Here is a 57,671-nt window from a genome sequence, read left to right on the forward strand (position 1 = left end):
TTGGAGGCCATCTCGCGAAAGACAGAGGCCACTCGCGAGTTGACGATGGGGGCCTGCCCAACTCCGGCGGTGTCGAAGTCCAGCGGCTTCCCGAGGCGCTCAATCGGGACGCACAGTCTCTCTCGAACCTCAACGGGCCGACCATGGCAAAACTCCCAAACGTCATCCAACTCCTGCCCGGTGAGGAGGGTAGGCTCTCCCAGGTACCAGCGCCCCGCCACATCCACGTCAATACCTAGCCGGAAAAAGCGTCGCTCCATGGGTTCAGCACCGTCAAAGCGCGGACAGTCGGTCACTCACCGCCTGGAGGAGCGCTTCACCCTCGGGAGTGGCCTTCTTGGCCTGTGCGTGCCGCGACAACGCGAGCGCATGACCCAGGCGATGTGACACCCCCTCCATGTCCCCACGTTGCTCGAGCAGGTCCGCCTCCGCGCTCAGCAACCGGACCAGGGCCAGGATCTTCTCGGGAGTCCCGAGCAGTTCCGCCACCGACGCCGCATCGAAGGTGATGAGCGTGCGGTACTCCATCCCGAACAGAGACAGGCTCGTCTGCCGCACGAGTTCGAGCGCCTCGTCCGTCTTCTGACCCCTTCCCGCCTTCGCGATGGCCGCCAGCGCGGAGACGAGTTGCTTGATCATTCGCTCGATGTAGTCCTCGCGGATTCCGGCCATGACCCAATGCTCTCCCCTCCTCGCGAGCAGTTCAATGGCCCTCCCTCCGCCCCTTGCCTCGCTCCGCGGCGCGATCGCGCTTGACGCGGTTCATGCCTCGCGTCCACCTTCCGTGCCCGCGTCCGGTGCGGCGCGGCCCCTTCCTCCTCTGCCCTGGAGACGACAATGAAGAAGCTCATCAATGATCCCCGCGCCGTCGTGGGGGAGATGCTCGAAGGTCTCGTCTCGCTCCATCCAGGGCTCGCGCTGCTCGAGGGTGAAGCCGTCGTGATGCGCTCCGACCTTCCCGCCGACCCCGCCGCGCGCCAGGTCGCCGTGCTCTCCGGAGGCGGCAGCGGACACGAGCCCGCCCACGCCGGCTACGTGGGGCCCGGCATGCTGCACGCCGCGGTCGCCGGCGACGTGTTCACCTCCCCGAGCACCGACTCGGTCCTCGCCGCCATCCGCGCCGTCGCCGGGCCCGCCGGCGCCCTCCTCGTGGTGAAGAACTACACCGGAGACCGGCTCAACTTCGGCCTCGCCGCCGAGCTGGCCCGCGCCGAGGGCATCCCCACCGAAATCGTCATCGTCTCCGACGACGTCTCCCTGCGTGACACCGTCGAGCCCTCGCGGCGCCGGGGCATCGCGGGCACCGTGCTCGTGCACAAGGTGGCGGGTGCCGCCTCCGCTTCCGGCGCCTCGCTCGCGCAGGTCGCACGCGAAGCCGCCGCCGCCGCCAGCGCGCTGGGCACCATGGGCGTGGGCCTCGGCGCCTGCACCGTGCCCGCCGCGGGCCGTCCCGGCTTCTCCCTCGGCGAGGACGAGATCGAGCTGGGGCTCGGCATCCATGGTGAACAAGGCGTCCGCCGCGTCCCCCTCCAGCCCGCCAATGCCCTGGTGGACACCCTGCTCTCCTCCATCGTCGACGATCAGCGCCTGGTCGCGGGTGACCGCGTGGTCCTGCTCGTCAACGGGCTGGGCGGCACTCCGGCCCAGGAGCTGGCGATCATCGCCCGCCGCGCCCTGGCCTTCCTGCGCGAGCGGAGCCTCACCGTGGAGCGGGCCTGGAGCGGCGAGTTCCTCACGGCCCTGGAGATGCCCGGCTGTTCCCTGTCCCTTCTGAAGGTGGACGACGAGCGGTTGCACCGGCTCGACGCGGCCACCTCCGCCCCCGCCTGGCCGGGCTCCGGACGGCTCGCTCCCGCGCGCAGGATCGCGCCCGCTCGCACCGTGCCACACGCCTCCAGTGCCACCGAGTCGCGCCCGGCGGACATGGAGCACGTCCACCAGGCGCTCCTCGCCATCGCCGATGCGTTCGACGCCGCCGAGGCGCGGCTGACGGAGCTCGACAGCGCGGCGGGGGATGGAGATCTCGGCATCAGCCTCGTGCGGGGCGCGGCGGCGATCCGGGCCCTGCCCCCGTCCTCCTGGACGAGCCCCGCGCGGGCCCTGATGGCGCTCAGCGAGGCCCTGCGCCGCGCCATCGGTGGCAGTTCGGGGCCCTTCTACGCCACCGCCCTGCTGCGCGCCTCCCGTCGGCTGGCGGAGCATCCCCAGCCCGATGCCCGCGCCTGGGCCGAGGCCTTCCAGGCGGGAGTCGAGGCGGTGGCCGAGCTCGGCGGCGCCGGTCCGGGAGATCGCACGATGATCGATGCCCTGCGCCCCGCCGCGGACATCTTCTCCCGGGAGCTCCAGGCCGGAGGCTCGCCCGCCGAGGCCTGGGCGGAGGCCCTCCTCGCCGCCGAGCGGGGAACCGAGGCCACGGCGCGGATGAAGCCCCGGCTGGGGCGTGCCAGCTACCTCGGCGAGCGCGCCCTCGGTCTGCCCGACGCGGGCGCGGAGGCGGTGGTCGTCTGGCTCCGGGTCCTCTCCCGCTTCATCCGGTGAGGGCGGGCCCGCGCGCTCACTCCTGCTTGCCGGACTCCTCGCGCTCCTCGCGGTAGATCTCCGCGAGCGCGTGGGCCCGTTCGATCTCATCCCGGGCCGCGTCCACCGCGAGCACCTTCTCGAAGCGCTCCACCCGCTCGCGCAGGGCGCTGGACACCAGTCCGCCCACGGCGAGCCGCGCGGAGGCGCTTTCCCGCTCGGTGCGCAGCTCGGCCACCCGGTTGCCCAGGTCCGCGGCGGCCTCCAGCAGCAACTGGCCGTCCTGCTCGGCCCGGAGGAGCGACTCGCGCGTGGTGTTCAGCAGGGACTCGGCCTGGACGCGATCGCGCTCGAGCGTCTGGGAGATCTTCGCGTCCCCCTGGGTGTCCGCGACGGCCTTGCGCCGGACGAGTTCCTCCAGCCGCCGGGCATAGCGCTCCTGGGAGCGGGACAGCTCGCCCTTGAGGGCCAGCAGCGTGGCGGCCGACTTGCGCACCTCCGCGCCCTGCCGCTCCAGATCCTCGATGAGCTGATCGAAGGCCGCGAGGGGATCCACCCCGCGCGCGGGCTTCTTGGGAGTCTTCTTGCGCAACCAGTCGAAGAACATGGCCGGGGCACAGCCTAGCCCAAGGGACGGCAGAGCAGGCGCACGCGGGCGAGGCGCTCGTGCACCTCTGGACTTCCGGTGGCGAGCGTCGCGAGGTAGCGCGCGGGGGTGAGTTGGTACACGCCCAGCAGGTGGCGCAGGAGCGCGAGTGCCTCGGTGGCGCGGCGATCGGCAGGGGCGAGCGCGGAGGCCTCCACGAGCGCGTCGAGGATGTCCGCCACGCGAGCGACCACCTCGGGGTCGGGGACTTCCGGGGCCTGCTGTCGCGAGAGCGCCTCGGACGCGGGGAAGAGCGCGTCGAAGGACGCCTCGGATACGAGGGGCGCGGCGGGGGCGGAGCGTCCGGCGGCGAGCGCCTCGAGCGCGGCCAGTTGGGGGCCGAGGGCCTCGAGCGCCTCGGGGGTGACGGGCACGTCGCGGGGGAGCAAGGTGCGCCAGGGGCTGTCGAACTCGGTGCGCGCCCACTGGATCTCCCGATCGGACAGGTGGTGGTAGAAGGCGCGGCCTCCGCGGGCGCTCTGTTCCTGGACGAGCGACTTGAGGTCCGGGTTCTCCTCGCCGAGCGACACGAAGCTCAGCGCGATGTCCAGCGAGTCCATGGGCGCGCGGGTGCGGCGGATGAGCTCCAGATCGACGCGATCCTCGCCGTCGGTGATGATCACCACGGTGGCGCGCGCGAGGTAGGGATCCCGGCCGCGCGCGGCGCGGATGGAGTCGAAGGCGGACATGAGCGCCAGGGTGATGTCCGTCTGGCCCTCGGCGGGAGAGTGGCGGAAGAGCTTTTCGATCTGCCGGGTGGCCTCGCGGGCCGTGTCCACGCGGGACAGCTCGGTGGGGATGTCGTTGAAGAAGGAGAAGTAGAGCGGATCGAAGGGCAGGCCCTGGCGCGCCTTGACGCGCAGGTTGTTGAGCTCGGCGATGATGAGGGCGTCGCGGAAGCGAGCACGGGCGCCGTGCATGGAGCCCGAGGCGTCACACACGTAGACGCGCACCGCGGTGCGCTTCTTCTTCCTGGGCTCGGGGGGCGGCTCGTCCTCGAGGTAGGCGCGCACCATCTGGCGGTGGGAGGCCAGGTCGTACAGGAGCATGCGTGGATCGGAGAGGACGAAGTTGTGCACGTCGTGCAGCCCGCCCGTGCGCTCGAACGTCATGTTCTGGGTGGGATGGGGCACGAGCCGGGGCACCGGGCGCACCTTGCGGGTGTTCACCTCGACGACCTCGTCGGACAGCACGTCCTCCACGTCGAAGTAGCGGGCGCAGCCGGCCGCCAGCTCGAACGCGGCGCGCTGCTCGGGACGCAGGGAGAAGGCCAGGTCCGCGAGCAGCTCGTCCGCGGACGAGTCCTCCGGACGCTGCCCCTCCGCCTTGCCGGCCCTGGCGGGAGGCTGGTCCTCGCCGAACCAGCGCCGCAGCTCATCGCGCTCGGCGGACTCCAGCAGGGCCCGCATCGACTCACGTGGGGGCATGAGCCGGGTGAGCGCCGCCCGGGCCGCCGCGGCGAGCTGGGGCTGCTCGGCCTCCACCGCGCGCTCGTAGAGGCCCCGAAGCGAGCGCCAGGCCAGATGGGGCTCGCGCACCGCGGACTGGCGCACCTTCTCGACCAGGTCCTCGATCGAGCGTGTCGGGGGCGTGTCCCGGACGCGCTCGCGGGCCTGGGCCACTTCATGGCGCAGGGCCACGCCGCGCTCGCGGTCATGCTCCATGCCGATGCGCAGCAACAGCTCGTGGGCCATGTCCAGATCCCTCTGCTTCTGCACCACGTCGTCCACGGTGGTGCGGGCCCGCTGGGCAAGGAACTCGGCCACGGCCATGCGCGCCCGGCTCGGCGCGCGCTGGGCATTCCAGGAGGGGCCGGTCCGCGGGAAGAGCTGCACCTCGCCCGAGTCCGGAGTCGGAGCCGAGGGCGACAGGAAGAGATCCGCCACCCGCAGCACCCGCACGAGCCGGACGAAGCCCCGCTCCAGCGTCGTGCGAGCCCCCGGGGGCGTGCGGCCCGCGTGGTGCATCTTGTGCACGGCCTCCAGGGTGCGCTCGAACTCCTCCAGCGCCTCGTGCGCGCGCTCCTTCAACCCCTTGGCCAGCTCGCCCACCCGGCCCTTCTTCACGCCCAGCTCGAGCAGCAGGCGCGCGTCCGCGAGGGTATGCACCCCCACCCGTTCCAGGGCCCGGTCGAGCGCCGTCACGGTGGGCAGGGACAGGTCCACCTCGGCCGGGGCGGTCATTCCCCGCCACCAGGAGCGCATGCCCTCGCCCTGGGACGGGCGCTCCTGGAGCGCATCCAACTGAAGTCGCAGATGCGCGAGCCGCGAGCCGAGCACGCGTCAGCCCCTCCTCACAACGACGCCCGCAGCTCCAGCAACTGCTTGCTGAAGCGGGAGAAGTCATCGTCGATGCCGAGCAGCACGCCGTTCAGCTTGCGCGCGCTCTCGCCCAGCTCCCCGGGCATGCCCATCAGCACGCCGAGCATCCCCTTGAGGCGCACCAGCTCGCCCTCCTTCAGGGCGAGCATCGGGAAGCGGCTGCGCACCAGGCGATCGAAGATCTGATCCGCGGCCGCCCGGGTCTGCGCGCTCTGGGGCGCGGGCAGCGTGGTGAGCAACTGGGTGAGCCAGCCGCGCAGGTACTTGAGGCGCACCTGCACGAAGGACAGCTCCACCCGGGCCACGGCGTCCCGGATGACATCGGAGAGGAAGAACGCGGTGGAGGGAGGACGGGCGAAGGCGAGCTGTCCCTCCAGGCCGAGCAACGCGGAGAACTCTCCGTCCCGCATCAGGGCGGAGAAGGAGCCCCGGTAGAAGTTGTAGGCCTCGCCATTGATGGCGGCCTGCGGAGCGGACGGAGGGCTCGCCACCTCGCGGCCGATTCCCTGGACGTACTCGCGCAGACGGGCCTCGAGGATGTCGCGGCACTCGACGAACACGGGCTCGGGGGCCAGGCCCTCGCGCCGCAGGTTTTCCGCCACCACCTGCACCGTGCGCGACAAGTGGTCGATGCGCTCGATGGGCACGGTGCCGAGCACGTCCCGGGCATAGTCGAAGCCGAGCGGTTCCAGCAGTTGCTGCTTGAGGCCGCGCTGGGAGGGATCCAACCGGCACAGGGAGTGCTCGAGCTGGGCGAGCCGACGCGAGTCCGCGGAGAGCGCATCGAGCGGCTCCTTGCGGCCCCGAGGGCCCGGGAAGACGCGCTCCGCGCGCTGACGGAACGCGGCCACGGCACGCCGCCGTGTCTCGGCCTCCGCGGTCCTCAAGTGAGGGACCGCGCCCGAGGAGGACTCGGCGAGCAGCGCCAGGAGCTCGCCCACCTGGCCCAGCTCGTCGGCGAGGTTGTCCGCGAGCCCGACGAGCGGATCCAGGGACACCGACTCGTCGAAGGCGAGGCTCTCGGCCTGGAGCGCCATGAGCTCGAGCGCCTGGAGACTGAAGCGGTGGATCGCATCGCACACGGCCGGCATCCGTGGGGTCAGCTCGGGGACGTGGCGACACAGGGAGAGCGCTTCCAGGATCGCGGAGAACAAGGCCCCGCCCGCGCGCGGCTCGCTGCCCTCGATGGGCCCGCGCGACAGCCGCTGCTCCACACTCGCGAGCAGGCCGCGCGCGGCGGCCAGGAGGGCCACCCGGTTGTCGGCGTGGCGGGGGCCGGGTACGAGCTTGCCATGCAGCCTGCGCGCCGTGGAGACCGCGATTCCCGGTTGGAAGCCGCGCTCCCGGGCGAGCGCCTCGACGGTCTTGAGCTCCTCGGCGGCGCCGAGCGTCGCGGCCTCGCGCTCCGGGCCCGCGCCCAGCTCCGCGCGCACCTTGGCCAGAGCGGCATCGAAGGCCTTCTGCTCGATGCGGACGATCTCCAGTTGCGCGCGCTCGCGCGGATCCACGGCCACCTTGAGGAGCGCCTCGGACTCCTCGGCGGGAGGCCCTCCGAGCAGGAAGAACCAGCGCAGAGCATCCAGGTCCTCGACGGTGGCCTCGAGGGGGCGATCCGGACGGCGGTAGAGCTGGTCCCGCACCACGGCGGCCTTGAGGGCCCACAAGGCCTTCACCACGGAGCGCTGGGAGAAGTACTTGGTGGGCACGTAGTCGGGCAGCTTGGACACCTGGGCCGTGAGCGCGCGCTCCAGCTCATCGGTGAGCAGCTCGATGGCCTCGAGCAGGGTGTTGGAGACCGACACCCGCTCCACGGCCTTCTGGAGCACGTCGAGTTGCTGAAGGGTGAGCACGGCGCGCAGATCCGGCCGCAGGCCATGGGCGAAGCGGTGCAGCATGGCGGAGCGGCTGGCGGGCCGGGCAAAGCTCTTCGGCACGAAGGAGATGAAGCTCAGGCGATCGGCGAAGGCGAGCAGCAGTTCGGGCGAGCGCGCCAGCACCTCGGAGAGGTAGCGGTTGCTCGTCATGATGGCGCACTCGATGCGGCCGCTCGTCACCCGGCGCCCGTGCTTGAGTTCGCGCTCGTGCAGGACGTTGAGGATGGAGCGCAGCAGCATGTCGCGCCCGTCGAACACCTCGTCGAGGAAGGCGTGGGTGGCGCCCAGCATGCCGTCCTCGGTGAGGTACTCGGTCCGGCCCGTCTCGGTGAGCACCTTGAAGTCCACCGGGCCGATGAGATCCGTCTGGACGGTGGACTCGGCGAGCTGCTTGGCGAAGAGCGAGGGCTGTCCGCTCTGCTCGTCCACGATGCGGCCGAGCACCGCGGAGGCGATGGCGCTCTTGGCGGTTCCCGGGGGGCCGACCACGAGCACGTGCTCGCGGCAGAGCAGCGCCAGCTCGATCTGGGTGAAGAGGGTCTCGCGCTCCAGGTAGGCCTCGCGCAGCTCCTGGAAGAAGCGGCGGAAGGACTGCGCGGCCTGGGCGGAGACGGGCGTGGGGGTATGGATCACGGTGATTCCACGAGGGACGAGAGGCCGCATCGTATCCCCCCGGGCCCTGGCAACAAAAGCCGAGGGCCGGCCCCCTCGTGGGAGGAGCACCGGCCCTCGTGGACTTCAACTCACCGCATCACGACTGGCGGAACTCGGCGTCCACCACGTCGTCCTTGGGCTTGGCCGAGCTGCCCGGAGCCGCGCCCTGCTCGGCGCCGCCCGGAGGAGGCGCGCCGGCCTCGCCGCCCGGGGCGCCACCCGTGGCCTTGTACATCTCCTCGGCCACCTTGTAGCTGGCCTGCTGCAGCGCATCCAGGGCGCTCTTGATGGCGTCCTTGTTGTCGCCCTCGCGCACGTCGTTGACGCCCTTGATGGCCGCCTCGAGCGTGGACACGGCCTCCGCGGGGAGCTTCTCGCGGTTCTCCTTCACCAGCTTCTCGGCCGCGTACACCTGGGCCTCGGCCTGGTTCTTCACCTCCACCAGCTCGCGGCGGGCCTTGTCGGCCGCCTCGTTCTCCTTGGCGGTGCGAACCATCTTCTCCACCTCGTCCTTGGCCAGACCCGAGGAGTGGGAGATGGTGACCTTCTGCTCCTTGCCCGTCGCCTTGTCCTTGGCGTTGACGTTGAGGATGCCGTTGGCGTCGATGTCGAACGTCACCTCGATCTGCGGCACGCCGCGCGGCGCCGGGGGCATGCCGGTCAGGTGGAAGCGGCCGAGGCTGCGGTTGTCGCCCGCCATCTCGCGCTCACCCTGCAGCACGTGGATCTCCACCTGCGTCTGGCCGTCCGCCGCCGTGGAGAAGGTCTCCGACTTGCGGGTGGGGATGGTGGTGTTGCGCTCGATGAGCTTGGTCATCACGCCGCCCAGCGTCTCCACGCCCAGCGACAGCGGGGTGACGTCCAGCAGCAGGATGTCCTTCACCTCACCGGAGAGCACGCCGGCCTGCACCGCCGCGCCCACGGCCACCACCTCGTCCGGGTTCACGGAGCGGTTGGGCTCCTTGCCGAACAGCTTCTTGACCGCCTCCTGCACCATGGGGATGCGCGTGGACCCGCCCACGAGCACCACCTCGTGCAGATCCCCCACGCTCAGGCCCGAGTCCTTGATGCACTTGCGGCACGGCTCCAGCGAGCGCTCGACGAGGTCGCTGATCATCGACTCGAACTTGGCGCGCGTGAGCCGCACGTTGAGGTGCTTGGGGCCCGTCGCGTCCGCCGTGAGGAACGGCAGGTTGATCTCCGTCTCCATGGTGGAGGACAGCTCGATCTTCGCCTTCTCCGCGGCCTCCTTGAGGCGCTGGAGCACCATCTTGTCCTTGGCGACGTCGATGCCCGTGTCCTTCTTGAACTCGGCGATGAGCCAGTTCATCAGGGTCAGGTCGATGTTGTCGCCGCCCAGGTGCGTGTCGCCGTTGGTGGCGAGCACCTCGACCACGTTCTCGCCCACCTCCAGGATGGAGATGTCGAACGTGCCGCCGCCGAAGTCATAGACGGCGATCTTCTCGTCCTTCTTCTTGTCCAGGCCGTAGGCGAGCGCCGCCGCGGTCGGCTCGTTGACGATGCGGCGCACGGTGAGGCCGGCGATCTCGCCCGCGTCCTTGGTCGCCTGGCGCTGGGCGTCGTTGAAGTACGCCGGCACGGTGATGACCGCCTCGGTCACCTTCTCGCCCAGGTAGTTCTCCGCGGCGCGCTTGAGCTTGAGCAGCACCTGCGCGGAGATCTCCGGCGCGCTGTACTGCTTGCCGTCGAGGTCCACGCGCGCGTCACCGTTGGGGCCGCGCACCACCTTGTAGGGCACGAGCTTGGCCTCCTCGGTGGTCTCCTCGTAGCGCCGGCCCATGAAGCGCTTGATGGAGTAGATGGTGCGCTCCGGGTTGGTGATGGCCTGACGCTTGGCCACCTGCCCCACGAGCCGCTCCCCATCCTTGGCGAAGGCGACGACCGAGGGAGTCGTGCGCGTGCCCTCCTCATTGGTGAGGACCTTGGGCTCGCGGCCCTCCATGATGGCCACCACGCTGTTGGTGGTGCCCAAGTCGATACCGATGATCTTGCCCACGGTGTACAACCTCCGGAAATAACTGGGAAAATTACCGCGAAAGGCGGGAGTGCTTCCGTCGTGTGACCAACGTAACCACCCACCCCGGGGTGTCAAACCGAGTGCTTCCCGGGTGACGAACCAGCCACGACCGGGTGCCAGGTGCGTAAACCATTCTCCACTTCCGCCACCCGCGGGTACCAATCCGCCGGATGGCGCCGGCTCGAGCCCGTGCCACAACCCCTTGGAACTCCTGGGAAAAGGACAGGTAACGCCTCGCGTCAGCCGCTGGCGGAGAACGTGCACAGACTCAGGGGAGCTCGCCGCGAGGTCGCGGTGGGCACCTGATTTCTTCGTGGAGGCAGCACCCATGATGGTTCAGCCCCTGCGGTCCGTCGAAGCGCGCTCCAACCCGTCCGTCCTCGGGGCGCCCGAGCATCGACTCGCGGTCCTGCTGAATGCCAACGCCCGCCAGGTGGACGCCCGGCTGGTGAAGTTCCTGTCGCACGTGGTCCCGGAGCAGGATCTCTTCCTGTCGCGCTCGGAGCTGGACTGCCGGCGCATCGTCCAGACGATCCTGGAGCGCGACTATCCGGTGGTGATGACGGGAGGAGGTGACGGGACGTTCCTGGGCGTGGTGAACGAGATGTTCCGTCAGTTGGAGCCGCGCGGCCGGTTCGCCGGCAAGCAGGCGCCCCGTCTGGGCGTGCTCAAGCTGGGCACGGGCAACGGACTGGCCTCGTACGTGAACTCCAATGGGGGCATGGAGGGCATCCTCCAGGACGTGACCCGAGCGCGTGCCGGCAAGGTGTCCGACCAGCGGAGCATGGAGCTGCTGATGGTGGACGGCACGCGCACGCCCTTCGCGGGCCTGGGCGTGGATGGGAAGCTGCTCAACGACTACCTCTGGGTGAAGGATCACCTGGGCCGGGGCCTGCTCAAGAAGCTCCTGTCGGGGCCAGGCGGCTACTTCTCGGCGGTGGCCTTCAAGACGGTGCCGCACTACCTGACGAATCCGACGCGGGTGGAGTGTGAGGTCACCAATGGCCAGGCCGGCCCGGCGTACCGCGTGGGCCCGGATGGCAGGCCCGTGGGCGAGCCCTTCGCCCCCGGGGCGAGGCTCTTCAAGGGCGAACTCATCATGGCGGCGGCGGCGACGATGCCCTACTACGGCTACGGCTTCCGCATGTTCCCCTTCGCGGGACAGCGCCCGGGGATGATGCAGTTGCGCCTGGGCCAGTTGAACCCGCCCCACGTGCTGGCGAACCTTCCGAAGCTCTGGGCGGGCCGCTGGTTCCCCGAGGGCCTTCATGACTTCTACGCGCGCGAGGTGCACCTGCGCTTCAGCAGGCCGATGCCGTTCCAGATCGGTGGAGACGCGGCGGGCTACCGGCGGGAAGTGACGCTCGGGATGGCGGCCGAGTCCGTGGAACTGCTGGACTTCCTGCCCTCGGTGCAGTGATCCGGGGGCAGTGAACGCGGGACGACGCCTTCCCGGCGGGAGGGCGTCCGCCCGAGGGGCGTATCGCGCGGCGGGCTAGCCGCGGTCGCGCGAGGCGGGCGGCTTCTCTCCCGGCTCCCGGCGGCGACCCACGACGAAGGCGTAGCTGGAGGTGGCCGTCCCATTTTCACGGTGCAGGGCCATCTCCTCGCGCAGCCAGTGGATGGACTCGGCGGGCGCCTGCTCGAGGTGGGGGGCGAGTTCCCGGTAGAGCGCATCCAGCTCGGAGTCCTGGAGGGACTCGACGGACTCGGGCTCGAAGCCCGCCTGCGACAGCTGCTGGAGCAACTCGCGAGGCAACAACAGGGGCCCCCCCAGACGGCGCTCCCAGAACTCGATCACCGCGCGCGGAGTCACCCGGCCCACGCGCACCGGATAGGTGAGGCCCAACCGTCCCTGGTGGGCCAGGAAGGGCCGGAGGGAGCGCAGGGCGTCGGGCAGGGCCATCACGATCGGACCCTGGCACAGGATGGCGTCGAACTCGCCCTCGCGGAAGGAGAGACGGCCCAGGTCCACCCGCCGCACCTCGACACGCCCGTCCAGGGCGAGCGCGTGGACACGCTCGCGCATGCGCGACAGTTGCGCCTCATCCCAGTGCGCGGCCACCACGGAGCAACCGAACTCCTGGGCGAGCACGACGCCAGCCTGGAGGGAAGGACCGCACCCCAGATCCAGTACGCGCCCGCCCTCTTCCAGTTGAGCCACCTTGGCGAAGCGCCGGGTTGCCAGCTCGGAGCCGAAGGGACGCCGAGCATCACCGGGGAAGTAGAGCGGAAAGGGCTCGGCCACACTCATGACACGTCCCTTCTACACCGATGTCCGGGAATCTCCAATTCCCCATTCCTCCAGGGCTCCAGGCCCCGGATTGTCCGCCTTCAGAGGTAGTAGACGACGCGCGGCTCCTCCTTGAGCCGCACGTAGATGGAACGGCGGTGCTCCTCGGACAGCAGGTAGACGGACACGCTGACCGACACGTAGGTCCCCTTGCTGCTGGACTGCTCCTGGATGGAGTCCGGGGAGATCTCCGTGCCCATGTACGTGCGGAAGAGGTCACGCACGTACTCGACGAAGTCAGGGGCCCGCCGCCCCATCACCTTGAAGGTGTAGATGGTCGGGTAGTCGATGAGCGGCTTCTTCTCCTGCTCGCCGCCCGTGCCCTGGGCGGGATCCTGCTGCGTACCGTCTCCCGACATGACTGACTCCTCCCGTGGCGCAGGGCACTAGAGAAGGTTGGCGGCGAGCTCGGCCAGGGCGCTGCGCTCGCCCTTGGTCATGGTGATGTGGCCCGCGATCTTCTCGTTCTTGAACCGGTTGACCACGTGCACGAGTCCGTTGCTGGTCGCGTCCACGTAGGGGTTGTCTATCTGGAATGGGTCCCCGGTGAGAATGATTTTCGTGTTGTCACCCACGCGGGTGATGATGGTCTTCACCTCGTGGGGCGTGAGATTCTGGGCCTCGTCGATGATGATGTACTGGTTGGGGATGCTGCGCCCACGGATGTAGGTGAGCGCCTCGATCTCCATCAGCCCCAGGTCGATGAGCTCGTGGTAGCCCCGGCCGGCCTTCTTGTCGGCGCGGCTGAGGTTCATGAGGAACTCCACGTTGTCGAAGATGGGCTGCATCCACGGGTTCATCTTCTCCTCGAGCGTCCCGGGCAGGTAGCCGATGTCCCGGCCGAGCGGGAAGACGGGCCGGCTGACGAGCTGCTTCTGGTAGACGTTCTCCTCGGTCACCTTGTGCAGGCCCGCGGCGATGGCGAGCAGCGTCTTGCCCGTGCCCGCCTTGCCCACGATGGTGACGAGCTTGATCTCGTCGTTCATGAGCAGATCCAGCGCGAAGCTCTGCTCCATGTTGCGCGGGCGGATGCCCCAGACCCCCTCCTTGATGGCGCGCGAGAGCGGCACCACCCGTCCCCGGGTGGCACTGAAGCGGCCCATGGCGGCGTGGGTCGGGTTCGTCTCGTCCTTGAGGAGGATGAACTGGTTGGGCGAGAGCGAGTCCTGGCCGGAGATCTCCACCTCGGCGCCGGACTTGTACATCTGGTCCACCATCTCCCGCGGCACCAGCCGCTCGGTGAAGCCCGTGTACAGCTCGGTGATCTCCACGCGCTCCGCGTCATAGTCCTCGGCGAGCAGGCCCAGGGCGTCCGCGCGGATGCGCAGGTTGGTGTCCTTGGTGATGAAGACGGCCGGGGACTGGGGCTCGCGCTCCATCAGATCCAACGCCACCGCGAGGATGCGGTTGTCCATCAGATCCCTGTCCGCCATGGACAGGGGCGCTTCACGCTCGGTGAAGCACACCCGCAGCACGCCGCCATGCGGCAGACGCACGCCCTCCTTCAGCGAGCCCTCTTCCCGGAAGGAATCCAGGTAGCGCGCGACCAGGCGCGCGTTGCGGCCCAGTTCGGAGAGATCTCGCTTGAACTGATCGATCTCCTCGATGACGTAGATGGGGATGATGACGTTGTGTTCTCTGAACCCGTAGATGGAGCGCGGATCGTGGAGAAGGACGTTGGTGTCGAGGATGAAGTTCTTTCGCATCGTGTGGAGCGCGACCTCGAAGTGGGTGCGACCGATGGACCGACCGTGCGACGGGACTCCGACTGACGGACTGCGCTGCGCCTGCACTGCCCTCCCGAATATAGGGCTCGCTTCCTCGGCAGGAAGCCCGACGAAGCCGTTTCGGGACCTCCTGGGGTTTTAACGCGTCCGGCGACGAGGACAGTCCCCAATCGCCCGGACCCCGGAGCAGTGGACAAAGACGCGCGGGGGACACGCGCGCGCCAGCCGGGTGTTGCATGACGCACCAGGGCGAACAAGCCGCTACACGTAGCGGATCTGGACGAGGGTGTACTCGATCTCCCCTCGGGGCCGGATGACCTCCACGGTGTCACCGACCTTCTTGCGCAGCAGGGCCCGGGCCAGGGGGGACTCCACGCTGATGCGCCCTCCCGCGGTGTCGATCTCGTCCGAGCCCACGATCTGATAGGTCACCCGCCCGCCGTCCTCGTCCTCAAGCGTGACCGTGGCGCCGAAGTAGACGTGCTCGGTGTCCGTCTGCTCGGACGGCACGACGATGGTCGCGGTGTCCAGGCGCTTCTGCAGGAAGCGCAGGCGCCGGTCGATCTCCCGCAGGCGCTTCTTGCCGTAGATGTACTCGGCGTTCTCCGAGCGATCTCCCTGGGCGGCCGCGGCGGACACCTCGGCGGTGACCTTGGGGCGCTCCTCGTTGAGCAGCCGCAGCAGCTCCTTGTGCATGCGCTCGGCCCCCGCCCGGGTGAGGTAGCGCCGGGGTTTGGAGGCTGGCTCCTCGTCCTCCTCCCCTTCCAGGTCGTCGGGTTCCTCGGGTGCTCCCTCGGAGTGTCGGCTGTCGCGGCGCATGCTTCCGGTATAGCGCCTCACGAGGGGAGCGCCAGCCAGCGGCGGGAGGCGGCCAGACGGCGCCTGGGAGTGGGTGGGAAACAGGGGCCAGGATCGGGAGTAGAACTCCGGAACGAGTGCTGGTAGAGAGGGGCCGTATCGACGGGGCCTTGCGGAAATCGAAGGGTCCCGTAAAAAAGAATAGTGCGAGTCGCTAGCTCAGCTGGTAGAGCACCGGCCTTTTAAGCCGAGGGTCGGGGGTTCGAGCCCCCCGCGACTCACAGAAGTAGAAGGAGCCGTCCCCGTCGTCTAGAGGCCCAGGACGCTGGCCTTTCAAGCCGGTAACACGGGTTCGAATCCCGTCGGGGACACAAAAGCCGAGGCCGGAAGCCGCTGAGCGATCAGGGGTTTCCGGCCTCGGTGTTTTCAGGCCCCGACGCGTCTCCAGACCAGGTGCGGTCCGCGAAGGCGGAGGCGGGCGGCCATTACCAAAAGCCAGATCAGGCTTCAGCGCCCCAGCGACGTGGCGCTCTCTGGCGTCGTTTCCCTGCCAGTCCCTCTGTGCACCTGGCGAGCAGCCGAGAGAGGACCGGTGGAGCATGGGCGTCCGCCCCCGCTCGTCGCACCCTATGACTGGAACCTCATGGACACAGGAGGGTCAGGCCTCGAAAGGAAAGGTCAACCAGGGTGGGAACCACGACCGGAGAGAAGAGCCGCCGCCTGCCGACGGGCGTGGCCGGGCTGGATGGGTTGCTCCATGGGGGGCTGCTGCGCGGCGCGCTGTACCTCGTCAACGGTGGGCCCGGTACGGGGAAGACGGTCCTCTGCTCCCAGGTCGTCTTCCATCGTGCGGCCGCGGGCGAGAACGTCCTCTACGTCTCCTCGTTCTCCGAGTCCCATGCACGCCTGCTCTCCAACCTCGAGTCCTTCTCCTTCTTCGATCGCTCCCTCGTCCAGAGCCACATCACCCTGCTGAGTAGCATCTCCGCGCTCGAGTCGGGTGGGCTCGAGTCGCTCCTCTCCATGCTCAGCCAGGCAGTGCGCACCCACCGCGCGTCCCTACTCGTCATCGACTCCCTGGGCCCCATCTCCGAGCTGGCCTCCTCGCCCTTCGCCTACCGCAAGTTCCTACGGGAGCTCGCTACCCTGCTCTCACTCGTGGGTTGCACGACGCTGCTCATCACCTCCAAGCCCCAGGGTCCGGAGAACCTCGAGCTGTCCGTCGCCGACGGCATCATCGAGCTCGACCTGCGGATGCGGAACATGAGGCAGACGCGCGAGCTGGCGGTCCGCAAATTCCGGGGCAGCCCGCACCTCGGTGGCCAGCACATCTTCGAGATCGGCGACTCGGGCCTCACCGTCTACCCACGCCGCGAGACGCTCGTACTCCCCCGGGAGCCGGACGTCACCGCGGCTCACCAGAAGAGCCGCTTCGGCATTCCCGGGCTCGACGACATGCTGCGGGGCGGCGTGCCCCCGGCCTCGGTGACGGCGCTGCTCGGCGCACCCGGCAGTGGAAAGACCTTGCTCGGGCTCCACCTGCTGGCCGAGGGGCTGAGGACGGGTCAGCGCTGTCTCTACTTCGGCTTCTACGAGACGCCCTCCCGGCTCCTCTGCAAGGCCGAGGGCGTGGGCCTGCGGCTGCGCGAGCATGTGGAGACCGGCCGGCTGGAGGTGCAGTGGCGTCAGCCCACCGAGCAGTTCCTCGACTCCATCGCCGCGCAGTTGGTGGAGGGGGTGCAGCGCCAGAAGGCGCAGCGGCTGGTCATCGACGGGATGGACGGACTGCTGGAGGCGGCGGCGTACCCGGAGCGCTTCACCACCTTCTTCACCGCGCTGAGCAACGAGCTGCGCGCGCTCCAGGTGACCACCACCATCTCCATGGAGACGTCCTTCGGCGGCCCCCATCTCGACCTCGCCCCCGTGGGCCTGTCGGCTGGCGTGGATAACATCGTCTTCATGCGCTATGTGGAGCTCCGCTCGCAGCTCCACCGGCTCATCTCCATCCTCAAGGTCCGTGAGAGCGACTATGACCCGTCCCTCCGCGAGTTCTACATCACCTCGCGGGGGCTCGAGGTGGCGGACTCGAGCGAGAGCGTGGAGGCGGTGTTCGGCCAGCTGGCGGGGCCGTACGGAAGTGGGCCCGTGGGCAGACCTGGCCCGAAACCCTCGCTTCCTGGCTCCGCACCGAAAAACTCCGGAGAGGACGCATGAGTCAGGTCATCATCGTCGATGACGAGCCAGACATCGCGAACGTCCTGGGGGAGCTCCTTGGCGAGGAGGGGTTGGACGTGCGTGTCGTGCACGACGGCCGCCAGGCCCTGGAGGCCATGGTGGAGAGGCTTCCGGACCTGCTCATCACCGACTTGATGATGCCCCGGATGGACGGGCACACGTTGATTCGTGAGATGCGGGGCAATGCGGCGCTCCGGCACATCCCCATCGTGGTGATGAGCGCCGGGCTGCTGGACAAGAGTCTTCTCGCCCCCGACATCCGCTTCGTGCCCAAGCCTTTCGAACTTTCCGAGATGTTCGATCGGGTGTTCGAGATGCTCGCGAAACGGGGCGGCTCTCGGTGAGCCGCCCGCGCGGGCTGGCGCTAAGTGACCGTGAAAATTGTATATCCAGTACTCCAGGAATAAGGTGCGCTCCTCCCCTGCCGTGGAGGAACCCCCATGCCGTCACCCGTCACTGGAGTTCTCGCAGCCGCCGCAGCGCTCGCCCTCTCACCTCTCGTTGCCCGGGCAGCAGCCCCCGAGGAGGGGCCGTCCCGTCCGTCCGTCCTCCTGGCCCGGGTGTCGTTCAAGTCCCGGGTGGACCTGGATCGACTCGCCGAGACGCTGGACCTCAGCGCGGCGGTGGATCATGAAAAGAAGACCGTGGAGGCGGTCCTCTCGCCCGAGGAGTACGACGCGCTGGTGAAAGAGGGCCGCCGCGTGGAGATCCTCGAGGAACAGACGCGGATCCTGAACGAGCCACGCGCGGGGTGGATGTCCCTGGCCGGCGGGATTCCCGGCTACTCGTGCTACCGCACGGTGGACGAGAGCTACGCCGCCATGGCGCAGCTGCCCATCACCTACCCGAACCTCGCCGCGTGGAATGACATCGGCGACACCTGGGACAAGGTGACGGCGGGAGGCAAGCCGGGAGATGACCTGCGGGTGTTGGTGCTGACGAACAAGGCGCGCTCGGGCGCCAAGGCGCGGTTCTTCCTGATGGGCGGCATCCACGCCCGCGAGTACACGACGGCGGAGCTGGCCACGCGCTTCGCCGAGCAGCTCGCGAGCCGCTACGGCACGGACCCGGATGTCACCTGGCTGCTCGACTACTCCGAGCTGCACGTCGTGGTGCAGTCCAACCCGGACGGTCGCCGCATCGCGGAGACGGGATTGTCCAAGCGCAAGAACACCAACACCAGCGAGGGCTCCTGCTCCACGACGACGTACGGAGTGGATCTCAACCGCAACAGCAGCTTCGACTGGGGTGGCGCGGGCGCGAGCAGTAGCGTGTGCAATGACACCTACCGGGGGCGCTCGGCGGCCTCCGAGCCGGAGACGAAGACGCTGGAGAACTACATCCTCTCCCTCTTCCCGGATCAGCGCGGGCCCGCCGCCACGGATCCCGCCCCCGCGGACGCCACGGGCCTGATGCTCAGCCTCCACAGCTACGGCGGTTACGTGCTCTACCCCTGGTCGGCCACCACGGCGGCGGCGCCGAACGCGACCCAGCTGCGCACCCTCGGGCGCAAGTTCAACTACTTCAATGGCTATCAGGCGTGCCAGGTGAGCACGTGCCTGTATTCGGCCTCGGGCTCCACGGACGCCTTCGCCTACGGGCGGCTCGGCGTCGCGGCGTTCACCTTCGAAATGGGAGGAGCCTTCTTCGAGAGCTGCACCACCTTCGAGAACACCATCGTCCCCAAGAACATGCCGGCCCTCTACTACGCCTTCAAGGCGGCGCGGCGGCCGTATCAGGTGGCGGCGGGCCCGGACTCCATCAACCTCGCCCTGTCGGCGAGCACCGTGGCGCAGGGAACCCCGGTGACGCTCACGGCTCGGGCGGACGACACCCGCTACGGCACGAACGGGGGCACGGAAGGCGCGCAGGCCATCGCCGCCGCGCGCTACTCCATCGATGCGCCGTCCTGGGTGTCGGGGACGCCCACGTTCGCACTGAGCGCGGTGGACGGAAGCTTCAACAGCACGGCCGAGTCGGTGCAGGCCACGGTCTTCACCTCTGGCCTGGCACCGGGCCGGCACACGCTCTTCGTGGAGAGCCAGGACGCCAGCGGAAACTGGGGCGTCCCCACCGCCACCTTCTTGAACGTGCAGTAGTTCGTCCCCGCCTCGGAGGCGGGGAGCTTCGTGAGGGGCTCCCCGCTGGTGGTCCCCATCCACCAGGCACCGGGCCGCACGAAGCTCCGCACGCCTGGCTCGTGGTGCTCGGAATGACCACCCTACTGGGTGCCGGCGGGTACGCCAGCACCCGAGGGACTCGGCGCGGAGCATGGCGGCGAGGGCCGCCGCGTCGGCGCCGCATCCTCCTGCCTACTGCGGGCAGGCGTCGAGCACGCAGCCGCGCCACTGCCGATTACAAAGGGTCTGACTCTGGCCGGAGGCGAGACATTCCAGACGCACGTCCTCGCAATAAACACCGCCTGAGCAGACGATCAAATCGTCCATCGCCGCGGTGGCCGCGGTGGCCGCGAATGAGAAGCCGAACGCGGCCAGGCACACGGTGAGCAACTTGATCTTCACTCGAACGCTCCTTGTCGATGGTTGAATCAGCAGTACATCATTGGCGCTCCTCACGGAGCCGGACCACCTTACGTGTTGATGGTCGCCGCGGTCCAGGGACGATTCGGGCCCGGGGCATCAAGGGGAGATGCCCTGGACCTCGAAGGTCTGGACGGTGTTGGCGGGGAACCACGACCAGAAGCGCTTCCCGCTCAAGCTCGTGTCACGGTATTGCGCGTACCGCTCTCCCCCGCTCGCGGTCACCGTGGACCAACGGGTGATGGGGCCACTGACCGTGCCGAATCGGGACAAATCATAGTTGATCCACTGGGCCGTCGCGAAGTTCACCGTCACCACGACCAGCTTGCGGGCCGCGGCGTCATAGGCGAACACGGTGTTGCGGTCATCGCCACTCAGCAGGGTCATGCCCGGCCGGATGTGTCGGCTGAACTGGGCCATGACATACCATTTGGCATTGGCCGTCCCGATCCAGTTGTCACCGGGGTTGGACTGGACGAGACCCCACCCCCCGCTGTCGAACGGCTGCCAGTAGACCCAGGCGGACGGGTGGTACTCCCACAGATCGCGCATGATGGAGTCCGCCATCGGCATGCCGCTGCCATCTCCATCCCCATACTCGGAGACCCAGCGCCGCTTGCCACTCGTGGCCGAGTAGAGGGGACCCCGGTTCGGCCCCCGGTAGGGCTCGAGGCCACTGTAGCCGTGCACGTTCATCTGGTTGACCAGACCCTTCGTGGTCGCATCGAAGGCGTTCCAGGTGCTGAGCGCCCGGTCCGGAGAGTTCTCGTCCGAGGCGGAGATGCCCACGTTCTGGAGCCCCCGGTTGTTCAGCTCGGTGCGCAGGTGGCCGAGGACCTGGCGTTGCGTGGCGTTGTCGAAGTGACAGCCTTCCTGGTTCTTGGGGTACGTCCACCAGGTTTCCGCCGGCTCGTTGAACGGCTCGACCGTGGTGAAGTTCACGCCCCAGTGGTCCTTGGCGTACTTGACGACGGTGGCCAGATAGCGAGCGAAGTCGCCGTGGTTCCAGGACTGGAGGTTGTCACCGCCGCCATTGCTGCCCGCGGAGCTCTTGTTGTAGTCCATCCACCACATGGGTGAGTTGGAGAACGCCTCGAAGACGTTCGCACCGCGATCCCGTGCCTTCCACATCATGTTGCGCTGCCGGGAGTCCGTGTTCCAGTCGAAGCTGGAAGAGGAGGGATCCGTGCTGGACCAGTCGAGCCAATAGCCAGGGATGCGCTTGAAGTCCGGGAGCGTGCTCGTGGAGGGATACAGGGGAACGGTCGTCCCGACGGCCCGGGTGCCATAACCGCCGATGTTGTAACGGACCACGTTCATGCCGAGACCCGGCACGGAGTAGGTGCCAGCGTTGGTGGACAGGCTCACCGCGGCGTTGTGGGTGAAGACGGCATCCGCCAGGTCCTCGCGGTCTCCGAAGGCATGGGCCCACCAGGCCAGCGAACAGCCCCACCCCTGCCACGTGCCGAAGGTGCTGGAGGGGTTGGGCGTGGCGACATAGTCGGCCCGTGCCTGGGTCGCACCGAGCGTCAGTGCCGCGACGAGTGAGGTCGCGACACGGGCCGCCCATGAGAAGGACTTCCTTGCTTGAATCGACATGTCATCGAGCCTAACCCCGCCTCGACGGGAAAGACATGCAAAACATGTAAGCCAGAGAAACGCGGTCAAACCCTCCGCTTCGCGCAGCCCGGGGACACGGTCGCACGGCGTCTCATGAGTCGACCGGGTGACAGCGGGGTACAGTGGCAACCTGTCTCCAGCAGCCAGGCTGGACGGGGTCGACGCCTTCGATGCGCGAAGGAGTGTCCCCGGTGGCTTCGCTCCTGTGAAATTCTCGAGCCAGGGGGCTAGAATCGGGGAGCCGCCCCTGAACCCTGGAGGCCGTACTTTGAAACCATGCGTCGCCGCGGTGGTGGGTCTCCTCCTGCTCGCTCCGGTGGAAGCCTTCAGCTTCGCCACCGGCAAGGACGTGACGTTCGTCAGCGTGGAGTTGCTCGACTCCACGGGAACGGCGGACTCCTGTGACGATGACGGAGTGCTCGACACGGGCGAGACCGCGCGCGTGCACGTCACGCTGCGCAACAACGGCACCGAGCGGCTCGCGAAGACGAGCATGACGCTCTCCAGCGAGGACCCGGACGTCTCCTTCCCCAAGGGGGAGAAGGTGCTCTTTCCCGCCTCGGATCCGGGCAAGAACACCAGCGCGGAGCTGACGATGAGACTCTCGGGTCCCGCCAAGCCACGCGATATCACCCTGCGCATCGACTACCGCGACGACGAGCAGCAGGTGCCTGGAGACAAGACGCACACGGCGGTGTACCGGGTGAACACGGACGAGCTGCCGGGGACGAGCACCCACGAGACGGTGGAGTCACCCCATCACCCGTGGACCCTCGCGGCCAGCACGAAGAACCTCTCGCCGTGGACGCGCCAGATCGATCCGACGGACACGAACTGGTTCTTCCGCGGACCGAACAACGCGGTGATCGGAGAACTCACGCTCGTCTCGCCACCCCTCCAGGTATCGGAGACCGAGGCGTTCCGGTTCACCTTCCAGCATCGCTACTCCTTCGAGCGACTCGACTCGAACGTCTCCTATGACGGCGCCGTCATCGAGCTGAGCCCGGATGGCGGGAAGACCTGGGTGAATATCGGCACCTCGGTAGACCCCACCTACAACTCGACCATCTATGCGTCAGGGGACAACCCACTCAAGGGCTGGAAGGCGTATGGAGGCCAGAGTCCCGGCTACCCCGCGTTCGCTCCGGCCACCGCCAACCTCGCGACCAACTACGCGGGAAAGACGGTGCTCCTCCGCTTCCGCATCGGCACGGACTCCGAGCAGGGCGACACGGGCTGGGACCTGGATGACCTCCAGTTCGAGGGGCTGGTGAACACCCCCTTCAGCTCGTCGGGGCCGCACCGGGGCCTGTGCCTCAACCGGGTGCCGGTGGCGAACGCGGGCCCGGATCAGACCGTCAACGAGCGGCGCCTGGTGACGCTCTCTGGCAGCGGAACGGATCCCGAGGGCCGCCCGCTCACCTACGAGTGGAAGCAGACCAAGGGCCCGACCGTGTCACTCAGTGACGCGAGCGCGCCCAACCCCACCTTCGTCTCGCCCAAGGTGACGGCGGACACGGATTTCCAGTTCGAGCTGCGGGTGCGCGATGAGGTGAACACGAGCCTCCCAGACTCGGTGAACGTGCGGGTGCGCGACCTCCCCCAAGGCAACCACGCGCCCACGGTGACAGCCAAGCTGGAATTGAGCGTCTTCGAGCTGGACACGGTGACCCTGGAGGCCTCGGGCACGGACGCGGACGGGGATCCCCTCACCTACCAGTGGACGCAGGTGGGCAGGCCCCCCGTCACCCTGGACGGTGCCACCACTGAAAAGGCCACCTTCGTCGCCCCCGAGGTGACGGAGACACTCAAGCTCACCTTCCAGATCGTCGCCAGCGACGGCGAGCAGTCGAGCGCCCCGGTCACCGTCACCGTGACCGTGAACAACCGTGAGCATGCGCCGGTGGCCGCGGTGGAGCCGGTGGATGCTGTGGAAGAGGGCTCCCTCGTGACGCTCAAGGGGAGCGCCACGGATGAGGATGGGGTGACCAGGTTCGCCTACACGTGGAAACAGGTGAGCGGCCCCAGCGTCTCCCTGAGCGACCGCGACACGGCCTCGCCCTCCTTCACCGCGCCCAACGTGGACAAGGAGACGAAGCTGATCTTCCAGCTCGTCGTGAGCGATGGAAAGCTGGACAGCAAACCGGTGAGGGTGACCGTGGTCGTCCAGGACACGTCGCTGGAGGCCCAGGCGGGTGCGGACCAGCGCGTGCGTGAGGGCAGTGGGGTGACGCTCAACGGCTCGGACTCGAAGGGCACCGGCCTGGACTACACCTGGACCCAGGTGGACGGTCCCCCGGTGAACCTCATCCTGGCGGGCTCGAAAGCCATGTTCAACACGCCCGACGTGGATGAGGAGACGGCACTCACCTTCCAGCTCCAGGTGACGGACGGCCGCGGAAGAAGCAGCGAGGACACCGTCACCGTGCGCGTGACCGACCAGTTGCCGTCTGCTCCGGACTCGGGCTGTGGCTGCGCCGGGGGCCAGGATGGGGGCGTGCCCATGGCGGTCCTCCTGCTGCTCTCGGCGCTCGGCTTTCGTTTTCCGAAGAAGAGCTGAGGATCTGGCCCTGGACTGGAGGTGAGGCCTTCACCTTCAACCCGCGGAGCTGATCCTGAAACGGGTTCTCAGGCGCCTCCGAGCGACAATGCCGCGGCTCGCCGGAGCCAAGGCGTCAGGTTCGTGCCATCACCGGAAACCGATGAGGCCCGGACGGTGGCCCCAGGTTGCGCACGAAGAGGTAGGCCTCCGAGTCCTCGCCGACGACCTCCGCCCGAGGCCACCAGCGCTCGGGCGTGAAGCCGAAGTGGACCGCGGTGATGGGCTGGTCAATCAATCGTGGGATGTGGGGCCGCAGGTCGAAGGGCTCACGCGCGAAGATGTCGTCGATGTAGAGCGTGCCATCCTCGACACCGGCGAACACCCAGGCATCCGCGTGCAGTTGGCGCAGCGGTCGGGAAAAGGCATTCGCCGCATACCAGCTCGCGATCCTCGCATGGCCGCGTGAGCCGAAGTGATCAGTCACCGGGAGCCCCTCTTCGGACAGGGAGACCAGTCCCGAGCGCACCTGGGCCTCCTCCAGCTCGAGCACCGGCGCGGGCTCACCTCCAGGCACCGCGTGGAACGCCGCGCCGAACAACGCCTGCGTCCGAGGCGTGAACCCGAAGCGCGGATAGAAACCGAGCACGTTCTCGTTGGCGAACAACAGCACGGGCGCTTCGCCGCAAGACTCGAGCGCCGCCCGCATCACCACCCGCGACAACCCCCTGCCCCGGTGGGAGGGCACGCAGCCGACCGCGCCGAACTGGTAGCCAATGATCTCGCGGCCCTCGACCCGCAGCCGCATCCTCATCACCGAGGCATTGGCCACCACACGCCCCTCGTCGAGCACCGAGAAGGCTCGATAGTCATCGTTCCATCCACCCCACGCGCACCAGCGCCGGAAGTCCACGGTACGGAAGACCCGAGGCACATAGTCACAGAAGGCGGCTTGCAGCGCGGGATCGCGGTGGTCGATTTCCACGACGGCGGGGGTGGTCATGGCTGGAGTCTCCCGTGTTCCGCGCTCGGCGCCAGTCTCCAGGCCGCCGCCTGCCCGGGCGCTCCCCGCGAAAAAGCCATTGCGCATCCGGCGACGAGGTGTACCTTGTGCTTCGACGCGTCCCCCGCGTCTCCCATGATCTCCTCTCGCTAGACATCCTCCGCCACACGCGGTCTCTCGAGGTGAATCGCCTATCGCTCCTGGTAGGCCGGTCGCCTATTGGCCGTCCGATTGCACCATCGCGACAACGCTCCGCGGGTTTCCGCGGGAGTTCACGTCGTGAGCCGGTGACGGCGGAGTGAGGAACCCGACAAGCGAACGCTCCGAGGCCCTGCTGCCAGCCAGCGGATGGCTGCCTCGCGCTCGCTCGCCGTCCGTCGTCCGACGGGGCGAGCAGCCCGAAAGGCATCCAGGGCCACGGCTCTCATTCGCCGCGTCGATTCATCCGCGATCCCACAAGCCGTGCCGAACTGGAGGGCTGTATGAGAGTCGAAACCGTATTCAACCTCTTCAACTATGGTGTGTTTCCCGCGTGGGCGCTGCTGCTGTTCGCACCGCGTTGGAAGTGGACTCGGCGGCTGGTCCACTCCGTGCTGATACCCGTGCTGCTGGGAGTGGCGCATCTCGGCCTGATGCTGGGTTTGAATCTGAGTGCGTCCATCCCCGAGGGAGCCAGCGCGGCGAGTCTCCAGGGCGCCATGCTGCTCTTCAGCGACCCCTGGGTGGCGGTGCTCTGCTGGATCCACTACCTGGCGTTCGACCTGTTCGTCGGCGCGTGGATCGTCCGGGATGCGGGGCGTCGCGGGCTCCCCCATCTGGCGGTAGCCCCCTGTGTCCTGTTGACCATGATGTATGGCCCGACAGGGCTCCTGGTGTACCTCATCCTCCGGTTCTTCATGCGCAGGGCACTCACGCTTCAAGAGGAACCCGGGGCCGAGAAGGCCGCATGAGGCCCACCCTCTCGCCGTCGTGGCGAACGCAGGAGCAACGGCAGCTGCGCGCGCGGCGGCCGTCGTCGTTGACACACACCGGCCCGGAGCGGATCTCCAGTCCACTCCGGGCCAGGACGTTCACATCAGGGCTCCAGGCCCCACTGGAGGCCGCCGGAGACATATCCGGTCGCCTTGATCCAGTCCGCATACGTGGCGCCCGTCGAGGCAAAGGAGTAGTCGCCCGACTGCGTGTAGTTGCTCCAATCGGCTTTGGAGAACCGGACCTGGATCTCGATGCTCTGTCCGGCCGCGAGGCTGCCTGCCCCACTCGTGAAGCCAATCTCGAGGTAGTGATCGGCGCCGGTGGTCGGTGTCGCCAGCTTGACGAAGGTTCCGGTGACATTCGATCCGCCCACGTGGGACCAGTCGCAGAAGAAGCTCTGCGCCTTCTCTCCGTCAATGGTGTAGTAGTAGCGGAGCTTGACGGTCGAGAGCGCGACGGCGATCGTTCCCGTATTGATCAGCTTGAACCTCGGGCTGATGCCATTGACGGCCGCCGCCGTGGACCCGTTGTACATCTGCACCTTGATGTTCCCCGAGCCAGTGGAGGTCGTGTCGATCACCGTGATGGCCAGAACGGGTGAAGTGCCCGCGCTGAACTGGAAGGACAGGCTCGTCGTCCCGACCGGCTGCCTGGCCAGATAGCTCTTCGACAGGGTCACGATCGAGCCAGAGACGGTGTAATCCGTGCCGGACACGAGCGTCGCCGTGCCATTCTTGATGCCGCCGAAGGTATTTCCGTTCAGCGTCATCGTCACGGTGATGTCCGCTTGATTGCCCGTCTTCTTGTCGAAGGACGAGCTCGTCGGACTGATGGTCGACTGCTTGACCGGATCCGGGTCCGGATCCGGCGTGCCGCCCACCGGGTCGCCATAGACGATCCCGCGGCCGTTCGTGCCCACATAGACGCGGCCATACACCCGCGGATCTCCGGTGATCGTCGTGACCCTCGCGTATTGGTGCTGAGCGTCATTCACCCTCACCCAGGAAGCACCCCCATCGTCCGATCGGAAGAAACCGCGCACACCGTCGATCCTGGCGATGACGTACAGGGCCATGTAGCTCTGGCCCGGCGCCGCCTTCCCGAACCCGACTCCGTCGGCCTCCTGCACGTTCGCCAGCTTCGTGAAGGTCGCGCCGGAATCGATCGAATGCCACAGGCCATAGGGGCCGGGGCTCTCATTGCCACCAGCGAACCAGACGTCACCTTCACGGCCAGGAACGGCCTTGAGCGAGGCGGCTCCGCTGCTGGGAAGACCCGCCGCGGCCGTCTGGGTGAACGTGGCGCCTCCGTTGGTGCTGAGATAGAACCTGCCCGCCGAGTAGGCGTAGAACTTGTTCGGGTTCACGCGGTCGGCCGCGATCTTCGCGCCCGCCGGAATGCCGCTGCTGGCCGTCCAGGAATTGCCGCCCGACTTCGAGGAGTACACCCCCACATCCGACGTGCTCCACACGATGGCGTTGCCGTCGGCCGAGACCGCGACCGTCCCCCCGCCCTTCGTTCCCGTCGGCTCGGAGGAGGCCTTGTACCAGTTCGCGCCTCCGTCATGAGAGAGGCCCACCGACCTGGCATTGGCATCCGCCGAGTAATCCGCCATTCCCACACGGACCACGAAGCCCGGGTTGAGCTCCGCGTAGTCGATGCCGTACGTCGTGCTCCACGCCGGCACGGACATCGTCTTGGCGGGCGGTGCCGTCAGGTCATCATGGCGGAAGCCGGAAATGTCGCCCATGGCGCTGAGGAGCGGTGCTCCAGCCGGCGGGCTGATCAGCTCCATGATGGCCGTCTCCTCGATGCCCCTGGCCATGACGGAGATATTCACCTTGCCGCCGCTGTCCCAGTCCGTGAGGTTGTTCGTGCCGTACAGGGTCGCGCCCGTGCCGTACATCAGCCGGTTGGAGTTGAAGGGGTCGATCTCGAGATCCCCGATCATCCAACCCAGCTTGGGAGAAGGCGTCGGCGGGATGGGCTCGATGCCCAGCGACAGCCAGGGAGCTCCCGAGATGTCTTGCGTGTAGCGGAGCTTCCGGCTCGGGTAGCCATCCCAGTCCCAGATCGCCGTCCAGGTCGCACCGCCGTTCGTGCTGCGGAAGAGGTTGGCATCCGGCCACCAGCTGTTCAGCGTGGCGACCACGAGCGTGTCCGGGTGCTGGGCATCGACGGCGAGACCACCGTAGCCATAATAGTTGTCCGTGCTGCTGCTCGGCACGGGGCTGATGTTCGTCCAGACCCCCGTCTGGGTGTTGAACCTCCAGACATCTCCCTTGGTGCCGTCGTAGGGACCGACGCCATCGCTATAGGTGATGTAGAGGTTGCCATTGGAGGCGAGCTCACCGTGGTGCGGCAGAAAGCCGACGGGCTGGCCGGGAATCGCCTCCCAGGTGGCGCCGCCGTCCGTGCTGCGGCAGAGGTTGTTCTCCTTGTCCGCGACTCCCACGTAGAGGGTCTGCGTCGCGCTGCCCGCCGTCCCCGTGCCCGGGTCGAACGTGATCCATGCCAGCCCGACAATGTCATTCCCGTAGGAGTTGTTCGGATCTTGAACGTAGGTCCCGGGGTTGGGGAATTGGGTGACTTTCGTCCAGGTCGCGCCGTAGTCCGTGCTCTTCCAGAGCCCGTTGCCGCTGCGGGCGCCGAAGAACAGGATGTTGTTCTTGTTCGGATCAATCACCAGGCGCTCCCCCATGGAGCGCCCGGGCATGTTGCCGCCGACCTTGAAGGGAAGGGGCGTCACCTGCCACGTGTCCCCCTTGTCGGTCGAACGCATGATCTGCCCGTTCGTATCCCAGTCATTCGTATAGGTGCCGGTCGCCATGTAGACGCGGTTTGGCTCGACCGGGTCGGTGGCCAGGGCATCGACACCATTCTTATTCCAATCCACCCAGCCCGTCGTGTCGGAGAGCGGAATCCAACTGGAGGTCGCGGCATTCCAGCGGTACGCACCGCCAATGTCCGTCCGGGCGTAGATCAAATCCTTCTGCTTCTTGTTGAAGATGATTCCCGGAATGAAACCGCCCCCGCCTCCCGTCACGACGTCGCGCCAGTTGTAGGCGGCGCTCGGAGCCGCTCGCGCCTCGGGGACAAGGCCACTCCAGGCCGAGCCAATGGCCGCGGCCAATAGAAGGAAAATGCCAGTCCTGCCGAAATGCCTCGTGTACACCGTCGTCACCCCCATGCGATTGGAACCACTCAACCTGGCCCAAAAACCAGACTGGGTTAAACGTTTCGTAACGTTCTCATACTGTGGGAGTGCAAATCTGTAAAAACCAGGGAAAACGATCTAGAGCTGAGATTCCAGCGACACGATGGGCCAGATTGGCTTGACACATCGTGTCGATTTTCGCCGTGGTTGTAGGTTCTCAGTCAGGGCTGAGCATCGTGTTTCCAATCGTGAAACGAGCCGCGAGAAGAGTGGGTGGCACCGCGGCCCGAAGCGCTCGTCGCGGGAGGACGCGGCTCGGGGGAGTTTGGATTGTTGTAAACGGGTGAAAAGCACTCCATCGCCGGTCCTCGGCCTCCCCCCTCGACACTTCACGCGGCCACTTTCTTGAAGCTCCCGCGGACGGTGGCTGGACCGTCACGGCGCGACGAAGAGACAGCGCGTGATGGGAACGATGATGTCCGCGAGTACGTACAGGTAGTACGTCTTGCCCGGCGTCAGCGCCGGAGGCTGGCCTCCCGCTGGGAAGCGCTGCGACATGCTGGCGGGGACGACTCCGTAGCGCACCGTTCCACTCTCGACCCCGGCGCCCTCGGCGGGCGCGTCGAGCCGCCAGAGCGTGCCCTCGGGCAGATCGAGGTTGGGCGGCACCGTCGGTGACGTGCTCTCCTGCTCGAGGACGTACACGTAGCGGGCCTTGCCCCCTCTCCACTGGAGCAGGCCCTGTGCGTCGACTCCCTCCCCCTTCGTGCACGCCGTTGGCCGGTAGAGACGCTGATCGTCCAGGGGGCCCGCGCCGTACGGCTGATCGGCGAAGTCCTCGCGCTTGAAGCCGCGCTGGAAGAGCTCGGACTGGAAGAAGCGCGCCATCCGCTCGGGGTCGGTCGTGACGAAGATGGAGTCCAACGGACGCTCCGGCGAGGCCCGCGAGAAGCCGTTGTTGTGCTCGCGGGGGTAGGCGCCGAACCCCACGGTGTTGATCCACCCGGCGCCCATGGCCAGGCCACGGGGGTTGAAGGAGTTGATGAAGTTGCCCGGAGACTCGATGAACCAGTTGGACGTCCCCTTGGGGGCGCGCGTCGAGTGGCAGCAGACGCAGGCCGTCGCCTCGATCTGGGAGCGCACCCAGCCGACCTCGGCGGCGTACGCCGCGTCCTTCATGCGCGGATCTTCCCGCTCCGCGTTCGGGGCGGGCGGCACCGCGTAGTACGGACGCTGGGTCCGCACGCGGTCGCAGCTCGCGTAATCATCGAAGTGACGGCCCGGCTCGGTGGCGCCGGAGATCATCTCCCACGTGCAGACCTTGCCCCCTTCCGACAGGCCCGGCGGCTCTCCCGGCTTGGGGTCCACACACGCGAGGACCGGCTGCTGGAACGTCGGCAGCCCCGTGCCGCCACTGTCCACCACCTTCCCCCCACAGACGGGGGCCGGCTCGAACGCCCCCCCGCCGAAGAGCTCACAGCCGCGCTGCATGGAGCCGCACTTCTCCTGGTTCACCCCCGGCAGCGTGATGCGCGTCCACCGGTCCTCACCTTCCTCCAGGAAGCAGTAGCCCAGCCGCTCCTCCATGCCACACGCCGACCCCAGGACGATCGTCGAGTCCTGATCCTCGCAGTCTTCCTTCGCGGCCTGCTCGGTCCACTCGCCGACGTAGTCGCGACACTCCATGCTGTCGCTGAACTTGTTCGTGTAGATGCAGTGGCCCACGATCTTGTCCGGCACCTGGGGCACCTGCCTGGGTTGACATCCCATGATGACGGACCACAAGACACACATCGACAACAACCGCGGCGCGGCCATTGGAAGACTCCCGGTGGGAACGGCGTTGAATTACTTCGCGTAGCCCTTCATGAAGCCGTCGAGGTGCCGCTCGATGAAGACCGTCAGGTCGAGCGGACGGCAGCGGCGCCCGTGCAACTGGTGCTGGTGGAAGAGCGCCATCAGCACCGGGGACAACAGCGCGAGTCCCGCCACCCGTGCATCCGGCACCGACAACTCGCCACGCGTGTGGAAGACGATGAGCAGTTCCTCGAGGGCATTGAGCGTGGGCTCGAAGATGGAGGAGATGTAGATCTGCCCCAGATCCGAATCACTCATGCCCTCGGCGAAGCCCGCGGCATGCATGCCGCCCAGCGAGCCTGTCCAGCCCGCGGCGATCTGCTCCAGCAGGTGGTGGAAGGCCTCTCGCGCGGGACGCTCCGCCAGGCTCTTCGCCCAGGCCCGGCGTTCCTGTCCGAACTTCATCAGGTGCTCGAAGGCCGCCTGGACCACGCCCTGGCGATCACCGAAGTAGTGGCGCAGCGTGCCTGGATCGACCCCCGCGCCCTCCGCGAGCGTCCTCAGGCTCGGGTGCGTGCCTCCCGCCAGGAGGAGCTGCTGCGCGAGGCTGTTCACGAGCCTCGAGCGCGTCTCTTCATGATCGCGGTTGCGCGCTCCCGATATTCTTCCCATGGCTGGGAATATTATGGGCCACCCCACCCAGCCGCAAGCGGGAACACGCCTCGGGAAGCAATCTCATATCCTTCCTCGATGAGGAGCTTTATCACGCTCCAAGCCCCGTGGCGGCGGTCCGGAGGGTTGCTCCGCGACCAGAAGCCAGGCGCTGTCCTGGCGCGCCCTGGCAGTGATTGGGCACAAGCGCGTGACAGGGGTGTCTCGGCGAAGTCAGGATTCAGGAGCCACGAAAGAATCAAACAGAAATGTAATGTTTAACCGGCAACCATTCCCCGAAAATATCATTTGGCTCGAATTACGAGTTATCCAATCATGCCGGTCAGTGCCTCGCCTTTGGCATTCAACGCGGCGATGGTGCAGTCATGGCGTTGTCCCCCAGAAGAACATGTCATCGCCATGAAGCAGTATCCGGCTCAGTCGTCCCCCAAGGAGGAAACTCATGCTGACGCAGATGAAGAAGACGTGGTTGTCCCTGTCCCTGGTATTGGGAGTCGCCTCGGTTGCTCACGGCCACGGGCTGATCCAGGACCCGCCGGCGCGCAACTGGTTCTGTGGCGCGTACACCAAGCCGGATGAAGTGGGCAGACCCGGTGAATACGCGGAGTGCGCCGATGCCTTCCGTGATGACTTCTCCGGCGGCTATCAATTCATGAGCGTGCTCACCCACGCGCAGGGACGGGCCGTGGTCAGCCCCCTGCCGCAGAACGTCTGTGGCTTCAACAGCGAGACCTGGCGCGGCGGTGCCACGCCCTGGGACAAGTCCATCAACTGGCCCACCAGCACCATCAGCTCCGGTCCCCGGACCATCACCTGGAACATTTCCTGGGGCCCGCACTTCGACGATACCGAGGAGTTCCGCTACTGGATCACCAAGCCCGGCTTTGTCTATGAGGTCGGCAAGCCCTTGACCTGGAATGACTTCGAGACGGAAGCGTTCTGCGTGCTCAAGTACAACGACCGCAACCCCACCGGCAATCCGGCGGTCGTCGCGGACAAGGTCAACGCACTCTTCCACACCACGTGCAACGTGCCGCAGCGCGAGGGCCGTCATGTCATCTACGGCGAGTGGGGGCGCAACTACTTCACCTATGAGCGCTTCCACGGCTGCGTCGACGTGGTGTTCTCCGGCACCAGCGCGCAGCGCTGAGAGCGCACGGACACGTGCGATGACCCCACGGTAGGAAGCCTGGCCGCCGCCAGGGCGGTCGGGTTTCCCGTGTATCCTCAGGAAGCGGAGTAGCACCCGGGGCACGGGGGGATGCACGGGATGTCCTTGGGCGCGACCAGGACGCGCCTTCCGTTCTAGGATGCCATCCCGTCGGGATCCATGGACAACCCTTTTCGCACTCATCCCCCAGTCGGCGCGCCAGACAACCCGGAGGCGCGCCAGTCCCTCACCGAATTCGAACGTCACTTCCAGGCGACCTTCGAACAAGCCGCCGTGGGAATCGCGCACGTGGGCCTCGATGGCCGGTGGCTGCGCGTCAACACGAGGCTGTGCTCCATCATCGGCTATACGCACCAGGAGCTGATGGGGCTGGTGTTCCAGGACATCACCCACCCAGAAGATCTGGCCGCGGATTTGAGTCTCGTCCGGCAGATGCTCGAGGGCGAGCGCGCCACCTATTCGATGGAGAAGCGGTACTTCCACAAGTCCGGGGAGATCATCTGGATCAACCTCACGGTGTCACTCGTGAGGAAGACGGATGGCGCACCGGACTACTTCATCTCCGTCATCGAGGACATCACCCGGCGGCACCGTGCCGAACTCGAGCGGGATACCCTGCTCGCGCGCGAGCACCAGGCGCGCACGGAGGCGGAGGAACTGGTGCGCCGCCGCTCCGCCGAGCTGGACGCCGCGCGCAATGCGCTCATCCAGGCGGAGCGGCTGGCCACGGCGGGCCAGCTCGCGGCGGGCGTCGGGCATGAGATCAACAACCCCCTGGCCTACGTGCTGGCCAACATCACGTTCGCCCTGGAAGAGCTCTCGAAGCGGGAACAGGACGAGAACCTGGAGGAAGTGCGGGACGCGCTCGCGCAGGCCCGCAAGGGCGCCGAGCGCATCCGCAACATCGTGAGGGATCTGCGCACGTTCGCCAGCAGCAAGTTCGAGACCCTGGGACCGGTGGAGGTGCGCGAGGCCCTGGAGTTCTCCGTGGACATGGCGGCCCACCAGCTCCGCCAGCGGGCACGGCTCGTCCGCGACTACGAGCCGGTGCCGCCCGTGCTGGGCAACGAGTCTCGCCTGGGACAGGTCTTCCTCAACCTGGTGCTCAACGCCGCGCAGGCCATCCCGGAAGGAGCACCCGAGAAGCACCAGGTGACACTCACCCTCCGTCCCCATGAAGACACGTGGGTGTCCGTCGAGGTGACGGACACGGGGTGTGGGATCGCCACCGGGAACCTCCCGCATCTCTTCGAGCCGTTCTTCACCACCAAGCCCGTGGGCGTGGGAACCGGGCTGGGCCTGTCGGTGTGCCACGGCATCGTGACCGGGTTGGGTGGGCGGATCGAGGTCGAGAGCCAACCGGGCCGGGGAAGCACGTTCCGTGTCCTCCTGCCCATGGCACGACAGGCCGAGGCACCCAGGGGCTCCGTGACGAGGACGGAGCCTCCGCCCCCGCCCCCGCGGCGCGTGCTCGTGGTCGATGACGAGCCCGAGGTTCTCGATGCGCTCGCCCGCCTGATTGGTCCGCCGCACTCCGTGGTGAAGGCCGGGAGCGGGGCCCGCGCGATGGAATTGTTGGCGGAGGACGCCCACTACGACGTCATCTTCTGCGATCTCATGATGCCGGGCCTCACGGGCATGGATCTGCACGAGGGGATCGCGAAGAAGCATCCGGAGCTGCTCGATCGGATGATCTTCATGACGGCGGGATGCTTCACGCAGCGCGCCGTCGAGTTCCTCGAGCGCATGGAGCCCCGACGCCTCGAGAAGCCCTTCAGCCCGGAGGCCGTCCGCGACTTCCTGTGAGGGCCCCGGCCGCGCCGTCGCGCTTCGCGGGTCAGCGAGAAGCGCTCTTCGCCGGGCTCACCCAGCCAGGAAGCACGGGCTCGTCGATGCCCGTCGCGCCATCCTGCTCCAACCGGGCCCGCACCTTGGAAGGCGCCCCCACCACCACCTCCCGCCCGCGCTCGAAGCGCTGGGCCTTCACCAGCGCCAGGGTGGCCCGGTCCAACAGGAGCGCCCGGCGCGGTGAGGGGACGAGCAGCACCGAGATGTCCTTCGTCAGCGCGTTCACCGCGTCGGGCCGGAGCGTCCCGTCCCGCCGGAAGAAACGGGCCTGGACCTCGTCGTTGGTCCCGTAGTCGTCTCCGGCCCCGACCCGCGCGAGCCAGTGGGCGTACTCGCCCTGTCCATCGGCGCGCGTGGGCTCGGGAATCCCCTTCATCCCCCGCTGCCCCCAGTGGTACCAGCCCCCCTGCCAGGCCGAGCCCGGTTCGAGCTTGCGCGCGAAGCTGAAGGTGCTGTCCGTGGTGGCGCCCACGCCGCCATGACAACCGATGCAGGCGGTGGTCTCCTCGACGTTCTGCGGGCGCAGCTCGCCGCCCGCGTCCTCGATGAAGCCCTGCATGAGCCAACCGGTGCCCGTGCCCACCCCGCGCTCCACATCCGCGAGCACGCGCTTCAGCTTGTCGGGCTGCTTCATCTTCTCCCGGGCTTCCGCCTCGGCCGCCAGCTGGAGGTCGCTGTACGTCAACCAGCGGGTCTTCCTCATGTAGCGCAGTTCCTTCATCCGGGCGGCCATGCGCACCTGCCCTCCCTCCACATCGAGGTAGCGCAAGCTATGGAGGAACTCGGTGCCTCGCGGGAAGAGGCCGGCGGCGGGCCAGCCCTCGCGCGCCGGGTCCAGCCCGGCCGCCTGTCCCACGTAGCCAAAGAGACGTCCGGGCCTGGGTGGCCACACGAAGGCCACGCGCGTCGCGGAGCCGAGCACTCCATCCCCATCGAGATCCGCGCCGAACTCCCGCTCGTCCGTGGGTGGCAGCGGCACATCCACCCGGCGGATGTACGCCTCGAGGATGGCGAGATTGACGCGGTACACGGCCTTGCTCTCGCGCCCGGCCGAGTCGTGCCGGTACGCCGCGGGCAGGCGGATGAACACGTCTCCCGCGCTCCCGTTGGTCGGCCAGAACATGCCGGGAAACGGGGCATAGGCGAACGCCCGCCAGCCCGTCATGGCCCCGTCTGGAGAATGATCGAAGCCCTCGCCGTCCGTCTGGAACCAGCAGTCCGGGGTGTAGCCTCCCCACTGACCATCGCCATTCCCATCCCAGGCGGCGGGCGGATGCGCCAGCGCCGCCGCGAGCCGGAGCCCGCCACGCTCATCCACGTAGTTGTTCGACCGTACCCAGGCCAGCAGCTCGGCGTCCGACAGCTCGACGGGCGGCGGCGGCTGGACGAGGTTCGTCCAACGGTTCTCCTCGGCGGAGCGAGCCACCGAGAGGACCGTCTGGACCTCGGCGTCCTCGACGAAGTTGGGCGCGCGCGGCGTCTGGTGACACGCGAAGCAGCCGTTGCGGGTGCGGCCACCGGCTTCGTCCTGGGTGACCGCGTAGCACTGCGCGGGCAGGTAGGCGGCCGGATTCGAGAGCCGGGGAGGCACTCGCGTGTCCGTCGGCAGAGCGGCCACGAGCGCCTCCCGCATCTGGACGACGGGCGTCGGCGCGGGGCGTGGTGCGCCGCCCGAGCGCCCCACGAGGGCCGCTCCAGCCACGAGCAACCCCATCACCAGCACGATGCCTGTCGCCCTTCGGCGGCCCATGTCTTCTGCTCCCCGCGTGCTCAGTTCATCGCCGGGAACGGGCCGATGTAGCCGGTGTACGACTGCTTCATGCTCGCATCGGTGCCGGCCTTCTCGATGTCCGACTCACCGTAGGGGTGTTGGACCTGGGCCTTGATGTACGCGAAGCCGTTGATGTCCGGGTAGAAGTAGACGCCCGTCGTCTCCGAGCCGTAGGGGGCGGAGAAGATGCGGGTCAGCTCCCGCGTGACGATGTTGTAGGCCCACACCATGTCATTCTGGTGGCCATCGACGGTGTCCTCGCCGATGAGCAGCGTGTCGTACCCGTTGATGAAGGACAGGTTGTCGGGATTGGCGATGCCATTCACGCTGCAGACGTTCGCGATTCCCGGATTGGAGACACCGTTGCTGTCCACGGTCGTGAAGGTGGGATCGTAGAAGGGGCTGTTGCTCGGGTAGAGGCTGGCGCCGGGCGCCTTCAGCCACATGCCCTCGACGAGCGGCGCGGCGGACTCGACGACATAGTCACTGCCGAGCTGCACGTTGGGCGAGACGACCATCTCGTAGACCGCGCCACAGTCGTTGCGGGCGACCTGGATGTGATTGCCCCCACCCAGATCCTTGCCCTTCGGATCGTCGATCATCCCGTGGTTCAGCTCGCTGAACGACACGTAGAGCCGGTGGGCGGCGGGGTTGTACGTGATTCCCTCGGTCTTGCGGAACTCGGTGGTACCTCCGACGTAGGCCGCGTAACGGCGGCTCTCCAGGCGGGAGGCCGCCAGCTCCTGACCGGGCTTGAGCCGCAAGCACTCGCGGCCCGTCTCCGTGTTGATGGCGCGGAACCCGGAGGCCGCGCTCGGACAGGTGCCATCGCTGCCCTGGGGCTCGGTCTCGAAGATATGGGAGAACTGGATGCCGCCATCGATCAGCGCCTTGACCTCCGCGTCCGTCGCGCTGGGACCCAGGGGCAACCAGTAGATATCCGCCCGGCCCGAGGGCTGGCCCGTCGGGGTGGTCTGGAACCACCGCGCCGCGTAGAGCTGTCCCTCGGACAGGTCTCCCGGCCGCGTCGCCACGAACATGTAGAAGCCGTCATTGCTGCCATCGTCACTCAGGTAGACGGTCCTGCGATCCGGCATCACATAGGCGAGTTCGAGCGCCCGCCGGCCCGCCGCGTAGTGCTTGGCCACGGTGGTGCCGCCCGAGTCGTCGACCGCGACCTCGATCACGTAGCCATAGCGGTACGGGGAGTAGACGGCCTTGGCCTCGGCGATGGAGGCCGTGGCCGGATCCAACCCCCAGTAGCGCAGCATCGAGCGCTCGGCCTGGGTGAGCGCGCTCACCGAGGCCGCGCTCTCATAGGCGCGCGCGTCCGACGGGTACTCCTCGCTGCTCAAGTTGGTATTCCAGGGCGACACGCTGCCCGCGCAGGGAATCCAGTAGCCCTGCACGCTCGAGAAGTCGATGGGCCGGGTGCTGATGGCGGTGAGCTTTCCGTCGGACGCCTGGCGCAGCTCGGAGAGGTACATCGACGCGGGCGTGGTCTCGAACTGGGTGAGCTCGAAGAGCCTGTTGCCCTTCTGGATGAGGGCCGAGAAATCATTGGACGGAGAGATGAAGTCCGAGCCGTCCGTGTTCTTCACCGGGCCGCCATCCTTCTGGATCATGCGCCCGAAGATGTGCTCGCCCAGGGGCTGACCGGAGCGCAGCACGGTCTCGTACCGGAGGGAGACCTCCTGCCCGTTCACGCTCGCCTTGGGACTGGCGTAGACGGCCCGCTTCTCGTCCAAGGTGCGCGCGGCATTCGCCGGAGTGAAGCTGAGCGACCTGCCCTGGCCGGCCGGGCCCTGCGGCCCCGGGGCTCCCGGCGCGCCCGGTGAGCCCGGGGCTCCGGTCTCACCCGTGCACGCGGAGAGCGCGAGCGTGGTCAGGGACGCGCACACCAGGTGCCCCGTCCGGCGCACCCATCTCGAATGGGTCGATCTCATCTGTGTCCTCACCTTGGAAGAAAGGGGACGGAGCGGCTGCCAGGTCGGCTCCGATTGCCGACGGATGCTACTGGCGGCGGGTGGTCGCCCTGAAGCTGTTTGTCACAGGAACGTCACGGCCTGCTCGCCGCTCATACAGGGAGTTCAATCGGCTCCCCTTGGCGCGACGCGTTGAAACCAACTCCCTTCAGGAAGGCGCCCGCGCGGCTCTTCAAGAAGACATGGGCGTGGGGCTCGCGTCCCCTCCTCTCCAGTGCCAGCCAGGGGAAGCGGACGCTCCCTTGTTCGAACGGGTAACTATACTCCGGTCATGATCGACAGCCTGCTCGACGTGACCGTCTTCACCCGGGTGGTGAGCGCGGGGAGCCTCTCGGCCGCGGCGAGGGAGTTGGGAATGTCGCTCGCCGTCGTCAGCAAGCGCCTGGCGCGGCTGGAGAAGCGGCTCGGGGTGCGGCTCGTGAACCGCACCACCCGCAGCCTGAACCTGACCGAGGAGGGTGCCGAGTTCCATGAGCGGTGCGTGCGCGTGCTCGACGAGATTGGTGAAGCGGAGGAGAAGGTGCGCTCCCTGCGGCGTGGGGCGAGCGGACTGCTGAAGGTGACCGCGACCGCGGCCTTCGCCCGTCGGCACCTCGGGCGGCTCATCCCCCTCTTCCTGGAGCGCTATCCCGACATCCGTGTGCAGCTCGACGTCTCGGACTCGGTGATCGGCCTCGTGGAGTCGGGCTACGACGTCGCCATCCGCTTCGGCGCCCTGCCCGACTCGAGCCTGATCGCCAGACGACTCGCGCCCAATCACCGGGTGGTGTGTGGAGCGCCCTCCTATTTCGCCAGGAAGGGCAGGCCCCGGCGCCCCGCCGATTTGAAGAACCATGACTGCATCGCCTTCGGCAACCCGCCGAACCAGGACTGGCAATTCGAGGGGCGCGGTGGAGAGACGACGACGGTGCGCGTCGCGGGCTCGCTCGTGACCAACAATGGCGAGGTCGCGCACGAGTGGGCGCGCGAAGGCGGTGGGCTCGTGCTCAAGTCGATCTGGGACGTCGGAGTGGACCTCGATGCCGGACGGCTCGAAGTGGCACTGCCCGATTACCGGGTCCCCGCCGCTCCCATCCACGCCATCTACCCCCACACCCGCGGGGTCGCGGCGAAGGTGAAGGTCTTCATCGAGTTCCTCGGCGGAGAGCTTCGCGCGGCCTACCGGTGGGACGGCATGGACCGGGTGGAGAACTCCGCCTCCACGTGAGGGCTCGCGAGAGGCCCCGCTCGTTCCGGGACGCGCGCTCAGGGCGTCACGACGGCGCCGATCCTCGTGAGGAACGTGAGGTTGTCCTCCAGGTGCCAGTTCGTGGAGATGCGGCCATTCTTGATGGTGTAGATGTCCACGGCGTCGAATTGGATGGAGCGGCCATCGCCCTGGATGTCACCGAACCGGCCGGTGAAGTGGCCGGTGAAGCGCAGGCGGCTGATGACCTGCTCTCCCACCACCCAGGCCTCCTCGACCGAGACCAGGAGGTCCGGCACCGCCGCACGGAAGGCGCGCGAGGCGACGATGGGACCCGTCGGTCCTTGCGGTCGGCCCTCGGGAAGGTTCAGGTCGATGAAGTTCTCGGCGAGCGCCGCCCGGGCGTACGCCTCCTCCCCCGTGTTCCAGAAGGCGTAGTAGCGCCGTGCCGCCAGAAGCTGCGTGTACGTCTGGTAGTGGGTCAGGCCCCCATCCACCGTGAGCTTCTTGGGCTGAGGCAGCTCCTCGGCCGCGAGAGTAGACGAGCCAACGAGGGTGGCGAAACCGACAAGGGCGGCCAGGATGTGAGTCGCGATACGCATGGGCATCTCCCGTGATTGAGCGTGTTCGTCACGCGTCGTGGGATGAATGAATGCGTGAAACGCGCGGCACCGGAAACGGCTGGGGCGTGAAGGGTGCCTTTCGTTTTTGGAAAGGGTGGGCTTCACGTGAACCCCGCTGGCGGCCGCGTTCCCCAACCAGAAGAACGGCGAGCCGCCCTCCTTCACCAGGAAGCGCTTGTTGTTGCTCACGCGCAGCTTGGGAAGCGCCGCCAGGGCGGCCGTGTCCATGCCCGTGCCCTCCGTGTCCGGCGTCGAGCCCGTCTCCGGCATGTCGAGCGGCGTCTGCTCGGATCCACCAGTATTGCGGAAATCAAGAGGGTCGGGATTGATTGAAACCCGGAGTGCGGTTACATTGAGCAAGCAATGATTGTCCTGACGTGCCAGCGTCGATTTAGCCGCCCCCCGAGCCCCATCAGGTGCCGGGAGGCCGTGCTGCGTCGCTAGCCCGTTCTCCCTCGGCGGATCGCCTCTCGGCGTGACGCCCACCTGGACCAGGGGTTCGGGGGGTGTCCGAGCGTGGCGCCGCCTGCTCCTCCGCTCGAGGACCCGGCGTCGCCTGGAGCTGTCTTCCTTCCACTCCAGTCCGAGAACCCTTCCATGTCCGTCCGTATCCTCAGCACCGACGCTGTCCGCTATGCCTTGTCCATTCGCGACCTGACCGATCCCTCCTCCGGCCCGCATGCCATGCAACGGCTCGTCGACGACGTGCTCGCCGCCCTTCGCGAAGCGTGGCGTTGTGACGTGCGGCTGCAGCGGCGAAGCCCCATCGTCTCCGTCTCCGACAATTATGATCGGCTGCGCTACCCGCCCGACGGTGCCGCCCGCGACGAGCGCTATACACGTTATGTCTGTGACACCGCGCTGCTGCGCACGCAGACCTCGGCGATGATTCCGCCGCTGCTGCGCCAGCTCGCCAACACGCCCCCCTCCCCCGAGGACGTGCTACTCGCCTGTCCCGGGCTCGTCTATCGCCGTGACAGCATCGATCGGCTGCACACCGGCGAGCCCCACCAGATGGACCTCTGGCGCGTGCGGCGGGGCGCTCCGCTCGGCGTCGAGGCGCTGCGCCACATGGTGGAGACGGTGGTGCGCGCGCTGCTCCCCGGGCGGGAGTGGCGCGTCACCCCGGCCCGGCATCCCTACACCACGGAGGGGCTGCAAATCGACGTCCACCAGGGCGGAGAGTGGGTGGAGATTGGCGAGTGTGGCCTCGCCCACCCCGAGCTGCTCGCCGAGAGCGGGCTCGATACGGCGCGCACCTCGGGACTGGCCATGGGCCTGGGGATGGATCGCCTCCTCATGCTGCGCAAGGGCCTGGACGACATCCGCCTGCTGCGCGCCGAGGATCCGCGCATCCACTCACAGATGCTCGACCTGGAGCCCTACCACGAGGTGTCCTGCATGCCCGCGGTGCGCAGGGACCTGTCCCTGGTGCTCGAGGGAGACGCCACCAGCGAGGAGCTGGGAGACATGGTGCGCGCCGCGCTCGGCCCCCAGGCCGAGGTGGTGGAAGCCGTCGAGGTGCTCTCGGAGACGCCCTACGAGGCGCTGCCCCCCGCCGCCGTGGAGCGGCTCGGCATCTCCCCCGGGCAGAAGAACGTGCTGCTGCGCGTGGTGCTGCGCGCGCTCGATCGCTCACTCACCCACGCCGAGTGCAACGAGTTGAGGGACCGCATCTACGCGGCCCTGCACCGAGGCAGCGCCTGGCAGTGGGCATCGGCCTCCGCGCCTCATCCGTGACGCGTGACGTGGAAACCTCGAGCCCCCGGTGACACCTTCGCGGCTCCCCGGTGTTTTCTGGAGAATTCCTATTCCTCACCGGGGAGCAGCACTCATGGTTTCCAATCGATTCCTCGCGAGTCTGGCCAGTGCGCTGGCATGGGGCGGACTCGTGGGTTGTTCGAACCCAGCTCCAGACGTGGATGGCGCGCGGGCCACCAACGCCCAGGCCATGACCGAAGCCCAGGCCCCCCTGGGTCACGTCGCCGCCGGCAAGCGTCTCTTCAGCGAGGCGTTTCCCCAGACCAACGGGCGCTCCTGCGCCACGTGCCACACCCTGAGCGAACACACGACGCTGAGGCCCACGAGCGTCGAGGCGCGACTGGCCGCCAACCCGGGGGATCCACTCTTCCGACGCATCGACGCGGACGACCCCGACGCGGCACAGCCCACGTATGAGCATCTCAAGAAGGGCCTCGTCCGTGTGGTCCTACCACTCCCCAGCAACATGGATGTCATCGACGACGCGGGCAACGTCATCACCCCCGCCGACCGGAAGATCTCCGTCTGGCGTGGAGTGCCAACCATCGAGGACATGGCGATCTCCGGGCCGTATCAGCTCGATGGCCGGGCGGCCACGCTGGAAGAGCAGGCACGGGCCGCGATCCTCAGTCACAGCGAGGGACACGAGGTGGGGCCCGCGCCGCTGAAGCAGATCGCCGACTTCGAGCGGAGCGTGTTCTCGTCACCCCGGGCCCAGTTCGTCTCGAAGCTGCTCGAGGCCGGCGTTCCCCACGACCAGATTCCCAATCCCGAGGACTTCATGTTGCTCTCCGCCCAGGAGCAGCGTGGCCGCGAGGTCTTCGAGCTGGCCTGCGCGGCATGTCATGGCGGCCCCACCACGAACCAGATCACGAACCGCGCCGTCCACGCGTCACTCTCCGCCGCGCTCAAGCCAGACGGCAACGTCCTCTTCACCCAGGTGCCAGGACAGGGGCCCGTCCCCGTGCGGGTACCTCGCCCGGGCAACGAATTCGTGAACATCGGGTTCGGGGCGCTCTCCTATCTCGGGCAGCTCGGACAGCTCCCGCTGTACACCTCCTCCGTGGAGCTGCCGCGCTACCGCTTCCGCTTCTATACGGACGGCACGCGCCAGCACGCCGTCACTGAACTTCCGCCCATCCCGGTCACGGCCAGTGGTGAGCCCTTCGATCCAACTCCGGCACTCGACGAGAACGGACTGCCCATCGTCGGTCCCAACGGCCTGCCCCAATGGTTCACCACCGATCCCGGCCGCGCGCTCATCACGGGAGAGCCCTCGGATTTCGAGGCCTTCGACGTGCCGTCGCTTCGGGGCATCGCGGGGACGGCTCCGTATTACCACGACAACAGCCACGAGACCCTGCGCGACGTCGTCGACGGCTACAGCCGGCTCATCCTCCCCTTCACCGTGGCGATGAACCTGCCGCCCGTTCACCCCCCCGAGACACCCGGAGGTCTGCCCGAGGCGCTCAACCCCGAACAGAAGCGGGACCTCCTGGAGTTCTTGAAGCGGCTGTGAGCGCGTCCTCGGGTGTTCTGCCTGGATCTGCGCTGCAACGAGCGGATCGAGTCGGCGACGAATCTGGCCGGCCGGAATGCCCTGGACGAGAACCGGCAACTCCTCGAACGCATGGCCCGCTTCGCGACCGAGGCACTGGGTCTCGACCTCGGCCCAAAAGAGTGAGCGGGCGCGGTGCCACGCGCGGGACTACTCCGTGCGGCAGCGCTCCAGCAGGGCGCCCGCCCAGGTGAGGCCGCTGCCCACCACCGCGAGCGCCACCGCGTCCCCCACCTGGGGGTTGTCCCAGTTCTCAGAGAGCACGGTGGGCGCGCCCGAGGCGCCGCAGTTGCCGCGGTACTCCACGTTGGAGAAGTGGCGCGCGTCGGCGACCTCGGTGCGCCGTTGCACCGATTCCAGCATGCGCAGGTTCGCCTGGTGCCCGATGAGGCTCAGCCCCTCCGGGGTGCGCTCCGGCGAGGTGGCGAGGTAGTGCGCGCGCAGTTCGAGGAAGGTCTCACTGGCGCGCTTGATGGCGAAGGCCTGGACAGCGGCGCCCTGCTGGGTGAAGTGGCCGGCGCGGGGCACCTTCACCTTGTCCGCGCCCGAGGGGCTTCCACCGAGCAGTGTCTGGGTGATGCGCCACGGTCCGGGGATGCGCGGGCTGAGCAGTGCGGCGCTGGTGCCGTCGCCCCACAGCACGCAGCTCGAACGGTCCGAGTAGTCCACCACGCGGGTGGAGTTCTCCGGGTTCACCACGAGGATGAAGTCCGGCAGGCGCTCCGGCCGCATGCCCGCCAGGAAGTGGAGCTGGGCGCAGAAGGACGAGCAGGCGGCGTTGAGATCCATGGACGGCGCCTCGATGCCCAGCGCCTCGGCGATGCGACAGGCCTCCGCTGGAATGCACTCGTCGGGTGAGCAGCCGCCCGCCACCACCATTCCCACGTCCTTCACGTCACGTCCCGCCCGCTGGAGCGCCATCAACGCCGCTCGCTTGCCTGTCTCCGCGTTGGAATACAGCGCGGCCTCCAGCGCTCCGCGCACGTCCCGGTTACGGGTCTCGCGGATGTAGTCGAGCGGTAGCACCGTGTGCCGGGTGCGGATGCCTACCCGCTCGACGATCCAGGAGTCGTTCGTCTCCAGGCCAATGTCCTGGAAGAACGCGTTGGTGATGAGGTTCTCCGGGTGGAAGTGTCCGAGTGCGTGGAGGAACATGGCCGTCCTCTACCCACGCCATGTCAGCGCCATGCCACGGCCGCGCGGATTTCACACGAGTGTCACCGTTTGACGCGGCGCACCACCCGCGCGCATCCCGTCCGGCTCCCGAGGCCCGGGAGAGCGTTTCGCCAGGGCCTCGGCTGGGGGCCTGGTGGCGAAGGCAGACAGGAGAGCGCCGTCCTGTCGAGTGAACAGCTCTTGTCCACGGCGGAGGTCGGGGGCCTCGCACGAGCGGGCCCGCCAGCAGCGTGACACCAGACAAGTCCCTGAAACTCCTGGAACACGTGAATTGGCCTCGAACTTGCTCCCGGGTGGCGGACCACGAGGTCCCAACTCAACACCGCTGCTAGACTTCGTCAGGATGAGCACTGAATGGGTCAGACACTCGTGGGGGGGCCTCGTGCTGGGAGGCTGCGTGCTGCTCCAGCCCGTGTCCGCGGCCGCCGCCTCCGACTGGTTCTCGGATGACTTCGAAACGGGAGCGCTGATCGCGCCCGAGGGCCGGTGGGACAATGCGAGGAGCATCAGCCCCAACACCCTCGTCAACGGGGCGGAGGGAGCCCACCGGGGGCAGTACGGCCTCACCCTGATCGACAGGAACAACAGCAACGTCTCGGAATACCAGGGGGGCGCCGACTTCGCGAACACCCCCCTGACCTCGGAGTTCTTCATCCGCTCGTGGATGCGCCTGCGCGACGTCGGCAACCCCGGGAAAGTGGTGGCCATCCAGGCCAATCCGATGAAGGTGGAGCTGCGGCTCCTGGCGCCGGACCCGATCTGGGAACTGTCCGTGAGGAAAGGCACGGAGCAGACCTACGCCAGCGTGCATGGAACACGGGTGGAGCAGGATCGTTGGTACCTGGTCGAGTTCAGCGCCCGGGGGCTGAGAACCACCCACGGAGAGGCCAGGTTGTGGGTGGATGGCGTCGAGCAGGGGTCGAGCGAGGAGCGCACCACGCTCTCCGGACTCGACTGGCGCGATGCGATCTACGTGTTGGAGTGGCTCCAGGTGGGCGAGCCCTGGACGGACCAGGGGTACTTCACCGGCTCCATCGACTTCGACGACGTGCGGGTGAGCGCCACGCCCATGGCGAGCCGGCTGCGACTCCAGCGGACGGAGGACACGGGCGCGGCCTCGGGGTGCCTCGCCGTGGACGTGTCCTTGCGGAGCTCCGCCACCGGGGCGCTCGCGCCCGCGCCCTACGAGACGGAGGTGTCCCTGTCCACGACGGCGGGAGAGGGCCGCTACCACGCGGACGGGACCTGCAAGTCCCCGGTGGAGCGCGTGCGTCTGCCCACGGGGACCTTCGAGCGGCGCGTGTACTTCCGTCCGGGGGGTTCCCCGGGAAGGGTGACGTTGGCGGCCTCGCATCCGGACTTCCTCCCCGCGACGCTCCAGGTGGAGGGAGATGGGAGCGCAGTGGGAGACGAGGACGGCGGCGCGGCGGGGGGACCCTGGACGATGGGCCTGGGTTGCTCCTCGGCGCCAGGGGCTCTCGTGTCGCTGCCGGTGCTGCTGTGGCCCTGGCTCCTACGGAGTCGCCGGGGTCGGCCGGGGGCGGCTACCCGCCAGGAGTGAAGCGCAGGCCGGTGACGCCCAGCAGGTGCGCGGTGCCGTACGAGGCGTTCGCCGGCAGCAGGCGTCCGCTCACCTCCACGAAGAGGTCGAGCTTGCTGGACAGGGGGAGGCTCGCTCCGGCGGACAGTCCGCCGCCGAAGAGGAACGGCCCTCCCAGGGCGTACCCATCCAGCGAGAGGGAGAAGGTCAGCGGCCCCACGAGCTTCGGCGCCTGGGCTCCCAGTCGCGCGGACGCCCCGAACCGGCGGCCCACGGTGGCGTTGAGCTCGCCATAGACATACGTGCCCGCCAGCCTCGCTCCGGCCTCCAGTCCCACGCCCGACAGGGGTGACAAACCCAGCGCGGCCCGGGCCTGGACGCTGAAGGCGGGTACGGACCAGGGCGCCTCCTTCGAAGCCACGGGAGGAAGGACGACGCGCACCTGCTCCGTCCGGCCGGGCCGCACCTTGACCTGGAGCAGGGTCCTTCCCTCGTCCACGTCCAGCGTGTGCGTTCCGATGGGGACCGGACCCCGCCAGGGCGATTGTCCGAGCGGTTGTCCATCCAGCCGAAGCCGTGCGCCGGAAGGCTCGACCTCCACGGCCAGCTCGCCCCGGAGCCGCTCACGCAGGCTCTCGAAGCGCGCCACCACGGTGGGCTGCACGCGCTCCGGCTCCAGACGCACGTCCGGGTCCGACTCGAGCGCCTGGGCGAAGGCGGCCTCCATCTGCGAGTAGCGACGGAGCGCCGCGTATGCCTCGCCCCGGACCAGGAGCAGCCGCGCGCTCCGCGTCTCGTCCCGGGTCTTGCGCAGTCCCGCGTCCACACGGGAGAGCGCGGACTCGAAGTCCCCTTCGGACAGGGCCTCGAGCGCCGCATCCAGCTCGCGATGCTCGTCGGCGGGCGAACCAGCGGCGAGCAGCAGCGACATCACCAACAGGGAAACGCTCATTCGTGAAGCTCGATGCGTACCACTGCTTTCGTACCCGGCAAAACCTCAACGGGGCGTTCCTGTGGGAAGAAGCCGTCGCGCTCCACGCGCACGGAGTGACGTCCCGCGGGCAGCTCGAGCGACACCGGAGTGGCCCCGTGGTGCTTGCCGTCCACGCTGACGTTGGCCCAGACCGCCCGGCCCTGGTGCAGGGTCACCACGCGCACCTCGCCCCTGCCCTGCTTCGTCTTCTGGCGGGAGTCACCTCCCACGGTGGAGGACACGAGCGGGGCCCGCGCGCCCCGGGTCCGGCCGGGCGCCGTCGTCGGGGATGCGGGCGTATTGGAGACGGGTGCGCTGGAAGCGGGAGCCCCTGGCTCTGGAACCAGGGCGGCCGCGGTCGCCACGCCCGGAGCGGCGGGGGCCGCGTCGAAGTCCCTCGCCGGAGTGGAGTCCCGAACCGGGAGAGCTTCCCGCGCCAGGCTCGGAGTGGCGGCGGCGGGCCTGGCCGGAGCGGCAGACTCGGAAGAGACCGAAGCCGTCACCGCGGGCGGGGCCGGGGCCTCCGCCGTGCGGCGATGCGTGAACGTCGTGAGGAGGAGCGCGCCCACGCTCGTCCCCCCCAACAGCACCAGGGACACGCGCCGCACGTGCTTCCCACGCCCCGCGGAAACGGGCGCTGGAGGAGGCGTCGAAGTGGAGGACGCCAACGCCACCGGCGGGCTCGTGCTCGTGCGCTCCGCGTCCTCCAGCGCCGCGAGCAGCACGAGAGCACTCTCCTGGCGCTGCTCCGGATTCATCGCGGTGGCCTGGACGAGAACCTCCACCCAGGAGCGCGGAAGCCACGGGGCCTGGGCCTGGAGTGCCGGAACCGCGGCCCGTGGCCCCTCGCCGAGCAGCCGGCACGTGCTCGACGGAGGCAGCCCCGTCAAGGCCTCCAGCAGCACCAGCCCCAGGGAGAAGATATCCGCGCGGCTGTCGACGGGCTCGCCCCGGGCCTGCTCCGGCGCCATGTAGCTGGGCGTGCCAAGCCGCGCGCCGGTCCGGGTGAGCTCCTCGCCGCGGTGCTCCCAGAGGATGCCGAAGTCGAGCAGCGTGGCGTGCCCACCGGGCGAGACGAAGATGTTGCCCGGCTTGATGTCGCGGTGGACGCAGCCGCGCTGATGGATGAAGTCCAACCCGGCGCACAGCTGCCGCGCCAGGGCGAGCACCTCCGGTACCGGCATGGGCCCGGGCACCGAGCGCAGGTAGCGCGCCAGGGACATGCCCTCCAGGTGCTTCATCACGATGAAGGGACGCCCACCCTCGCGGCCCACCGCGTGGATGGGGGTGATGTGCGCGTGCTCCAGCCGCGCCATCGCCCGCGCTTCCCGCTCGAAGCGCGCCACGCTCTCCGGGTCCTCGCACAGCGGCTCGTGGAGCAGCTTGATGGCCACGGTGCGCTCGAGCGCGAGATCCCGGGCCCGGTACACCTGGCCCATGCCTCCGGCTCCCAGCAGTGCCTCCAGCCGCCACTTGCCCTCCAGCACGTCCCCCGGGGCGAGCGACGGCCGCATCGGCATATGCGGGCGCCCTTCCGCTTCCCCGGCGTGCTGGGTGATGGCGGTGCACTCCGTGCAGGCAGCCCCCTGAAAGGGGACGGGCAGCCCGCAGGTAGCGCACGAGGAGGCTTGCTTGTGGGGATGCATGGGGGGCTCTATGTTGCCATACCGCATGGTCTTCTCCTCCACCGAACCATTGACCCCCGGTGCCCTGGCGGAGGGGCGACCAGCAACGCGGGGTCCTCGATTCCGCGTGGTGGTGGAGACGGGGCCGGACGCGCGGAGGGATCTTCCCCTCGAAGGCACGTTGCTGGTGGGCACCCAGGTGGAAGGCGGCCTGCGGCTGAGCGATCCGACGGTGTCGCGGGTCCACCTGGAACTCCAAGCCCGGCCGGAGGGCGTGCGAGTCCGGGACGTGGGCTCGCGCAACGGCACCTGGTCGCTGGGCGTGCGGATCCACGAGGTCACCGTCGCGGGCGAGGCCCGCTTCACACTGGGCAAGACGACGCTGCTCGTCCTGCCCGAGACGACCGAGGAGGCAGCCGAGCCCGCGCCCCTCACCACCTTCGGCCGCGCGCTGGGGCAGAGCGCCGCGATGCAGAAGCTGTTCGGCGTGCTGGAGCGCACCGCGCGCTCCTCCTTCTCCGTGCTGTTGCTCGGCGAGACGGGCACCGGCAAGGAGCTGCTGGCCGAGGCGATCCACCGGGCCTCGCCCCGGAACAACCAGCCCTTCGTCATCGTGGACTGTGGGGCGGTGGTGCCCTCGCTCATCGAGAGCGAGCTGTTCGGGCACGCGAAGGGGGCCTTCACGGGCGCACATGCCGAGCGCCAGGGACACCTGGTGCAGGCGGATGGCGGCACGGTCTTCCTCGACGAGGTGGGCGAGCTTCCGCTGGAGCTCCAGCCGAAGCTGCTCCGGGTGCTGGAGTCGGGCACGGTGCGCCGGGTGGGCGACAACGCCGCGAAGGACGTGGACGTGCGCGTGGTGGCGGCCACGCACCGCGACTTGAAGGCGGAGGTGGCCGCGGGGCGCTTCCGCGCGGACCTCTACTACCGGCTGGCGGTGGTGCCGGTGCGCGTCCCCGCGCTGCGCGAGCGCGCGGAGGACATCCCCCTGCTGGCGCGGCACCTCTTCCAGCAGGCCGGTCAGCCCGACTTCCCCCTCACCGAGGAGCTGGTGCAACGGCTGGTGGGCTACGACTGGCCGGGCAACGTGCGCGAGCTGCGCAACTTCGTGCACCGGGTCCTCGCGGCGGGAGACGCGGAGCTGCCGGACGCGAGGCCAGTGAGCGCGGTCACCGCGACCGAGGACTTGAGCGGCCTGACCTTCAAGGAGGCCAAGGAGCGGATGGTGGAGGCCTTCACCCGCGAGTACCTGACGGCGCTGCTCGCACGGTGCGGCAACAACATTTCGGAGGTGGCGCGCACGGCGGGGATGGCGCGCAGCCACGTCCACGGACTGCTCAACCGCTACGGGCTGAAGGCGGGAGACTGAGCGTCAGCCCTTCGTCCCATGGGTCGGGCGGGACACGTCGGCGGTGTGGGTGACGGTGGCGCCCTCCCGCGCGCGGTCCTGGCCCCAGGCGAGGCGCCCGGAGCCGGGGAGCCAGGGAGCCACCAGCGTGGCCAGCTCGGGCAGGCCCACCAGGGGGGCCTCGGCGCGCAGGGCGAGGTCGAGCGACGTGCGCAGCTCCATCAACGAAGGGCGCCGCGAGGACTCCTTGGCGAGGGCCGCCGTCACGCCGCGCTGGAGCGCCTCGGGCACGGCGGGCCGCACCGCGCCGAGTCCGCGGGGGACTTCCTTCAACACCGCTTCCATCGTCCGCACCGGAGTTTCCCGCCGCAGGGGCTGCACCCCCGAGAGCAGCTCGTAGAGCGTCAGCGCCAGTCCATGCACGTCCGTCTGACCATCCAGCGGCGCCTCGCGAAGCTGCTCGGGCGCGGCGTATTCCAGACGGGCCTTGACCCGGCCGGGCTGCGTCTCCGTCAGCCGTCCACTCCTGCGGGCGATCCCGAAGTCGAGCAGCTTCACCGCTCCGGTGTCGGCGATCATGATGTTGCCGGGATGGAGGTCCCGGTGGACGAGCCCCAGGGGTTGACCCTCCCGGCCCCGGAGGACGTGCAGGTAGGCCAGACACTCGGCCACGTACGTGGCGATGCGCGCCGCGTGGGCCCAGGGCAGCGGCCCCTGCCCCGCGGCTCGGCGTGCCTCCAGGAGCTGCGCCAGGGTGAGGCCGTGCACGTAATCGAACACGAGGAACAGCAGCCCATCCTGCTGGCCGAAGGTGCGCAGCCGCGCCAGGAACGGATGATGGAGCAGGGTGGACAGGTGGGCCTCGTCCAGGAACTGCTTCACCCAGGTCTCGTCTCCGGCGACCTCCGGACGCATCCGCTTGAGCGCCACCAGCCGGTCCGGCCCCACCCCACCCTTCACCTCCGCGAGGAACACCTCGGACATGGCGCCCATGGCCAGACGCTTGAGAAGGACGAAGTCATCGAGGCTCGGTGCCTGTTGCATGGAAGACTCCAGGCTACTCATTTCCAGCGCCAACAGGACATCGGGTGGCATGGCCGCCCGGGTGCGCGTTCCGGGCCGGGCGTTGACTCGAGCGAGATGCGGTGGCACCTTGCGCCCATTGGATCGTGCGAATGACTCGCGCGGCGGGAGGTGTGCCATGGGAACTGTACTGAACGGTGCCTCGGGTCGCTCCACGCCGACGCTCGCCTGACCGGGCGCGCTCCGCTCCCTCGCTGAAGTCGAGACGAACGGGCCTGCCGCCTTCGGTGCGCGGGTGCCGGCACGGAGTTCTGTCGATCTGACCTGGCCGACGTGTCTTCCGCGTGCTCCGCGTCTGGGGCTGCTGGGGCGCGTGCGGCCTGACGGGAACCGTTTGTCTTCATGACTTCTTCCAAGCATCGCCGTGGCCGCGCCTCGCGTAGGGGCGCGGATTCTTCCCTGCTGTCTTCTGAAACCGATTCCATCCCCGCGCGCCATCTGCGCGTCCAGTCCACCCTGTTCCAGGAGGTGTCCCGCCTCTTCCGTGGAGAGCTGTCCGATCCCTTGCTCGAGGGCGTCGCGGTGACGTCACTCGAGCTCACGCCGGACGGGCGCAACGCCCGTATTGGCTTCACCCTGCCCCCCGATGTCGCGGCCACCGGACCTGTGCCGGTCGAGAAGGCCCTCGAACGCGCGAGCGGATTCATCCGCGCGCAACTCGCGCTGGGGTTGGATCTCAAGCGGGTGCCGCACCTGCGCTTCATCTACGTGGGCGAGGCGCCCGCCTGGCGCGAGGAGCACGAGGAAGGGGGTGAGGCATGATGCCGCGCGTCCTCGAAAGCCCACCGGGGGCCGTCCCCATCCTCGCCTGGGCCCGCGCGGTGCCGGCGGGCGCGGTGAAGCAACTCCAACACATCGCGAGCCAGCCCTACGTCGTCGAGCACGTATCGGCCATGCCGGATGTCCACATGTCCGAGGGGGTCGCGGTGGGCACCGTCTTCGCCACCGAGCGCCACATCGTCCCCGGGGCGCTCGGGGGCGATCTCGGCTGCGGGGTGAGCGCCGTGCGCTTCGACTACCCCGCCTCGGCGATCGATCGAGCGGGGCTGACACGCCTCCTCGCCGCGTTCGCGCGGGCCGTGCCCGTGGGCGACGCGGTGCACCGGGGACGAGGGCTGCCACTGCCACTGCCACCCGGGCTCGAAGAAGCGCGCCTGTCCACCCACCGCCTCCAGCGCGAGTGGGAAAGACTGGCGCCCAGACATCTGGGAACGCTCGGGGGTGGCAACCACTTCCTCGAGTTGGACCGGGATGCGGGGGGAGACCTCTGGCTGTTGCTGCACACGGGCTCACGGGGCGTCGGTGCCGCCATCGCCGCCCACCATGTGCGAGTGGCCCAGGCCCAGGGAGAGGGCTCGCTGCCCGGCCTGAGCACGGACACTCCCGAGGGCGCCGCCTGCCTCGCGGATACCGGGCTGGCGTGTCACTTCGCCCGCGCCAATCGCGACATGCTCCTGTCTCGCGCGGGAGCGGTGCTCGCCGACATGCTCGGGAGGGAACCGCTGCCGGACTCCCGCGTGGACGTCCACCACAACCACGTCGCGGCCGAGCAGCACTTCGGCCGCGTGTTGCTCGTCCATCGCAAGGGGGCCATCGGTCTGGCACCCGGACAGACAGGCCTCATCCCCGGCAGCATGGGAACGGCCTCGTACCTCGTCACGGGAAGAGGCGAACCGCGCTCCTTCGGCTCGTGCTCGCATGGGGCGGGCCGGGTGATGACACGCAAGGAGGCTCGAGCCCACATCCGTCCGGACGCACTGGAGCACGCCTTGCGCCGCGTGGTGTTCGACATGGGACGCGCCGCCTCCCTGGTCGAGGAGGCTCCGGCCGTCTACCGCGACATCACCGAGGTACTGGAGGATGAGGAAGAGCTCGTGACGCCGTGGCTGCGGCTCACGCCCATCGCGGTGCTCAAGGGCTGAACAGTTCGCCGTGTCGACGATCCGCGTGGAGGGTGCGGGCGTCGACACGTTGGGTCTAGATTCTCCCGGTATGACACGGGGATCGAGACTCAAGACCAGCCTGGCCGTGCTCCTCCTGGGCGCATCCGGGTGCAAGCGGGCTCCGCCCCCCGAGTGGGGCGGAGAGGTCGTCGAATGGATGGATCCTGCTTACGAGGATCCGGAGCCCGAGGTCTCCGACCCCGAGGCGGTCTTCGAGCCCCTGCGGACCCCTCCACGAGCCTCCAGCTTCCTCGTGCTGGGGGGCGGAGGAGAGCCCGCCAGCAATGAGATCGCCCTGGAGAAGAACGTCCTCTACTTCCAGCGGACGCTGCGATCACTCGGACTCGCCCCCGAGTCGGCGTCCATCTATTTCGCCAACGGGACGGACGGAAAGGCCACGGTCCGCTACCGCGCCACGGGCAAGAGCGCACACGATTCGTTCAAGTCCCTGGAGATTCCCCACCTCAAGGGAGCGGCGACGCTGGAGCACTTCCTGGAGTGGCTGGAGGACAAGGCCCGGAACGCGCCCGAGCGACCGGTCTTCCTCTACTTCACGGGCCATGGGGGAATGAACGGCAACAACCTGAACAACAACCACCTGGCGCTCTGGGACTCGGACACGCTGACGGTGCGCGCCTTTGGCCTCTTCCTGGGCCGGCTCCCGAGCACCACCCCCGTCGTCACGATGATGTCGCAGTGCTACTCCGGCTCGTTCGCCAACTTCATCTACCAGGACGCCAACCCACGACGTCCCGTGGTGGCGCAGCCCCGTTGTGGCTTCTTCGCCACGGTGGAGTACCTCCCCTCGGTCGGGTGCACCCCGGAGGTGGACGAGGCGGATTACCGGGACTACAGCTCCAGCTTCTTCGCGGGGCTCGCGGGCGTCAGCCGGACGGGGAGCGCGGTGGCCTCGGCCGACCATGACGGGGATGGACGGGTGAGCTACGCCGAGGCCCATGCGTTCGCCAAGGTCGATGGCGAGACGACGGACCTGCCCATCTCCACGTCGGAGGCCTGGCTGCAGCAGCGCGTCAGGGGCGCGGACATGAGAGCCTTCCTCTCCAAGCCTATTCTCGACGTGTCGCGCACCGGGCGCCCCGAGCAGCGCTATGTCGTGGAGTCACTCGTGCGCAGGCTGCGCTTCATCGCCGAGCGCTCCTGGCTCGACAACCTCCAGGCCGTGGAACTGAAGACGGCGGAGAGCGAAGCGGATGCCATGCGCCTGCGCATGGAGCTGCTCAACATCGGCATGGAGCACAAGGTCCGCGCATCGGGAAGTGCTCCGGCGCTCGCCGTCCTCGATCGTCTGCTCCAGTGCGAGCGCGGCTCCTGGGACTCGCCACCGGGCAGGACCCCGGCTCCGGTCCCCTCTCCGCCCTCCGCGGCCAGCCAGGATCACGACAAGGGAAACGCCACCTGATATCCCCTGGCCCGGCCGCGTGAGGAGAGAGCCCCACGGGTGCCCGGACCGGAGCGCGAGCTGCGGAGTCGTTGGGAGAGAGCGTTGGACGCGACACAGCAGGTGGGGAAGTATCAGTTGGTCCGCAAGCTCGCCGCGGGAGGCATGGCCGAGGTGTTCCTCGCCAAGGCCGCGGGGCCCATGGGTTTCGAGAAGACCCTGGTGCTCAAGCGCATCCTGCCCCAACTCGCGCAGGAGCCCGCCTTCATCCAGATGTTCCTGTCCGAGGCCAAGCTCGCCGCCCGGCTGACGCATCCGCACATCGCGCAGATCTTCGACTTCGGCGAGGCCGATGGCGCCTACTTCCTGGCCATGGAGTACATCGACGGCCCCAGTCTGCGCGCGCTCATCAAGCGCGCCGCGGCCCAGGGACTGGCCCTGCCGCCCGCCATATGCGCCCGGCTCATCGCCGACGCGTGCGAGGGGTTGGCCTTCGCCCACGACTTCGCGGACCCCGACACGGGCGAGCCCCTGGGGCTCATCCACCGGGACATCAGCCCGGACAACATCCTGCTGTCCCGGCAGGGAGCGGTGAAGGTGGTGGACTTCGGCATCGCCAAGGCCGCCGGGCAGGCCCACAAGACCGAGAGCGGCGTCATCAAGGGCAAGCTGGCGTACATGCCGTCCGAACAGATACGGGCCAGGGAACTGGACCGGCGTGTGGATGTGTACGCGCTCGGGGTGGTGCTCTACGAGCTGCTCACGGGCCAGCGCCCCTTCATCTCGGACACGGACGCCGGGCTGATGCAGGCCATCCTCTACGAGCAGCCCATTCCCGCGGCCCGGCTCCGTCCGGATCTGCCACAGCCCCTCAGGCGGATTCTCGGCAAGGCACTCGCCAGGGAGCGCGAGCAACGCTACCCGGACTGCCACGACTTGCAGGCGGACCTGGAGAGCTTCATCGTCTCCGCCGGCAAGCCCGTGACGACGCAGCAGGTGGCCCAGCTCATCCGGGCGACCTCGGACACGCCGATGCCGGCCATGACACCGGCCCCCATGCCGACGGCTTCCGAGCCACCGAACCTCGCCAGGAGACGCCCCTCCTCGAGCACGAACGAGGCGCTGACCGCGAAGCAGCGCGCGTCCCCACCCTCGAGGGACATCCCCAACACCCTCGTCACCCCGCTCCCCCGGAGCGTCGAACTCGAATCAACGCGCCCGTCACGGCCCACCCTGCCACCCGTCCCCGCGTCCTCCCCCGACATGGAGGGCCAGGAACCACAGCCGATGACGGAGGCGGCGCGTCAGACGGCCGTGCCGCCACGCCCTTCGGGTGCCGCCGCGGCCGTGCGACGCCCCGTCATGTCAGCGGAGAAGCCCCGCACCTCGAATCGGTGGGGGCCCGCGCTGCTGGGCGGCGTGCTGCTGGCGACGTGCGCCGGCGGCGTGGTGCTCTGGCGGACGAAGACCCAGCCGGAGGTTCAAAGCCCCGCACTCATGCCCGGGAGCGCACCCGAGCCCCAGGTCGCGGCCCCACCAGCGCCCAGCGCGGGCGAGTCGACTCCGCGCGCGGAAACCCCGGCGCAAAGGGGGCCTCCCGTGGCGGCTCCGGAGCCCGCCGGACAGAGGGAAGACAGGAACTCCGCGTCGGTCGCGCCCATCGTGGAATTGCGCGTCCATCCCTACGCCGTGGTTTTCGTGGATGACGTGCGTCTGGGCGTAACTCCCTTGGGGGGGCCGCTGAAGCTGAGCCCAGGGCGCCACACCCTGAAGCTGGTCAACGACAAGATTCCCAGGACGAAGGAGATCATCCTCGACGTGAAGGTGGGAGCGAACAGCTCCCTCCGGGTCAATCTACTCGCGGAGTGAGGCTTCGAGGCTTCGCTGCACAGGCGGCGAAGCCTCGCGAGGCTTCGCTGCCCAGGCGTCGATGCCTCGCGAGGCTTCCTCCAGAAGATTGCTGGAGTCGGCTTCCCGGACCTTCTGGCCCAACTGGAACAGCTCGCTCTGGGCGGTGCTCCTGCTGGCCTCAGCCATATCCGTGGTCCGCGCCTGAAGCGCAATCAGCCGGATCATGAGCCGTTCGCACTCCGCGGCGACAGCCGCCCGGCATCCGAACAGATTCGCTGGTGGCTCCTGAACGGGCGGGTTCACGGCCACCGCGACGGGCGCGTCGGGAAGTGGCACGTCCTGATCCTCGTCCCCGACTTCCCAGAGCTCTTCCGGCACAGAGGATTTCGCCTGGAGCCAGTCCTCGGAGGAGGGATAGAGGGCGAACTGGTGGGCGAGTTGGTCGATCTTCTGGCTGACACGCACCCACTCGGTACTCGTGCCCGCCTCCGCGACCTGCTCCTTCAAGGTCGCGATGGCTCCGGAGACGACCGCGCTTCGAGGAATCCCGCGCGCGCACAGCATCTGCTCCATCGAGGCGAGGCGCCACGACTGCTGGGCCTTCAAGGTCCGGCCCTTGGCCGCGATGAGTGAGGATGCGCACTTCGACGAGGCTTTCTTCGTGGACGAAGGCGCTGAGGGGGTGCCACTTGTCGCAGCGTTCTGGTGGGCCTCGAGCGATTGGAGCATCTCCTGCTGGACCGTCTTCCGGATGGTCTCGAAGTGGGCCACGACCTTGGGGGAGACCTCCCCGGGAAGCTGCTCATTGGGCCGGAGCATCAGCGCCACCAGGAAGGCCTCTCCGGATTCATCGCTCTTCCCCATCTCGTACAAGATGATGCCCTCGTAGAGGGACAGGGTCACGAGTGCGGACGTGCTCAACGAGCGCTTACGCGCGTCTCCGATTTGATCGAGAGCCTGCTCAAGATCCATCTCCTCGACGAGGCCGCTGATCTTGCCAATCGTGTTCTTGTATTCGACGGCCCCCACTCCCTCCGCATGCGCGGGCGAATGCGGTGCCCAGGCAAGGAGAAGACCGAGGACAGGGACGAGTCTCTTGTGGACCATGGCACTCACGTGACGACGCATCGTCTGGAGAGGGGGGGGATGGTGGGGCTGCCCTCGAGTAGAAGGCCAATCTCCCCCGCTGGCAACATGAATGCGCTGTCCAGGTGAAGGAACCCTGAGTGCAAGGATTCCCTCACTTTCAATGCCTCCCGGGAAAACTCAAATCCACACGTTGACGCAGCCAGGCAACAGGGGTGTCACGGGACGATGGCGAAGGCACGCGCCGGGAAGCCCAGACCATTGGCCACCTTGGGCCAGGTCACGACGATCAACGCCCCCGTGGGCGGCACCTTGTCCAGGTGGGCCATGACCTCGAT

44 protein-coding genes and 2 tRNA genes (2 of these 46 only partly in view) are annotated in these 57,671 nt (G+C 68.3%); 21 read left to right on the plus strand and 25 right to left on the minus strand.

The window, feature by feature from the left end:
• Both D187_RS16060 and D187_RS16065 read right to left on the minus strand, forming a co-directional pair.
• Positions 1 to 260, minus strand: partial view of an imm11 family protein gene (locus tag D187_RS16060; protein WP_043430029.1) — the 5' portion only. The gene continues 313 nt to the left of window position 1, outside the view; the window shows 260 of its 573 coding nt (coding positions 1-260); its start codon is at positions 258 to 260; its stop codon lies beyond the left edge, outside the window.
• A 13-nt stretch (positions 261 to 273) separates the two neighbouring features.
• Positions 274 to 672 carry a hypothetical protein gene (locus D187_RS16065; RefSeq protein ID WP_002629277.1) on the minus strand — a complete coding sequence of 133 codons (399 nt, stop codon included), beginning with the start codon at positions 670 to 672 and terminating at the stop codon, positions 274 to 276.
• A gap of 165 nt (positions 673 to 837) precedes the next feature.
• On the opposite strand from D187_RS16065, the gene D187_RS16070 reads away from it, so the two are divergent.
• Entirely contained in the window at positions 838 to 2,538 is a 1,701-nt protein-coding gene (locus D187_RS16070; RefSeq protein WP_002629278.1) for a dihydroxyacetone kinase family protein, read from the plus strand.
• A 16-nt stretch (positions 2,539 to 2,554) separates the two neighbouring features.
• On the opposite strand, the gene D187_RS16075 is transcribed toward D187_RS16070, so the two are convergent.
• The 4 genes from D187_RS16075 to dnaK all read right to left on the minus strand — a co-directional run bounded on the left by D187_RS16075 (position 2,555) and on the right by dnaK (position 10,029).
• The gene (locus D187_RS16075) at positions 2,555 to 3,124 is read right to left on the minus strand and encodes a PspA/IM30 family protein (RefSeq protein WP_002629279.1); all 570 of its coding nucleotides are present in this window, start codon (positions 3,122 to 3,124) and stop codon (positions 2,555 to 2,557) included.
• Positions 3,125 to 3,138: 14 nt separating this feature from the next.
• Positions 3,139 to 5,442: a vWA domain-containing protein gene (locus D187_RS16080; RefSeq protein ID WP_002629280.1), complete on the minus strand. Its 2,304-nt coding sequence runs from the start codon at positions 5,440 to 5,442 to the stop codon at positions 3,139 to 3,141.
• Positions 5,443 to 5,456: 14 nt separating this feature from the next.
• Positions 5,457 to 7,988, minus strand: coding sequence for an AAA family ATPase (locus tag D187_RS16085; RefSeq protein WP_043430120.1), 2,532 nt, complete (start codon positions 7,986 to 7,988; stop codon positions 5,457 to 5,459).
• Between the two features lie 121 nt (positions 7,989 to 8,109).
• Entirely contained in the window at positions 8,110 to 10,029 is a 1,920-nt protein-coding gene (dnaK, locus tag D187_RS16090; protein ID WP_002629282.1) for a molecular chaperone DnaK, read from the minus strand.
• Positions 10,030 to 10,378: 349 nt separating this feature from the next.
• Here dnaK and D187_RS16095 point away from each other — a divergent pair, with 349 nt between their 5' ends.
• Positions 10,379 to 11,470: a diacylglycerol/lipid kinase family protein gene (locus D187_RS16095; protein WP_002629283.1), complete on the plus strand. Its 1,092-nt coding sequence runs from the start codon at positions 10,379 to 10,381 to the stop codon at positions 11,468 to 11,470.
• 75 nt (positions 11,471 to 11,545) lie between these two features.
• Here the strand turns inward: D187_RS16095 and D187_RS16100 are convergent, their stop codons facing one another.
• From D187_RS16100 to greB, 4 genes are all read right to left on the minus strand, one after another.
• Complete coding sequence (locus tag D187_RS16100; protein WP_002629284.1) at positions 11,546 to 12,304, minus strand: SAM-dependent methyltransferase; 759 nt, start codon at positions 12,302 to 12,304, stop codon at positions 11,546 to 11,548.
• Positions 12,305 to 12,384: 80 nt separating this feature from the next.
• Entirely contained in the window at positions 12,385 to 12,702 is a 318-nt protein-coding gene (locus tag D187_RS16105) for an HP0495 family protein (protein WP_002629285.1), read from the minus strand.
• Between the two features lie 27 nt (positions 12,703 to 12,729).
• Complete coding sequence (locus D187_RS16110; protein ID WP_002629286.1) at positions 12,730 to 14,049, minus strand: PhoH family protein; 1,320 nt, start codon at positions 14,047 to 14,049, stop codon at positions 12,730 to 12,732.
• 282 nt (positions 14,050 to 14,331) lie between these two features.
• Positions 14,332 to 14,889 (minus strand): transcription elongation factor GreB, encoded by a 558-nt coding sequence (gene greB / locus D187_RS16115; RefSeq protein WP_002629287.1) that lies wholly within the window; start codon positions 14,887 to 14,889, stop codon positions 14,332 to 14,334.
• Positions 14,890 to 15,076: 187 nt separating this feature from the next.
• On the opposite strand from greB, the gene D187_RS16120 reads away from it, so the two are divergent.
• The 5 genes from D187_RS16120 (at position 15,077) to D187_RS16140 (ending at position 19,202) form a co-directional block, all read left to right on the plus strand.
• Positions 15,077 to 15,149, plus strand: a tRNA-Lys gene (locus D187_RS16120).
• Between the two features lie 17 nt (positions 15,150 to 15,166).
• Positions 15,167 to 15,239, plus strand: a tRNA-Glu gene (locus tag D187_RS16125).
• 316 nt (positions 15,240 to 15,555) lie between these two features.
• On the plus strand, positions 15,556 to 17,082 hold the full coding sequence (locus D187_RS16130; protein ID WP_002629288.1) for a DUF7125 family protein: 1,527 nt from the start codon (positions 15,556 to 15,558) through the stop codon (positions 17,080 to 17,082).
• Positions 17,079 to 17,447, plus strand: a complete 369-nt coding sequence (locus tag D187_RS16135; protein WP_002629289.1) for a response regulator — start codon at positions 17,079 to 17,081, stop codon at positions 17,445 to 17,447. Before D187_RS16130 ends, D187_RS16135 begins: the two co-directional genes overlap by 4 nt.
• Positions 17,448 to 17,543: 96 nt before the next feature.
• Entirely contained in the window at positions 17,544 to 19,202 is a 1,659-nt protein-coding gene (locus D187_RS16140) for a M14 family zinc carboxypeptidase (protein ID WP_002629290.1), read from the plus strand.
• Between the two features lie 213 nt (positions 19,203 to 19,415).
• Here D187_RS16140 and D187_RS16145 read toward each other — a convergent pair whose 3' ends face one another.
• The gene (locus D187_RS16145) at positions 19,416 to 19,625 is read right to left on the minus strand and encodes a hypothetical protein (RefSeq protein WP_002629291.1); all 210 of its coding nucleotides are present in this window, start codon (positions 19,623 to 19,625) and stop codon (positions 19,416 to 19,418) included.
• 117 nt (positions 19,626 to 19,742) lie between these two features.
• Positions 19,743 to 21,242 (minus strand): glycoside hydrolase, encoded by a 1,500-nt coding sequence (locus D187_RS16150; protein WP_002629292.1) that lies wholly within the window; start codon positions 21,240 to 21,242, stop codon positions 19,743 to 19,745.
• A gap of 289 nt (positions 21,243 to 21,531) precedes the next feature.
• Here D187_RS16150 and D187_RS16155 point away from each other — a divergent pair, with 289 nt between their 5' ends.
• Entirely contained in the window at positions 21,532 to 23,823 is a 2,292-nt protein-coding gene (locus D187_RS16155) for a PKD domain-containing protein (protein ID WP_020918072.1), read from the plus strand.
• Between the two features lie 115 nt (positions 23,824 to 23,938).
• On the opposite strand, the gene D187_RS16160 is transcribed toward D187_RS16155, so the two are convergent.
• A complete protein-coding gene (locus D187_RS16160) occupies positions 23,939 to 24,805 on the minus strand; it encodes a GNAT family N-acetyltransferase (RefSeq protein ID WP_002629294.1) in 867 nt (288 codons plus the stop codon).
• 482 nt (positions 24,806 to 25,287) lie between these two features.
• Here D187_RS16160 and D187_RS16165 point away from each other — a divergent pair, with 482 nt between their 5' ends.
• Complete coding sequence (locus D187_RS16165; protein WP_002629295.1) at positions 25,288 to 25,755, plus strand: ABA4-like family protein; 468 nt, start codon at positions 25,288 to 25,290, stop codon at positions 25,753 to 25,755.
• Positions 25,756 to 25,880: 125 nt separating this feature from the next.
• Here D187_RS16165 and D187_RS16170 read toward each other — a convergent pair whose 3' ends face one another.
• The 3 genes from D187_RS16170 to D187_RS16180 form a co-directional block, all read right to left on the minus strand.
• A complete protein-coding gene (locus D187_RS16170) occupies positions 25,881 to 28,913 on the minus strand; it encodes a cellulose binding domain-containing protein (protein ID WP_211241531.1) in 3,033 nt (1,010 codons plus the stop codon).
• 459 nt (positions 28,914 to 29,372) lie between these two features.
• The gene (locus tag D187_RS16175) at positions 29,373 to 30,707 is read right to left on the minus strand and encodes a hypothetical protein (RefSeq protein ID WP_155893376.1); all 1,335 of its coding nucleotides are present in this window, start codon (positions 30,705 to 30,707) and stop codon (positions 29,373 to 29,375) included.
• Between the two features lie 78 nt (positions 30,708 to 30,785).
• The gene (locus D187_RS16180; RefSeq protein ID WP_002629298.1) at positions 30,786 to 31,349 is read right to left on the minus strand and encodes a TetR/AcrR family transcriptional regulator; all 564 of its coding nucleotides are present in this window, start codon (positions 31,347 to 31,349) and stop codon (positions 30,786 to 30,788) included.
• A gap of 499 nt (positions 31,350 to 31,848) precedes the next feature.
• Here D187_RS16180 and D187_RS16185 point away from each other — a divergent pair, with 499 nt between their 5' ends.
• Both D187_RS16185 and D187_RS16190 read left to right on the plus strand, forming a co-directional pair.
• Complete coding sequence (locus D187_RS16185; protein ID WP_002629300.1) at positions 31,849 to 32,556, plus strand: lytic polysaccharide monooxygenase auxiliary activity family 9 protein; 708 nt, start codon at positions 31,849 to 31,851, stop codon at positions 32,554 to 32,556.
• 180 nt (positions 32,557 to 32,736) lie between these two features.
• Positions 32,737 to 34,383: a PAS domain S-box protein gene (locus D187_RS16190; protein ID WP_002629301.1), complete on the plus strand. Its 1,647-nt coding sequence runs from the start codon at positions 32,737 to 32,739 to the stop codon at positions 34,381 to 34,383.
• 31 nt (positions 34,384 to 34,414) lie between these two features.
• On the opposite strand, the gene D187_RS16195 is transcribed toward D187_RS16190, so the two are convergent.
• Complete coding sequence (locus tag D187_RS16195) at positions 34,415 to 36,175, minus strand: Aq_1262 family (lipo)protein (RefSeq protein WP_002629302.1); 1,761 nt, start codon at positions 36,173 to 36,175, stop codon at positions 34,415 to 34,417.
• 20 nt (positions 36,176 to 36,195) lie between these two features.
• Complete coding sequence (locus tag D187_RS16200; protein WP_051256387.1) at positions 36,196 to 38,142, minus strand: alkaline phosphatase PhoX; 1,947 nt, start codon at positions 38,140 to 38,142, stop codon at positions 36,196 to 36,198.
• 310 nt (positions 38,143 to 38,452) lie between these two features.
• Here D187_RS16200 and D187_RS16205 point away from each other — a divergent pair, with 310 nt between their 5' ends.
• Positions 38,453 to 39,388 carry a LysR family transcriptional regulator gene (locus D187_RS16205; protein WP_002629304.1) on the plus strand — a complete coding sequence of 312 codons (936 nt, stop codon included), beginning with the start codon at positions 38,453 to 38,455 and terminating at the stop codon, positions 39,386 to 39,388.
• 38 nt (positions 39,389 to 39,426) lie between these two features.
• On the opposite strand, the gene D187_RS16210 is transcribed toward D187_RS16205, so the two are convergent.
• A complete protein-coding gene (locus D187_RS16210) occupies positions 39,427 to 39,969 on the minus strand; it encodes an ester cyclase (protein WP_211241532.1) in 543 nt (180 codons plus the stop codon).
• Positions 39,970 to 40,587: 618 nt separating this feature from the next.
• Here D187_RS16210 and srmL point away from each other — a divergent pair.
• The 3 genes from srmL (at position 40,588) to D187_RS55170 (ending at position 43,435) form a co-directional block, all read left to right on the plus strand.
• The gene (srmL, locus tag D187_RS16215) at positions 40,588 to 41,730 is read left to right on the plus strand and encodes a PheS-related mystery ligase SrmL (protein ID WP_043430031.1); all 1,143 of its coding nucleotides are present in this window, start codon (positions 40,588 to 40,590) and stop codon (positions 41,728 to 41,730) included.
• A gap of 94 nt (positions 41,731 to 41,824) precedes the next feature.
• Positions 41,825 to 43,270 carry a cytochrome c peroxidase gene (locus tag D187_RS16220; protein WP_020918073.1) on the plus strand — a complete coding sequence of 482 codons (1,446 nt, stop codon included), beginning with the start codon at positions 41,825 to 41,827 and terminating at the stop codon, positions 43,268 to 43,270.
• Between the two features lie 12 nt (positions 43,271 to 43,282).
• A complete protein-coding gene (locus D187_RS55170) occupies positions 43,283 to 43,435 on the plus strand; it encodes a hypothetical protein (protein ID WP_002629308.1) in 153 nt (50 codons plus the stop codon).
• Positions 43,436 to 43,459: 24 nt separating this feature from the next.
• Here D187_RS55170 and D187_RS16225 read toward each other — a convergent pair whose 3' ends face one another.
• Positions 43,460 to 44,464, minus strand: a complete 1,005-nt coding sequence (locus tag D187_RS16225) for a 3-oxoacyl-ACP synthase III family protein (RefSeq protein WP_002629309.1) — start codon at positions 44,462 to 44,464, stop codon at positions 43,460 to 43,462.
• A gap of 364 nt (positions 44,465 to 44,828) precedes the next feature.
• Here D187_RS16225 and D187_RS16230 point away from each other — a divergent pair, with 364 nt between their 5' ends.
• Positions 44,829 to 46,046 carry a LamG-like jellyroll fold domain-containing protein gene (locus D187_RS16230; protein WP_081713714.1) on the plus strand — a complete coding sequence of 406 codons (1,218 nt, stop codon included), beginning with the start codon at positions 44,829 to 44,831 and terminating at the stop codon, positions 46,044 to 46,046.
• On the opposite strand, the gene D187_RS16235 is transcribed toward D187_RS16230, so the two are convergent.
• Both D187_RS16235 and D187_RS49970 read right to left on the minus strand, forming a co-directional pair.
• Complete coding sequence (locus D187_RS16235; protein ID WP_002629311.1) at positions 46,030 to 46,977, minus strand: PEGA domain-containing protein; 948 nt, start codon at positions 46,975 to 46,977, stop codon at positions 46,030 to 46,032. The genes D187_RS16230 and D187_RS16235 overlap by 17 nt on opposite strands.
• Positions 46,974 to 48,518: a serine/threonine-protein kinase gene (locus tag D187_RS49970; RefSeq protein ID WP_002629312.1), complete on the minus strand. Its 1,545-nt coding sequence runs from the start codon at positions 48,516 to 48,518 to the stop codon at positions 46,974 to 46,976. The genes D187_RS16235 and D187_RS49970 overlap by 4 nt, the downstream gene beginning before the upstream one ends.
• Positions 48,519 to 48,750: 232 nt before the next feature.
• On the opposite strand from D187_RS49970, the gene D187_RS16245 reads away from it, so the two are divergent.
• Positions 48,751 to 49,992, plus strand: a complete 1,242-nt coding sequence (locus D187_RS16245; RefSeq protein WP_002629313.1) for a sigma 54-interacting transcriptional regulator — start codon at positions 48,751 to 48,753, stop codon at positions 49,990 to 49,992.
• A gap of 3 nt (positions 49,993 to 49,995) precedes the next feature.
• On the opposite strand, the gene D187_RS16250 is transcribed toward D187_RS16245, so the two are convergent.
• Positions 49,996 to 51,015 carry a serine/threonine-protein kinase gene (locus D187_RS16250; protein ID WP_002629314.1) on the minus strand — a complete coding sequence of 340 codons (1,020 nt, stop codon included), beginning with the start codon at positions 51,013 to 51,015 and terminating at the stop codon, positions 49,996 to 49,998.
• A gap of 381 nt (positions 51,016 to 51,396) precedes the next feature.
• Here D187_RS16250 and D187_RS16255 point away from each other — a divergent pair, with 381 nt between their 5' ends.
• The 4 genes from D187_RS16255 to D187_RS16270 all read left to right on the plus strand — a co-directional run bounded on the left by D187_RS16255 (position 51,397) and on the right by D187_RS16270 (position 56,265).
• The gene (locus D187_RS16255; protein WP_002629315.1) at positions 51,397 to 51,816 is read left to right on the plus strand and encodes a ribosome-binding factor A; all 420 of its coding nucleotides are present in this window, start codon (positions 51,397 to 51,399) and stop codon (positions 51,814 to 51,816) included.
• Complete coding sequence (locus D187_RS16260) at positions 51,813 to 52,976, plus strand: RtcB family protein (protein WP_002629316.1); 1,164 nt, start codon at positions 51,813 to 51,815, stop codon at positions 52,974 to 52,976. The genes D187_RS16255 and D187_RS16260 overlap by 4 nt, the downstream gene beginning before the upstream one ends.
• 178 nt (positions 52,977 to 53,154) lie before the next feature.
• Positions 53,155 to 54,417 carry a hypothetical protein gene (locus tag D187_RS16265; RefSeq protein ID WP_002629317.1) on the plus strand — a complete coding sequence of 421 codons (1,263 nt, stop codon included), beginning with the start codon at positions 53,155 to 53,157 and terminating at the stop codon, positions 54,415 to 54,417.
• Between the two features lie 144 nt (positions 54,418 to 54,561).
• Positions 54,562 to 56,265 carry a serine/threonine protein kinase gene (locus tag D187_RS16270; RefSeq protein ID WP_051256391.1) on the plus strand — a complete coding sequence of 568 codons (1,704 nt, stop codon included), beginning with the start codon at positions 54,562 to 54,564 and terminating at the stop codon, positions 56,263 to 56,265.
• Here D187_RS16270 and D187_RS49975 read toward each other — a convergent pair.
• Positions 56,251 to 57,276 (minus strand): hypothetical protein, encoded by a 1,026-nt coding sequence (locus tag D187_RS49975; protein WP_002629319.1) that lies wholly within the window; start codon positions 57,274 to 57,276, stop codon positions 56,251 to 56,253. The two genes, D187_RS16270 and D187_RS49975, sit on opposite strands and share 15 nt — an antisense overlap.
• Positions 57,277 to 57,551: 275 nt before the next feature.
• Positions 57,552 to 57,671 carry the 3' portion of a cyclase family protein gene (locus D187_RS16280; RefSeq protein WP_002629320.1) on the minus strand. Its footprint extends 702 nt past the window's final position, so the window shows 120 of its 822 coding nt (coding positions 703-822); its start codon lies off the right edge, out of view — the gene reads right to left on this strand; its stop codon occupies positions 57,552 to 57,554.

Source organism: Cystobacter fuscus DSM 2262 (genome assembly GCF_000335475.2).
GTDB lineage: Bacteria > Myxococcota > Myxococcia > Myxococcales > Myxococcaceae > Cystobacter > Cystobacter fuscus.

What these genes read in the sequence shown, in the direction of transcription:
- D187_RS16065 (WP_002629277.1), bottom strand. Translation starts at nt 672, where the DNA reads ATGGCCGGAATCCGCGAGGACTACATCGAGCGAATGATCAAGCAACTC.
- D187_RS16070 (WP_002629278.1), top strand. Translation starts at nt 838, where the DNA reads ATGAAGAAGCTCATCAATGATCCCCGCGCCGTCGTGGGGGAGATGCTC.
- D187_RS16075 (WP_002629279.1), bottom strand. Translation starts at nt 3,124, where the DNA reads ATGTTCTTCGACTGGTTGCGCAAGAAGACTCCCAAGAAGCCCGCGCGC.
- D187_RS16095 (WP_002629283.1), top strand. Translation starts at nt 10,379, where the DNA reads ATGATGGTTCAGCCCCTGCGGTCCGTCGAAGCGCGCTCCAACCCGTCC.
- D187_RS16100 (WP_002629284.1), bottom strand. Translation starts at nt 12,304, where the DNA reads ATGAGTGTGGCCGAGCCCTTTCCGCTCTACTTCCCCGGTGATGCTCGG.
- D187_RS16105 (WP_002629285.1), bottom strand. Translation starts at nt 12,702, where the DNA reads ATGTCGGGAGACGGTACGCAGCAGGATCCCGCCCAGGGCACGGGCGGC.
- D187_RS16110 (WP_002629286.1), bottom strand. Translation starts at nt 14,049, where the DNA reads ATGCGAAAGAACTTCATCCTCGACACCAACGTCCTTCTCCACGATCCG.
- greB (WP_002629287.1), bottom strand. Translation starts at nt 14,889, where the DNA reads ATGCGCCGCGACAGCCGACACTCCGAGGGAGCACCCGAGGAACCCGAC.
- D187_RS16135 (WP_002629289.1), top strand. Translation starts at nt 17,079, where the DNA reads ATGAGTCAGGTCATCATCGTCGATGACGAGCCAGACATCGCGAACGTC.
- D187_RS16140 (WP_002629290.1), top strand. Translation starts at nt 17,544, where the DNA reads ATGCCGTCACCCGTCACTGGAGTTCTCGCAGCCGCCGCAGCGCTCGCC.
- D187_RS16150 (WP_002629292.1), bottom strand. Translation starts at nt 21,242, where the DNA reads ATGTCGATTCAAGCAAGGAAGTCCTTCTCATGGGCGGCCCGTGTCGCG.
- D187_RS16160 (WP_002629294.1), bottom strand. Translation starts at nt 24,805, where the DNA reads ATGACCACCCCCGCCGTCGTGGAAATCGACCACCGCGATCCCGCGCTG.
- D187_RS16165 (WP_002629295.1), top strand. Translation starts at nt 25,288, where the DNA reads ATGAGAGTCGAAACCGTATTCAACCTCTTCAACTATGGTGTGTTTCCC.
- D187_RS16175 (WP_155893376.1), bottom strand. Translation starts at nt 30,707, where the DNA reads ATGGGATGTCAACCCAGGCAGGTGCCCCAGGTGCCGGACAAGATCGTG.
- D187_RS16185 (WP_002629300.1), top strand. Translation starts at nt 31,849, where the DNA reads ATGCTGACGCAGATGAAGAAGACGTGGTTGTCCCTGTCCCTGGTATTG.
- D187_RS16190 (WP_002629301.1), top strand. Translation starts at nt 32,737, where the DNA reads ATGGACAACCCTTTTCGCACTCATCCCCCAGTCGGCGCGCCAGACAAC.
- D187_RS16195 (WP_002629302.1), bottom strand. Translation starts at nt 36,175, where the DNA reads ATGGGCCGCCGAAGGGCGACAGGCATCGTGCTGGTGATGGGGTTGCTC.
- D187_RS16200 (WP_051256387.1), bottom strand. Translation starts at nt 38,142, where the DNA reads ATGAGATCGACCCATTCGAGATGGGTGCGCCGGACGGGGCACCTGGTG.
- D187_RS16205 (WP_002629304.1), top strand. Translation starts at nt 38,453, where the DNA reads ATGATCGACAGCCTGCTCGACGTGACCGTCTTCACCCGGGTGGTGAGC.
- D187_RS16210 (WP_211241532.1), bottom strand. Translation starts at nt 39,969, where the DNA reads ATGCGTATCGCGACTCACATCCTGGCCGCCCTTGTCGGTTTCGCCACC.
- srmL (WP_043430031.1), top strand. Translation starts at nt 40,588, where the DNA reads ATGTCCGTCCGTATCCTCAGCACCGACGCTGTCCGCTATGCCTTGTCC.
- D187_RS16220 (WP_020918073.1), top strand. Translation starts at nt 41,825, where the DNA reads ATGGTTTCCAATCGATTCCTCGCGAGTCTGGCCAGTGCGCTGGCATGG.
- D187_RS16225 (WP_002629309.1), bottom strand. Translation starts at nt 44,464, where the DNA reads ATGTTCCTCCACGCACTCGGACACTTCCACCCGGAGAACCTCATCACC.
- D187_RS16230 (WP_081713714.1), top strand. Translation starts at nt 44,829, where the DNA reads ATGAGCACTGAATGGGTCAGACACTCGTGGGGGGGCCTCGTGCTGGGA.
- D187_RS16235 (WP_002629311.1), bottom strand. Translation starts at nt 46,977, where the DNA reads ATGAGCGTTTCCCTGTTGGTGATGTCGCTGCTGCTCGCCGCTGGTTCG.
- D187_RS49970 (WP_002629312.1), bottom strand. Translation starts at nt 48,518, where the DNA reads ATGCCGATGCGGCCGTCGCTCGCCCCGGGGGACGTGCTGGAGGGCAAG.
- D187_RS16250 (WP_002629314.1), bottom strand. Translation starts at nt 51,015, where the DNA reads ATGCAACAGGCACCGAGCCTCGATGACTTCGTCCTTCTCAAGCGTCTG.
- D187_RS16255 (WP_002629315.1), top strand. Translation starts at nt 51,397, where the DNA reads ATGACTTCTTCCAAGCATCGCCGTGGCCGCGCCTCGCGTAGGGGCGCG.
- D187_RS16260 (WP_002629316.1), top strand. Translation starts at nt 51,813, where the DNA reads ATGATGCCGCGCGTCCTCGAAAGCCCACCGGGGGCCGTCCCCATCCTC.
- D187_RS16265 (WP_002629317.1), top strand. Translation starts at nt 53,155, where the DNA reads ATGGATCCTGCTTACGAGGATCCGGAGCCCGAGGTCTCCGACCCCGAG.
- D187_RS16270 (WP_051256391.1), top strand. Translation starts at nt 54,562, where the DNA reads ATGGCCGAGGTGTTCCTCGCCAAGGCCGCGGGGCCCATGGGTTTCGAG.